This is a genomic window from Collinsella sp. AM15-2, from assembly GCF_003471985.1.
Classification (GTDB): domain Bacteria; phylum Actinomycetota; class Coriobacteriia; order Coriobacteriales; family Coriobacteriaceae; genus Collinsella.
Map to the genome: position 1 here is coordinate 1 of NZ_QRKO01000002.1, position 57,671 is coordinate 57,671.

45 protein-coding genes and 2 tRNA genes (1 of these 47 running past the window's edge) are annotated in these 57,671 nt (G+C 61.3%); 12 read left to right on the top strand and 35 right to left on the bottom strand.

Annotated features, from left to right (window positions below):
* Positions 1-391: 391 nt before the first annotated feature.
* Positions 392-2,569, bottom strand: coding sequence for a DEAD/DEAH box helicase (locus DW171_RS01085; protein ID WP_199586791.1), 2,178 nt, complete (start codon positions 2,567-2,569; stop codon positions 392-394).
* 549 nt (positions 2,570-3,118) lie between these two features.
* On the opposite strand from DW171_RS01085, the gene DW171_RS01090 reads away from it, so the two are divergent.
* From DW171_RS01090 to DW171_RS01105, 4 genes are all read left to right on the top strand, one after another.
* On the top strand, positions 3,119-5,461 hold the full coding sequence (locus DW171_RS01090) for a cation-translocating P-type ATPase (RefSeq protein ID WP_118270202.1): 2,343 nt from the start codon (positions 3,119-3,121) through the stop codon (positions 5,459-5,461).
* 147 nt (positions 5,462-5,608) lie between these two features.
* A complete protein-coding gene (locus DW171_RS01095; RefSeq protein ID WP_118270203.1) occupies positions 5,609-5,830 on the top strand; it encodes a heavy-metal-associated domain-containing protein in 222 nt (73 codons plus the stop codon).
* Positions 5,831-5,878: 48 nt separating this feature from the next.
* Positions 5,879-6,151: a metal-sensing transcriptional repressor gene (locus DW171_RS01100; RefSeq protein ID WP_117583949.1), complete on the top strand. Its 273-nt coding sequence runs from the start codon at positions 5,879-5,881 to the stop codon at positions 6,149-6,151.
* A gap of 112 nt (positions 6,152-6,263) precedes the next feature.
* On the top strand, positions 6,264-6,737 hold the full coding sequence (locus tag DW171_RS01105) for a hypothetical protein (protein WP_118206024.1): 474 nt from the start codon (positions 6,264-6,266) through the stop codon (positions 6,735-6,737).
* Between the two features lie 153 nt (positions 6,738-6,890).
* Here DW171_RS01105 and DW171_RS01110 read toward each other — a convergent pair whose 3' ends face one another.
* From DW171_RS01110 to gltB, 5 genes are all read right to left on the bottom strand, one after another.
* A complete protein-coding gene (locus tag DW171_RS01110) occupies positions 6,891-8,261 on the bottom strand; it encodes an amidohydrolase family protein (protein WP_118270204.1) in 1,371 nt (456 codons plus the stop codon).
* Positions 8,262-8,590: 329 nt separating this feature from the next.
* Complete coding sequence (locus DW171_RS01115) at positions 8,591-9,661, bottom strand: hypothetical protein (protein ID WP_118270205.1); 1,071 nt, start codon at positions 9,659-9,661, stop codon at positions 8,591-8,593.
* Positions 9,662-9,783: 122 nt separating this feature from the next.
* The gene (locus DW171_RS01120; protein ID WP_118270206.1) at positions 9,784-10,491 is read right to left on the bottom strand and encodes a hypothetical protein; all 708 of its coding nucleotides are present in this window, start codon (positions 10,489-10,491) and stop codon (positions 9,784-9,786) included.
* Between the two features lie 353 nt (positions 10,492-10,844).
* Positions 10,845-12,326: a glutamate synthase subunit beta gene (locus tag DW171_RS01125; RefSeq protein ID WP_118270207.1), complete on the bottom strand. Its 1,482-nt coding sequence runs from the start codon at positions 12,324-12,326 to the stop codon at positions 10,845-10,847.
* Between the two features lie 5 nt (positions 12,327-12,331).
* Positions 12,332-17,029: a glutamate synthase large subunit gene (gene gltB / locus DW171_RS01130; RefSeq protein ID WP_118270208.1), complete on the bottom strand. Its 4,698-nt coding sequence runs from the start codon at positions 17,027-17,029 to the stop codon at positions 12,332-12,334.
* 523 nt (positions 17,030-17,552) lie between these two features.
* On the opposite strand from gltB, the gene DW171_RS01135 reads away from it, so the two are divergent.
* Complete coding sequence (locus tag DW171_RS01135) at positions 17,553-18,809, top strand: Nramp family divalent metal transporter (RefSeq protein WP_118270209.1); 1,257 nt, start codon at positions 17,553-17,555, stop codon at positions 18,807-18,809.
* Positions 18,810-19,118: 309 nt separating this feature from the next.
* Here the strand turns inward: DW171_RS01135 and DW171_RS01140 are convergent, their stop codons facing one another.
* The 6 genes from DW171_RS01140 to DW171_RS01165 all read right to left on the bottom strand — a co-directional run bounded on the left by DW171_RS01140 (position 19,119) and on the right by DW171_RS01165 (position 21,651).
* A complete protein-coding gene (locus tag DW171_RS01140) occupies positions 19,119-19,262 on the bottom strand; it encodes a rubredoxin-like domain-containing protein (RefSeq protein ID WP_117638060.1) in 144 nt (47 codons plus the stop codon).
* Between the two features lie 89 nt (positions 19,263-19,351).
* Positions 19,352-19,855, bottom strand: coding sequence for a flavin reductase family protein (locus DW171_RS01145; RefSeq protein WP_118270210.1), 504 nt, complete (start codon positions 19,853-19,855; stop codon positions 19,352-19,354).
* A 153-nt stretch (positions 19,856-20,008) separates the two neighbouring features.
* Complete coding sequence (gene smpB, locus DW171_RS01150; RefSeq protein WP_006235325.1) at positions 20,009-20,479, bottom strand: SsrA-binding protein SmpB; 471 nt, start codon at positions 20,477-20,479, stop codon at positions 20,009-20,011.
* Positions 20,469-21,386 carry a hypothetical protein gene (locus tag DW171_RS01155; RefSeq protein WP_117634813.1) on the bottom strand — a complete coding sequence of 306 codons (918 nt, stop codon included), beginning with the start codon at positions 21,384-21,386 and terminating at the stop codon, positions 20,469-20,471. Before DW171_RS01155 ends, smpB begins: the two co-directional genes overlap by 11 nt.
* Positions 21,387-21,483: 97 nt before the next feature.
* Positions 21,484-21,560, bottom strand: a tRNA-Glu gene (locus tag DW171_RS01160).
* A gap of 17 nt (positions 21,561-21,577) precedes the next feature.
* A tRNA-Gln gene (locus DW171_RS01165) sits at positions 21,578-21,651 on the bottom strand.
* A gap of 265 nt (positions 21,652-21,916) precedes the next feature.
* Here DW171_RS01165 and DW171_RS01170 point away from each other — a divergent pair.
* On the top strand, positions 21,917-22,327 hold the full coding sequence (locus DW171_RS01170) for a hypothetical protein (RefSeq protein ID WP_089572222.1): 411 nt from the start codon (positions 21,917-21,919) through the stop codon (positions 22,325-22,327).
* 72 nt (positions 22,328-22,399) lie between these two features.
* Here DW171_RS01170 and DW171_RS01175 read toward each other — a convergent pair whose 3' ends face one another.
* From DW171_RS01175 to DW171_RS01265, 19 genes are all read right to left on the bottom strand, one after another.
* A complete protein-coding gene (locus DW171_RS01175) occupies positions 22,400-22,759 on the bottom strand; it encodes an arsenate reductase family protein (protein ID WP_118270211.1) in 360 nt (119 codons plus the stop codon).
* Between the two features lie 92 nt (positions 22,760-22,851).
* On the bottom strand, positions 22,852-23,904 hold the full coding sequence (locus tag DW171_RS01180; protein WP_118270212.1) for a MupG family TIM beta-alpha barrel fold protein: 1,053 nt from the start codon (positions 23,902-23,904) through the stop codon (positions 22,852-22,854).
* 117 nt (positions 23,905-24,021) lie between these two features.
* On the bottom strand, positions 24,022-25,452 hold the full coding sequence (locus tag DW171_RS01185; RefSeq protein WP_118270213.1) for a PTS transporter subunit EIIC: 1,431 nt from the start codon (positions 25,450-25,452) through the stop codon (positions 24,022-24,024).
* 57 nt (positions 25,453-25,509) lie between these two features.
* Positions 25,510-26,433, bottom strand: a complete 924-nt coding sequence (murQ, locus tag DW171_RS01190) for an N-acetylmuramic acid 6-phosphate etherase (protein ID WP_118270283.1) — start codon at positions 26,431-26,433, stop codon at positions 25,510-25,512.
* Positions 26,434-26,443: 10 nt separating this feature from the next.
* Positions 26,444-27,295 carry a MurR/RpiR family transcriptional regulator gene (locus tag DW171_RS01195; RefSeq protein ID WP_117655743.1) on the bottom strand — a complete coding sequence of 284 codons (852 nt, stop codon included), beginning with the start codon at positions 27,293-27,295 and terminating at the stop codon, positions 26,444-26,446.
* 204 nt (positions 27,296-27,499) lie between these two features.
* Entirely contained in the window at positions 27,500-27,988 is a 489-nt protein-coding gene (locus DW171_RS01200; RefSeq protein WP_158570991.1) for a VanZ family protein, read from the bottom strand.
* Between the two features lie 197 nt (positions 27,989-28,185).
* On the bottom strand, positions 28,186-28,791 hold the full coding sequence (locus DW171_RS01205) for a recombinase family protein (protein ID WP_117629497.1): 606 nt from the start codon (positions 28,789-28,791) through the stop codon (positions 28,186-28,188).
* A 177-nt stretch (positions 28,792-28,968) separates the two neighbouring features.
* Positions 28,969-31,104 (bottom strand): ribonuclease R family protein, encoded by a 2,136-nt coding sequence (locus DW171_RS01210; protein ID WP_118270215.1) that lies wholly within the window; start codon positions 31,102-31,104, stop codon positions 28,969-28,971.
* 135 nt (positions 31,105-31,239) lie between these two features.
* Positions 31,240-32,160 carry a permease-like cell division protein FtsX gene (ftsX, locus tag DW171_RS01215; protein WP_089572231.1) on the bottom strand — a complete coding sequence of 307 codons (921 nt, stop codon included), beginning with the start codon at positions 32,158-32,160 and terminating at the stop codon, positions 31,240-31,242.
* A complete protein-coding gene (ftsE, locus tag DW171_RS01220) occupies positions 32,147-33,367 on the bottom strand; it encodes a cell division ATP-binding protein FtsE (protein ID WP_118270216.1) in 1,221 nt (406 codons plus the stop codon). The genes ftsX and ftsE overlap by 14 nt, the downstream gene beginning before the upstream one ends.
* Before the next feature lie 450 nt (positions 33,368-33,817).
* Positions 33,818-34,759, bottom strand: a complete 942-nt coding sequence (locus DW171_RS01225) for a transketolase family protein (protein WP_089572234.1) — start codon at positions 34,757-34,759, stop codon at positions 33,818-33,820.
* A 1-nt stretch (position 34,760) separates the two neighbouring features.
* A complete protein-coding gene (locus DW171_RS01230) occupies positions 34,761-35,591 on the bottom strand; it encodes a transketolase (protein WP_118270217.1) in 831 nt (276 codons plus the stop codon).
* 208 nt (positions 35,592-35,799) lie between these two features.
* Positions 35,800-36,690, bottom strand: coding sequence for a YitT family protein (locus DW171_RS01235; RefSeq protein WP_118270218.1), 891 nt, complete (start codon positions 36,688-36,690; stop codon positions 35,800-35,802).
* A 165-nt stretch (positions 36,691-36,855) separates the two neighbouring features.
* Positions 36,856-38,004, bottom strand: a complete 1,149-nt coding sequence (gene prfB / locus DW171_RS01240) for a peptide chain release factor 2 (RefSeq protein ID WP_118270219.1) — start codon at positions 38,002-38,004, stop codon at positions 36,856-36,858.
* A complete protein-coding gene (gene secA / locus DW171_RS01245; RefSeq protein WP_117802992.1) occupies positions 38,004-40,811 on the bottom strand; it encodes a preprotein translocase subunit SecA in 2,808 nt (935 codons plus the stop codon). Before secA ends, prfB begins: the two co-directional genes overlap by 1 nt.
* 308 nt (positions 40,812-41,119) lie before the next feature.
* Positions 41,120-41,545 carry a 50S ribosomal protein L31 gene (gene rpmE / locus DW171_RS01250; RefSeq protein WP_006235303.1) on the bottom strand — a complete coding sequence of 142 codons (426 nt, stop codon included), beginning with the start codon at positions 41,543-41,545 and terminating at the stop codon, positions 41,120-41,122.
* Positions 41,546-41,731: 186 nt separating this feature from the next.
* Complete coding sequence (locus tag DW171_RS01255) at positions 41,732-43,414, bottom strand: ATP-binding cassette domain-containing protein (protein ID WP_158570992.1); 1,683 nt, start codon at positions 43,412-43,414, stop codon at positions 41,732-41,734.
* Between the two features lie 279 nt (positions 43,415-43,693).
* A complete protein-coding gene (locus DW171_RS01260) occupies positions 43,694-44,434 on the bottom strand; it encodes an ATP-binding cassette domain-containing protein (RefSeq protein WP_117769450.1) in 741 nt (246 codons plus the stop codon).
* A gap of 5 nt (positions 44,435-44,439) precedes the next feature.
* The gene (locus DW171_RS01265; RefSeq protein ID WP_118270221.1) at positions 44,440-46,662 is read right to left on the bottom strand and encodes a hypothetical protein; all 2,223 of its coding nucleotides are present in this window, start codon (positions 46,660-46,662) and stop codon (positions 44,440-44,442) included.
* Positions 46,663-47,214: 552 nt separating this feature from the next.
* On the opposite strand from DW171_RS01265, the gene DW171_RS01275 reads away from it, so the two are divergent.
* From DW171_RS01275 to DW171_RS01300, 6 genes are all read left to right on the top strand, one after another.
* Entirely contained in the window at positions 47,215-47,727 is a 513-nt protein-coding gene (locus DW171_RS01275) for a DUF2975 domain-containing protein (protein WP_006235293.1), read from the top strand.
* A 9-nt stretch (positions 47,728-47,736) separates the two neighbouring features.
* Positions 47,737-47,988 carry a helix-turn-helix transcriptional regulator gene (locus DW171_RS01280; RefSeq protein WP_006235292.1) on the top strand — a complete coding sequence of 84 codons (252 nt, stop codon included), beginning with the start codon at positions 47,737-47,739 and terminating at the stop codon, positions 47,986-47,988.
* Positions 47,989-48,006: 18 nt separating this feature from the next.
* Entirely contained in the window at positions 48,007-48,714 is a 708-nt protein-coding gene (locus DW171_RS01285) for a site-specific integrase (RefSeq protein WP_255413379.1), read from the top strand.
* Positions 48,715-49,111: 397 nt separating this feature from the next.
* Entirely contained in the window at positions 49,112-49,399 is a 288-nt protein-coding gene (locus tag DW171_RS01290) for an ACT domain-containing protein (RefSeq protein ID WP_006235289.1), read from the top strand.
* 77 nt (positions 49,400-49,476) lie between these two features.
* Positions 49,477-50,895, top strand: coding sequence for a citrate synthase (locus tag DW171_RS01295; RefSeq protein ID WP_117802988.1), 1,419 nt, complete (start codon positions 49,477-49,479; stop codon positions 50,893-50,895).
* Between the two features lie 87 nt (positions 50,896-50,982).
* Positions 50,983-51,825, top strand: coding sequence for a Cof-type HAD-IIB family hydrolase (locus tag DW171_RS01300; RefSeq protein WP_117773361.1), 843 nt, complete (start codon positions 50,983-50,985; stop codon positions 51,823-51,825).
* Between the two features lie 192 nt (positions 51,826-52,017).
* On the opposite strand, the gene DW171_RS01305 is transcribed toward DW171_RS01300, so the two are convergent.
* The 4 genes from DW171_RS01305 to DW171_RS01325 form a co-directional block, all read right to left on the bottom strand.
* Positions 52,018-52,812 carry a Cof-type HAD-IIB family hydrolase gene (locus tag DW171_RS01305; protein ID WP_117773363.1) on the bottom strand — a complete coding sequence of 265 codons (795 nt, stop codon included), beginning with the start codon at positions 52,810-52,812 and terminating at the stop codon, positions 52,018-52,020.
* Positions 52,813-53,021: 209 nt separating this feature from the next.
* Positions 53,022-54,842 carry an adenine deaminase gene (locus tag DW171_RS01310; RefSeq protein ID WP_118270223.1) on the bottom strand — a complete coding sequence of 607 codons (1,821 nt, stop codon included), beginning with the start codon at positions 54,840-54,842 and terminating at the stop codon, positions 53,022-53,024.
* 355 nt (positions 54,843-55,197) lie between these two features.
* Positions 55,198-56,409: a tyrosine--tRNA ligase gene (gene tyrS, locus DW171_RS01320; protein WP_199586793.1), complete on the bottom strand. Its 1,212-nt coding sequence runs from the start codon at positions 56,407-56,409 to the stop codon at positions 55,198-55,200.
* A gap of 96 nt (positions 56,410-56,505) precedes the next feature.
* A protein-coding gene (locus tag DW171_RS01325) for a U32 family peptidase (protein WP_158567775.1) crosses the window boundary here: on the bottom strand, positions 56,506-57,671 show its 3' portion. It continues 793 nt past the right edge of the window; only the last 1,166 of its 1,959 coding nucleotides appear in the window; the start codon falls outside the window, past its right edge — the gene reads right to left on this strand; it ends in the stop codon at positions 56,506-56,508.

Sequence of the window (57,671 nt, forward strand, 5' to 3'; positions counted from 1 at the left end):
CGACGGACCTCGGGACGCTCTTACACCACGTCTGCGCGCGCCACCAGGGGACCCGTGCATGCCGTGAAAAAACACGCTCACATCCAAAAGAATGCGAGCGTGAAAGCCAAATGGCAGCAGGGGTGCCAGACGGCGAGCGGAATCCCTGGCGTATCCGCCCGGGCACCGCAGCCGCCGCGTGTCAGTGGGGAGTTTCACGTTCTCCGTCGATGCCAGAACCCCGCATACGCGAATCTCCAACTAAGCCGATAGCCCACATCTCTTGCCGCGACCGTCTCCGTGCATTTTCGTTAGGGAGCCGGCCCACCTCAAACTGCGCCCACTAAAAAGGACCCCGAGCATAGTCTGCTCGGGGCCCAAATTCATCTCGCCTTACCGCGCGACACGTGTGTTACTTGCGCTTGCCGCCGCCGTCGCCGGGACGACGGGAGCTGCCGCCGCGCTTGCCGCCACGATTGTTGCCATAGCTGCCACGGTTATCGCGACCGCCGGCACGACCGCCGCGGGAGCCGGCCTGGTTGCCGCCGCGCCCGCCGCGATAGCCGCCACGGCGCTCCTCGCGGGTGTCGTCGTAGTTGCGCCAGTCATCGCGACGATCGCGGCTGGCACGCGGATCGCGACGATCACGCGACTCATTCGAACGACCGGCGCCGCTGCGACCACCGTTGCCACGAGCGCCCTCGCGACGCTCGCCACCGCGGCCACCCTCGCGGCCTCCGCGCTCGTCAAAGCGCTTGCCGCCGCGGGACTCGCCGCCGCGGGTACCACGCTCGTCACGCGAACCACGGCCTTCGCCGCCACGGCGCTCATCGCGCCCGCCGCGTTCGCCATCGCGACCGGAGCGACGACGGTCACCCGAGCCACGCTTGCCGCCACGCGAGCCACGGCGCTCGGCACGATTGCCGCGCGGGGCCTGCTCGACGGCACCAGCACCGCCGCGCTCCTCGGCAGCTACCTCGCGGGCAACGCTCTCCACGGCCGCGTCCACGCGAGCCTGAACGCCCTCGCGCACGCGGGTCTTGCCGCCGCGCTTGGGACGGCTCGGGCGCTCGCCGTCGCCGCGACGCTCGTCGCGACCGCGGTTGGAACGACCGGCCACATCGCCGTAGTCATCGCCGTTGCGCTTGCCGTCGCGACGTGCCTGCTCAAGCTTCTTCTTGCTCTTGGACTTGCCGCGCTTGGTCTTCTTCTTCACCTTAAAGGCCGCAGGATCGCGCTCGGGGTCGACGGCGGGCGGGTTGGGGCCCACGTGCAGGTCGCCGGCCTCGTAGATGTCGGCGGTCTTGTCCATGAGCTTCTCGATCTCGTAGAACTCGTCCACGTCCTGCTCGGTCACAAACGTGATGGCCCAGCCCAGCTCGCCGGCGCGGCCCGTACGGCCAATACGGTGGATGTAGTCGGTCGGCTCGGCCGGCACGTCAAAGTTCACGACGTAGCGCACGTCGCTAATGTCGATGCCGCGGGCGAGCACGTCGGTTGCCACCAGCACGTCAACGGTACCGTTGCGGAAGGCCGAAAGGGCACGCTCGCGCTGGGCCTGGCTGCGGTTACCGTGAATCGCGGCGGCCTTGATGCCCTTGCGCTCCAGACGACGGCAGCAGCTGTCGGCACGGTGCTTGGTGCGCATAAAGACGATCGTGCGCTCCGGACCCTCCTTCTTGAGAAACTCGGGCAGCAGGTTATTCTTGGCCTCGATGGACACCGGGAACACAAACTGGTCGACGGTGTCGGCGGTCGACGTGGCCGGCGCGATCTCCACACGGGCCGGGTCGCTCACCAGGTCGGTGATCTCGCCCATGGCCTCCTCGTCGAGGGTCGCCGAGAACAGCAGCGTCTGGCGCTCGGCCGGCGTCTCGCGCACGATGCGACGGACGGCGGGCAAAAAGCCCATGTCGAGCATGCGGTCGGCCTCGTCCAGAACCAGCACCTTGACCTCGTTCAGGTGGCAGGCTCCCTGCTCGATCAGATCGACCAGACGGCCCGGCGTGGCGACCAGGATGTCGCAGCCGTACTTGAGGGCCGCGGTCTGGGGCTTGTAGCTCACGCCGCCCACGACAGTCACGGCAACGTGGCCCGTGACGTCGGCGATTTTGCTCGCGACCTCGTCAATCTGCTGTGCGAGCTCGCGCGTGGGGGTGATGACGAGCATCACGGGACCGCGGCCGTTGCCCTCGGGCTTTTTAGCACCGCGACGACGGTTGCGGCCGCCGCGCTCGCGTACGGGTTTGGGAGGAGCGATGTGCTCCAGGTTGTTCATGGTCGGCAGCAAAAAGGCAGCCGTCTTGCCGGTGCCGGTCTGAGCGGCGGCAAGCAGGTCGCGGCCCTCGAGCACCACGGGGATCGAGCCGGCCTGGACAGGCGTGGGCGCCGTGTAGCCAAGGTTCTCGATGGCACGAAGCATCTCGCCCGAAAGACCCAGCTCGTCAAAGGCGGGCAGGTTCTCGGTCGCGGACTCCACGGCCTGGGCAGCATTGGCCTCGTCGGCAGCATCGAAGGCAGCCTGGGTCATGGCCTCGCGGGTCTCGTCCAGAATCTCGGCGTCCGTGACGTCGGATACAGAATTACGCATATGTTGTTGTTCCTTATCTGCACGCGTTATGGGCACGGCATGCAGCCGCGCGGGGCGTGCTTGGTAGTGCGCTAATACATACAAAACAGGTGCGCACAGAGAGGACGTTGCTCAGCACGCTGGCGATCGCTTTGGCAGCCTATCACGCGCCGTCCAGACGCAGCGGCCCTAAGCGATGGAGCAGATTCGCCGCCGGTTAGTATACCCGCGCTTCGCATGCCCCCACGTAAACCACAGATGACGGGGCGGTCGGGGCCGATTGTCTCAATCTGTAACAGTTACGAGACAAAACCGGGTCTACACGTTACAGATTGAGACGAACTCAAACATCGCAAAACATAATCTCGATCTGTAACAGTTAGAGGTCATTTTCCCCGCTAGATGTTACAGATCGAGATGTTTGACATGAGCTGCCAACGATTGAGCAGCCACCCGCATCTGTAGCGAAATGTCATACATTCTCATCTCCACTGGACACCCCCAGGGGGTATGGGTGTATAGTATCGGCAGGTTAACAATTCAAACACTACGCCACAGAAAGGAGAAGCCATGGCTCAAGATAAGTTCGATGTGGGCGGCATGACATGCGCCGCCTGTCAGGCGCACGTGGACCGTGCCGTGAGCAAGCTCGACGGCGTCCAAAGCGTCGCGGTCAACCTACTCGCCGGTTCCATGATGGTCGACTACGACCCCGCGCAGGTCTCCCCCGACGATATCTGCACCGCTGTCGACCGCGCAGGCTACTCGGCCTCGCCCGTCGATGCGGGCACCGGTGCCGCCGGCTCAAACGGCAGCACGCAAGCCAGATCCGGCGCCACCCATATGGAATCGCCCACCAAAAAGCTAGAGGCCACTGCCTCCGCCATGCGCACCCGTCTCATCATCTCAATCATCTTTCTCATTCCGCTGTTCTACATAGGCATGGGACACATGCTCGGCTGGCCGCTGCCCAGCATCTTCACCGACCACATCCACAGCATGACGCTCGCCCTCACCGAGCTTGTCCTGCTCATCCCCATCGTCTATGTCAACGACGCGTACTTTATCAACGGGTTTAAATCGCTCGTTCACGGCTCGCCCACCATGGACGCCCTCATCGCCGTGGGCGCCACCGCTTCCGTCGCCTGGTCGCTCTACGCCATGTTCATCATGGCCGACCAGTTAGCCGCGGGTCAGGTACACGAGGCCATGATGACGAGTATGGACAATCTGTATTTTGAGAGCGCGGGCACGATCCTGTCGCTCGTCACCGTGGGCAAATACCTCGAGACGCGCAGCAAGTCCAAAACCGGCGGCGCCATCGAGGCGCTCATCGACCTGGCGCCCAAGACCGCGACCGTCGTGGCGGAGGACGGCAGCGAGACCACCGTCGACGTCGACAGCATCCTTCCCGGCCAGGTCCTGCGCGTGCGCCCCGGCGAGTCCATCCCCGTCGATGGCGTGGTGCTCGAGGGCAGCTCGGCCGTGGACGAGAGTGCGCTAACCGGCGAGTCCATCCCCGTGGAAAAGGCCGCCGGTGACACCGTCAACGCCGCCACGGTCAACCGCACCGGATCGTTTACCTTCCGTGCCACACGCGTGGGCGCCGACACGTCGCTTGCCAAGATCATCCAGCTCGTCGAGGACGCCAACGCCACCAAGGCGCCCATCGCCCGCATGGCCGATAAGGTCGCTGGCGTATTTGTGCCCGTGGTGTTTGTGATCTCGGCCGTGACCTTTGCGGTGTGGATGGCACTGACTGGCAGCGTGAACGAAGCGCTCACCTCCGCCGTGGCCGTGCTGGTGATCAGCTGTCCGTGTGCACTGGGCCTGGCCACGCCCGTCGCCATTATGGTGGGCACCGGCAAGGGCGCCGAAATGGGCATTCTGTTCAAGAGCGCCGAGGCGCTGGAGAACCTGCGCAGCGTGGGCACCGTGGTGCTCGATAAGACGGGCACGGTCACCCGCGGCAAGCCTGCCGTGACCGATATCGTGGTAGCCACGCGCGCTGACGGCTCGTCCGCCATGAGCGAAAAGGCGCTGCTCAAGCTGGCCGCCGCGCTGGAGCGCTCAAGCGAGCACCCGCTGGCCGAGGCGATTATGGCCGAGTGCGAGACACGCGGAATCGTCGCGCGCATGGTCGAGGACTTTGCTGCCGTGCCCGGTCGTGGCGTTACGGCGCACGAAGGGCGAAACGCCATTGCCGCTGGTAACGTGCGCCTGATGAACGAGTTGGGCGTTACCGTGCCCGCGGGTCTTGCCGAGCAATTTGCCGCCGAAGGCAAGACGCCGCTGTTCTTTGCCAAGAACGGCGAGCTTGCCGGCACCATTGCCGTGGCTGACAAGGTCAAGGAGACAAGCGCCGCAGCCATTTCCGCGCTGCGCTCACTCGGCGTCGACGTGCGCATGCTCACCGGCGACAACCGCGTCACTGCCGAAGCAATCGCCCGCCGCGTGGGGCTGAGCAGCGAACAGGTCATCGCCGACGTCCTTCCCGCCGACAAGGAACGCCACGTGCGCGAACTGCAGGATGCGGGCGGCAAGGTCGCCATGGTGGGCGACGGCATCAACGACTCCCCCGCCCTGGCGCGCGCCGACGTGGGCCTTGCTATCGGCACCGGCGCCGACATCGCCAAGGAGGGCGCCGACGTGGTACTCATGCGCAGCGACCTCATGGACGTCGCCCGAGCCATCGAGCTTTCACGCGCCACGATCCGCAACATCAAGCAGGACCTGTTCTGGGCGCTGTTCTACAACGGCATCGGCATTCCGCTGGCGGCGGGCGTGTTCTTCCCCCTCACCGGTTGGCAGCTCTCGCCGATGTTCGGCGCCGCGGCCATGAGCCTGTCGAGCGTGTGCGTCGTAACCAACGCGCTACGCCTGAAATCCTTTAAGCCTAAAGTGGCAAAATAGGCTCACCATTAAGTCCATTTAGAACGGGTTTTCCAGGTGCCCGAGATTGACCTGAAAGAGGAGCGACGCGTACTTTGGTACGCGAGCGACGGCTTGAAGGTCAAGGTCGGGTGCCTGGGAAAGCCGACACAACAGAGAGGAATACCCATGCGTTACACAATCAAGACTTCCGGCCTCATGTGCGGCCACTGCGACGCCACCGTCGAGACGGCGCTGCTCAACGTAGCCGGCGTGACCGACGCCGACGCCGATCACGAGACTCAGACCGTCCAGGTGGAGTGCACCGACACCGTGACCGCCGAGCAGCTCGCTGCCGCCGTCGAGGGCGCCGGCGAGAAGTTCCATGCCCTGTCCGTAACCGCCGCGTAGCAGCTACCAGAGACATTCGACCCCATCGACCAGAAACGAGGACCCGCCATGATGGCAGACCATAAATCGGTGACCCGCATGCTCAAGACGGCACGCGGTCAAATCGACGGCATCCTGCGGATGGTCGAGGAGGACCGCTACTGCGTCGATATTTCCACGCAGCTCATGGCAACGCAGGCGCTCCTCGCGCGCATTAACGCCGACGTGCTCAAGGCCCACATTGAGGGCTGCGTCGCCTCGGCCATCGAATCGGGCGACGAGGAGCTCAAAGCCGCCAAGCTCGCCGAGATCGAACGCGTCGTCGACAAACTCGCCAAGTAATTGGTGCAATGGGGACAGGTACGTTTGCACCACATTGGTGCAGATGAACTTGTCCCCCTTGCTCTAAATCGGGTATAAAGGCGTGCAGCATATCGAATGAAAGGCAATGTGCATGAATGACTTTATGAAGGGTCGCAACGGCGCCGATGAGCTCACCATCGTGATGGGCTTTGCCGGAATCGTCATCGCGATGATCGGATCGATGGCCCGTATCCAGTGGCTCAGCTGGATCGCCATCGCCGTGATCGTGTTGGGCGTGCTGCGCGGCCTGTCCAAAAACATCGACGCGCGCCGCAAGGAGAACGATGCCTTTGTCGCGGCGACCGCAAACGTCCCCGGCCTAGGCAAGTTCGTCGCCAGCTTGGGCGGCGGGACTGCGGCCGCCAACGCCTCGCGCGCGGCCGGCACCAGCAAGGAAGACTTTGAGCGCGCCAAGCGAACGGCCAAGAAGATGTGGAAGGGCCGCAAGACCACGGCGTACCTCAAGTGTCCCAACTGCGGTCAGATGCTGTCCGTCCCCAAGGGCAAGGGCAAGATCCGCGTCACTTGCCCCAAGTGCCACGCCAAGATGGAGACACGCTCCTAGGCATCGCGCCGTGGGGCAAATGAATCAGTAGTGTTTGTCTCAAATCTGAAGCATTTATTCGATAAAAAAGCCGAGGCCTCTTGCTGAGACCTCGGCTTTTTTGTATAAGGCGGCGGCGTTCGACGAGCCGACTGTCCCCCGTCACACCGGCGCTTACGCCACGCCGTCGCGGGCCAGCTCCTCGGCCAGCGCTTCGGCAGGCATGGCCATAATCGTGTCGAGCTCGGCGTCCACCTCGGGAATACGCTTCACCTTGAGTTTGCGCACCAGGTTGCCGCGGCACATCACGTGCATTGGCTCGCGCAGAGCGCGCAGGTCATCGAGCGGGTTCTCGCGCGTCACCAGGATATCGGCGGCCTTGCCGCACTCGACCGTGCCGGTCTCGCCGCCTAGGCCCAACAGCTCGGCATTGACCTGCGTCGCCGTATGCAGCGCAAAGGCGTTGCTCACGCCCACGTACTTGGCAAAGTAAGCGACTTCGCGCCACATGTCGTACTGGGTCACGAACGGGCAGCTCGAGTCCGTGCCCAGGCCCACCTTGACGCCGGCTTCCAGCGCCGCACGAGCGCTCTCGATAATGCCCGAGCACACGATGTCGCCGTTCTTCTTTTGCGTGTCGGTCGAATGGGTCTTTTCCGGATCGAGCAGTACAAACGGCAGCGCCGGACTAATCGTGCAGGTCACGCTCGGCGCGCGTCCCTCGAGCTGTGTTCCCGCGGCGCCGCGGTACAGCTCCAGGATCTCGGGGGTCATCGGAGCGCCGTGCTCGATTGTGTCGACACCGGCCTGAAGCGCGGCCTTCACACCTTCGGTGCTCTCGACATGGGCCATAACCGGCAGGCCCACCTCGTGCGCAGCCTTGCACGCCGCCGCGGCGACATCGACCGGCATGCGCAGCACGCCCGGCTCGCCTACTTCGGTCGCATCGAACACGCCACCCGTTACGAACAGCTTGATGACATCGGCACCGCGCGCATACAAGTCACGCACTTGTTCGGCCGCCTCGGCGGGACTATTAGCCACCTGGGCGAACAAGCCCGCACCATGGCCGCCCGGCACCGTGACGCCCGTTCCCGGCGCCACCAGACGCGGACCCTGATACTTGCCGGCGTCGATAGCGTTGCGCACGGCGATGTCGGCAAACAGCGGGTCGCCCGCGCCGCGCACCGTGGTCACGCCGCTTGCCAACTGTTGCTGGGCACTGCCTTTGAGGATGTGGCGAACGATGGCGCAGCCCACGGGATTGTCGAGCTTCTTCATCAGCGCGCCCGCATCGCCCGCCGAGACCGGTTTGCCCGAACCGCACAGATGCACGTGCATATTGATGAGACCCGGCATGAGATACGCACCGCCCAGGTCGATGACCTCGGCACCTGCAGGCGCCTGCGCCACAGCAGTCGGCCCCATCCAGGTGATGATGCCACGCTCGACGGCCACGGCCATATCGGACTGCGGCTCCATATGCTCCGAACCATCCAGAACGGTCGCATTGATAAACAACGTGGGACGATCAGCAGACGCCATATCGAGCTCCTCCCCCTCAGAAAACTTCAACATTTGTCCATTATTACCCAGTTCGGCAGGATTGCTGCGGACATATCGGTTAACGGAGAAAGGAGGAGATGCGGAGAATGGAATGCGTTGCAGCCCCATCCCAGCGACATCCGGGAAATGTCTTGATCTGTAACAGATAGACCGTCTTTAACCTTCCAAATGTTACAGATCGAGATCTTTCGGCACCGCGTCCAACCTTCTGTCTCGATCTGTAACAGTTACGAGGCCAAACGGCCCCTTGTTGTTACAGATCGAGACAAACTCGGCAGGAACAACCACATCCGCGTCAGTTGCACCACTCAGCGCCCATACCACTGCCGCCTCCATTGCTCAGCCAAATCGGCCCGCTGCGGAATGTCCGCCAGTCTCATCTTTTCAGCCAGCTTCCCCGGATTCTTGAGTTCATCAAACGTAAACCTCAGCACCTTATGTCCGAGCATCGTCAGATGGGACTCCCGCTGACGTTCCGCCACGAATGGGTCGACCGACTCCCGATCCCCACCATCCTGCAGGGTATACTTTCCCTTTCCATCGAGCTCGCCAATCACGCACGTCCCGTCCTCGAGCCTCCAGAAATAGTCGACTCGAAATACCTGATTCGGATCGAGCGGGTCACGAAACTCCACCTGCAACCCTGGCACCGGAAAACCGTATGCAATAAAGAACGCCCGAAAGCGAGACTCACCGCCATTCTCGGACAGCCCGTCCGCATACGACGCGATCACCTGCGCTCTGCGATACCCTCGCCTGCCCTCGCAATCGGAGCGGAGACACTCGCACAGGTCATCGCGCGATACGCCCTTTGCTCGCAACGCAGAATCGGCAATCGCCAACCCGTAGGAGAACGGCGCGCGCAGCAGGCAATCTTCTACCGTGCGCCAAAACGGCGTCACCCGCACGCCATCGACTTGTTCAAGCGCGCCCGCCGCCTGCGGACGCAACAGCCGGCATCCTGCACTCAGAGGCACCGAGCAACCTGTCTTAACAAGAAATCGCGGCCCGAGCAGATGATTCGGCACCTCCAGACCCCACAAAAGCGCCGCGTCATAACCCCAAAACGCCCAATCGGGATGAAACTCTGCAAGCCCTTTGATGGTACGCAGCGCTCGCTCCGCCGGTGTCAACGCGTCCCAATCATGTTGAAAACAGAACAAATACGACTCAGGCTCCGCGATATCGTCGGTTCCCACATGGCGCCGCAGCCACATGAGCTCGGCATTGTCGTGCGTCACAAACAGCACGCCTTGTTCAGCCGCCTCCGTGAGCCTGGCAAGCATCCTATTCCGCGCCAAGGTGTTACGTGTTGCATGCTTGTGTTTGAAAACGGTATTAGACACTTCCATCACCACCACATCGGAGAAATGGGCCATCGCCGCTGTTGCCTCCGCTGACAAACGTCTCGATCTGTAACAGGTAGACCGGTTTTTGTCCCTAAACGTTACAGATCGAGACATAAAGGCAGAAGGCAAGGCAGGCGACAGCTGCCCATCCTCTACTCCCATTCCTGTTCGTAGATGTTGAGCGACTTCACATACCGCCCCTGGGCGCCCATGACGTCGCGGACCAGGCGCAAAAAGAAGCTGATGCACGAGGTATCGAAACCGTCCTCTAGGTCCTCGGGATGCACCGCGCCCGGCCCGTCGACGGCCGTGTCGCCCAGGCGCGCGATGTCATACAGGTAGAGCTGCCCCGCCGTCAGCCAGACATCGTCGACGCACGCGAGTCGCACCGCAATCGCGCCGTCGCTCCAGTGCTCCTTTTGCACGATATGTGGGTCGTAGACGTCAAAGCGACGGTCGGTGCGCGTGTCACGCAGCGCGACCATACCAGCTGCAGGGTCCTTGTCCAAAATGCCAAAACGCGAAAAGTAATGCGTGCCGCACACTTGCTCAAGCCGCTTGAGCGACGCAGGCGGAAGCGACGCCGGCGGCTCGTCCACATACAGTTCCAACAGCGTCTTGCCGTGGTAATAGGGGCGCTCAAACAGCAGCCAATCGGTAAACGCCATGTTGTAGGCCATGATTTCGTTTTGAGAAGGTTCCTCGCAATAGCTGAGCCACGGATCGACGATAATCTCGAACTGCTCGCGCGCCGGCTCCAGAAATTGAAACTTCCGCAGCATCCAAAAGTGAGCCATGTCGGCAATATCGTTGCCGACGGCTTCGGCCAGCTCTGCTCGGTCAAATACTTGGTCAGTCATGGCATCCTCCTCAAACTGATGGACCTCAATTTGAGCTTACGAGGAGGGCGAGCAGCCGAGGCAAGCGCGGGCAAAATAGGCCTTCGACTGCAAACCAGATGCTGACCAAACACTTGACGGGACACTTGACCGAATGAGCGAACCGCAACAAAACCGCAGGTAGACATAGACAGCCAACCCGCCCTTTTGAGCCAGATGCCCGCAGCCACCACAGAAACAACAGGTGACCACAGCCCAAGAAGTCGACAAATGAACACCCGTACGTCGACAAACGAGCAAGTCGCTCGCAAAGAGTGTCCCCAACGACTAGACAAAAAATGACTAGTCATTGGGGACGTTCTTAAATGACTACTTTACAGCTCCAGTGCCTCGGCGACTTCGGCTGCGCAGGCCTGGGCATCGGCCATGGCGTTCACGACGAGCGAGCTGCCGTTGCGGGCATCACCGGCCACATACACCGGCGCGGCATCGGCGGCGACACCCTCCGTGCGAGCCGCGAGGTGCGAGCCCTCGGCAGCCATCACCGGCAGCGGACGACCAGCGGTGGCAACAGGCACGCTCACCGCATCGAACACGCCGTGCTCGGGACCCGTAAAGCCGCAGGCGATGAGCACCAGCTGCGCCGGCACCTCGTGCTCGGAGCCCGCAATGCGCTCGGGCTTTCCCGCCGACCAATCCAAATCGACCACGCGCAGACCCGCAGCCGCACCCTTCTTGTCCAGCAGCACCTCGAGCGTATCCACGCCCCAGGCGCGCATCTCGCCACCCATCGCAGCGATAGCCTCCTGCTGGCCGTAGTCGGTCTTCTTAACGTTGGGCCACTGCGGCCAGGGGTTGCTCGCCGCGCGCTTATCGGGCGCAGCCGGCAAGAACTCAAACTGGCGCACGCTGCGCGCACCCTGGCGCACCGCAGTGCCCACGCAGTCGTTTCCGGTATCGCCACCGCCAATGACCACAACGTCCAGGCCGCGTGCGTTCACCGCGGGCTCGCCGCCATCGAGCACCGAGACGGTCGAAGCCGTCAGATAGTCCACGGCATACACCACGCCGGGAGCATCCACGCTCGCAGCCGAAAGCCCGCGCGGGGCACGGGCACCAGCAGCCACCACGACAGCGTCAAAGTCATCGAGCTCGGCCGCCACCGCAGGGTTCGTAACGTCGACACCCAGCTCAAACACAATGCCCAGTTCGCGCATGAGCGCCACGCGACGCTCGACCACGGACTTCTCGAGCTTCATGTTGGGAATGCCGTACATGAGCAGGCCGCCCGGGCGGTCGTCGCGCTCAAACACCGTCACGCGGGCGCCACGACGCGCAAGCTCCCATGCTGCCACCAGACCAGCAGGACCGGAGCCCACCACGGCAACCGTGGGCGCGCCCTCCCCTGCCGGCTCAAAGCGGCGCGGGCCACCGTTTGCCCATTCGCGGTCGCTGATCGCACGCTCGTTGTCATGGATCGTCGTGGGCTGGCCATCGACCGAACCCAGGTTGCACGCGGCCTCGCACAGCGCCGGGCACACGCGACTCGTGAACTCGGGCATGGGCGAGGTGAGCGCCAGACGCTCGGCAGCCTCGTCCCAGCGGCCGCGATACACCAGCTCATTCCACTCGGGAATCAGGTTGTGCAGCGGGCAGCCACTCGGGCGCGCCTTGCCAAAGCTCGCGCCCATTTGGCAAAACGCCACGCCGCACATCATGCAGCGGCTCGCCTGGGCACGGCGCGCGTCGTCGTCGAGCTCCACGTACAGCGGATCAAAATCATGGCTGCGCTCCTCCACGGGGCGAAGCTCGTGGGTCACACGATCGATATCAAGAAAAGCACCGGGCTTACCCATGGCACTTACGCCTCCTTCTTGGTCGAAGCAACAGAGCTGGCGGCGGTGGGCACAGCACCCGCAGCACCGCCCGCGACATCAAAGCGAGCGACATCCGCGGCACTCGCGCGACCGGTCACGATGTCAAACGCCAGCTCCTCGGCCTGCGCATGCGTCTTGCCGGCAGCCTCGCCCGCGGCGACAATCGCCAGCACGCGCTCGTACTCGGTCGGAATGACCTTCACAAAGCGCTTGCTCATCGTCTCAAAGCTGTAGAGCAGTTTAATGCCGCGCGGGCTCTGCGTCGCGTCCACGTGCTCCTGGATGAGCTCGCGAATCTGCGCCAACTCGCCGGCCGTCGGGGCCTTGAGCTCAACGCTCTCGTGGTTCACACGGGCATCGAGCGTGCCGTACTGGTCAAAGACATAGGCCACGCCGCCTGTCATGCCGGCAGCAAAATTCTGCCCGACCTCGCCCAGGATGAGCGCCAGACCGCCCGTCATGTACTCGCAGCCATGGTTGCCGCAGCCCTCGACCACCACGGTGGCACCGGAGTTGCGCACGGCAAAACGCTGGCCGGCAAGACCGTTAATGAAGCCGCGGCCGCTCGTAGCACCAAAGAACGCAACGTTGCCCACGATGATGTTCTCGTCGAACTTGTAGGTCGCATGCGGGTTGGGGCGCATCGACACCTCGCCGCCCGAAAGACCCTTGCCAAAGTAGTCGTTGGCGTCGCCGCACACGTTGAGCGTAATGCCGCGCGGCAGGAAGGCGCCAAAGCTCTGACCGGCCGATCCATCGCAATCGATGGTGATGGAGCCGGCGGGCAGGCCCTCGGGATGTGCCTTGGTCACCGCGTTACCCAGGATGGTGCCCACGCAACGGTTGACGTTGGCGATATCGGCGCGGAAGCGAATCGGACGCAAGTGGGCACGGGCATCGGCCGTATAGGGCACGAACAGCGTGGAGTCGAGCGTCTTGTCGAGCTCGCTGTCCGCGGCCATCTGCGGCAGGAAGTGACGACCGTCGGCGCCTGGGATATGGGCACCGAACTCACAGGTCGCGCTTGCCAGCACGGGCGACAGATCCAGCAGGTTGGCCTTGCGGTTGCCCGGCACCTCGATCTGGCGCAAACACTCGGGATGGCCAACCATCTCATCGACGGTGCGGAAGCCCAGGCTCGCCATGACCTCACGCAGCTGCTCGGCAACAAAGAGCATAAAGTGCTCAACGTGCTCGGGCTTGCCGCGGAAGCCGCGACGCAGGCGGCAGTTTTGCGTGGCGATGCCGGCGGGGCAAGTATCCTGCTGGCAGTCGCGCTGCATGAGGCAGCCCATCGAGATGAGCGGCATGGTCGCAAAGCCAAACTCCTCGGCGCCCAGCAAGCAGGCGACGGCAACGTCGGTGCCGTCCATGAGCTTGCCGTCGGCCTCGAGCACCACGCGTGAGCGCAGGCCGTTTTGCAGCAGCGTCTGCTGAGCCTCGGCAAGGCCGAGCTCCAGCGGCAGACCCGCATGCCAGATAGAGTCGCGCGCAGCGGCACCTGAGCCGCCGTTGTGGCCACTGATCAAGATCTTGTCGGCAGCACCCTTGGCCACACCGGTGGCGATGGTGCCGACGCCGGCCTCGCTGACCAGCTTGACCGACACGCGCGCGCCGGGGTTGGCGTTCTTAAGGTCGAAGATCAGCTCTGCCAGGTCCTCGATGGAGTAAATATCGTGGTGCGGCGGAGGCGAAATCAGGCCGATGCCGGGCGTGGACTGACGGACCTCGGCGATCCAGGGGTAGACCTTCTTGCCGGGCAGGTGTCCACCCTCGCCGGGCTTGGCGCCCTGGGCCATCTTGATCTGAATCTCGAAGGCGCTGCACAGGTATCGGCTCGTCACGCCAAAGCGTGCGCTTGCCACCTGCTTGATGGCGGAGTTCTTGGAGTCACCGTTGGCCAGCGGGGTCTCGCGACGCGGGTCCTCGCCGCCCTCGCCCGAGTTGGAGCGTCCATGCAGGCGATTCATGGCGATGGCCATGCACTCGTGCGCTTCTTTGCTGATGGAGCCGTACGACATGGCGCCGGTGTTAAAGCGGCGGACAATGTCGAGCGCCGGCTCCACCTCGTCGAGTGCCACCGGAGTGCGACCGCTGGCATCAAAGTCGAGCAAGTCGCGCAGGCGCACGGCACGGCCGGTGCGGTGCAGGCGGCTGCTGTACTCCTTAAAGGTGTCGTAGCTGTCCTCACGGCAGGCGGTCTGAAGCAGGTAAACAGTCTGCGGATCGATGAGGTGATCCTCGCCGCCGAGCGGGCGCCACTTGGTCAGACCCAACGTGGGCAGCTGATCGGGAGCCGGGCTCTTAAGGATAGCGAGCGCGGCGTCGTAGCGCTCGTTTTGCTCGCGCTCGACGTCCTCGACACCCATACCGCCCACACGGCTCACCGTGCCGGCGAAATACGCGTTGACGAACTCCGGCGTAAAGCCCACGGCCTCGAAGATCTGCGCCGAATGGTAGCTCTGCACCGTGGAGATGCCCATCTTGGACATGATGGAGACGATGCCGGCGGTCGCAGCCTTGTTGTAGTTGGCGATGCCCTGCTCGGCCGTCACTTCCAGGTCGCCGCGTGCCGCCAGATCGCGGATGCACGCATGTGCGTTGTACGGATAGATGCCGCTCGCGGAGTAGCCCACCAGTGCCGCAAAGTCGTGCGGGGACACGGCGTCGCCGCACTCCACCACGATGTCGGCAAAGGTACGCACACCGGCGCGGATCAGGTGATTGTGCACGCAGCCCACGGCGAGCAGCGACGGCACGGGCGCCTCGCCCGCAGCGGCACGATCGCTCAACACCACGATGTTCACGCCGTCGCGGACCGCAGCTTCAACGTCCTCTGCAAGCTGCTTGAGCGCAGCCTGCAGCGCGCCCTCGCCGGCATCGCGGCGGTACACGGCACGGAAGCGGCGGGTCTTAAAGCCCACGCGGTCGATGGCGCAAATGCGGTCGAACTCCTCCTCGCTCAGCAGTGGGCGCTCCAAGCGCACCAGTTGACAGGCCGTGCGGGAATCCTCGAGCAGGTTGCCGTGGTTGCCCAGGTAGAGCGTGGTCGAAGTCACCATGTGCTCGCGCAGGGCATCGATCGGAGGATTCGTGACCTGGGCGAACAGCTGATAGAAGTAATCAAAGAACGAACGCGTCTTCTTGGACAAGCAGGCCAGAGGGGCGTCGATGCCCATCGAGGCGAGCGGGGCCTTGCCCTGCCGGGCCATGGGGCGCACGACCTCGTCGACGTCATCCCAGTGATAGCCGAGCTTGGCCATGCGCACGGCGGCAGGCACCTCGACGTCCTCGGCGGGCGCGGGCGCGGCGGGCTTGTCGAGCGCGTCGACCGTCAGCGTCTCCTCGGCGATCCAGTCGCGGTAGGGCTTTTCCTTGGCATAGCGGGCTCGCAGCTCGTCGTTGTAGATGACGCGCCCGCGGGCAAAGTCGACCTCGAGCATCTGGCCCGGCCCCAGACAGCCGCTCGTCAGGATGTTCTCGGGGCTCACCTCGATGGTGCCCACTTCGCTTGCCAGCATAAAGCGACCGTCGCGCGTCACGTAGTAACGAGCGGGGCGCAGGCCGTTGCGGTCGAGGGCGGCGCCCAGCGTGCGGCCGTCGGTAAAGGCGATGGCAGCCGGGCCATCCCAGGGCTCCATGAGCATGGACTGGTAGGCATCGTAGGCGCGGCGCTCCTCACTCAGGCTGTCGTTGTGGTCCCACGGCTCGGGCAGCAACATGGATGCGGCGCGCGTAAGCGGGCGACCGTTCATGACCAGGAACTCGAGCACATTGTCCAGAATCGCGGAGTCGGAACCCTCGCGGTTGATGATGGGCATCACGCGCTCAAGATCGTGCTGCAGCACGGGGCTGTACAGGTTGGGCTCGCGGGCGCGAATCCAGTTGACGTTGCCCTTGAGGGTATTGATCTCGCCGTTGTGGATGATAAAGCGGTTGGGGTGCGCACGCTCCCAGCTGGGCGTGGTGTTGGTGGAGTAGCGCGAGTGGACGAGCGCCACGGCCGTCTTGACGGCGGCGTCGTTGAGGTCGATGAAGAAGCGGCGCATCTGCGTGGCGACCAGCATGCCCTTGTACACGATGGTGCGCGAGCTCATAGAGCACACGTAGAAGATCTTGTCGCGCAGGGCAAACTCGGTGTCGGCCTTCTTTTCGATGGTGCGACGGCACACGTACAGGCGACGCTCAAAGGTATCGCCGGCGGGTGTGTCGTCCGGACGGCCCAGGAAGGCCTGCAAGATGGTGGGCATGCAGGCGCGCGCCGTCTCGCCCAGGTCGTGCGGGTCGACCGGCACCTCGCGCCAAAAGAGCAGCGGCACGCCGGCCTCGGCGCAGCCCTCCTCGAACACGCGACGGGCATCCTCTACGCCCTTGTCGTCCTGCGGGAAGAACAGCATTGCCACGCCATAGTCGCCCTCTGCCGGCAGAATCTGGCCGCACTTTTGAGCCTCTTTACGGAAAAAGTGATGCGGAACCTGGAACAGGATGCCAGCGCCGTCGCCGGTGTTCTTCTCGAGTCCCGTGCCGCCGCGGTGCTCCAAGTTGACCAGAATGGACAGTGCATCGTCCAGAATCTGGTGATGGCGCTCACCGTTGATATCGGCAAGCGCGCCGATGCCACAAGCATCGTGGTCGAATTCGGGGCGATAAAGGCCCTGCTGCTGAGCGGAATCTGCCTGCATCGCGATCCTCCCCTAGATATTTAGACAGTCAGTTGACTAGGCATACTATGAGCATCGCCGACCCGTTGTGTTTCCCACCCGTTTCGAAACAATCGCGTAACGCACGCCCTACGAGTGGACACCGCCGACCTCAAGGGCGACAACATAGGCCCCAAGTTCGGCCTGTTAGCTCACCACTTCAAACATCTCAATCTGTAACAGGAAGGCCCAATTACGACGACTAACTGTTACAGATTGAGATGTTATCGAGAGACAGTTCCGAATGTCTCGATCTGTAACACGAAGGGCCGGTTTTGGCGGTCAGCTGTTACAGATCGAGATTTTCCATAGGACCATTTCTTCCTGTCTTGATCTGTAACACCTAGACCCAATTTCCATCCCTAGTTGTTACAGATCGAGACATTTCGGCAGCCCCCTTTCACCATCCCATTCAAATACAACAATTTTGTTAGTCTTGGTTAACTTTTAAGCTTAAAACGGGTATCCTTTGCGGCGTCAAGCAAACGGCACACAGGAGCGCACCATGCTCAACCATCTCAAACAACACTTTGGCTCCCGACGCACCGGCGGTCACGGAGGTCTAGACATCGCGCGGCATATCGGCCCCGGGCTGCTCGTGACCGTCGGCTTTATCGACCCGGGCAACTGGGCCTCCAATATGGCCGCGGGCTCGCAGTTTGGCTACGCGCTGCTGTGGATCGTCACGCTGTCCACGATTATGCTCATTGTGCTGCAGCACAACGCGGCGCACCTGGGTATCGCCACGGGCACCTGCCTTGCCGAGGCCACGACACGTTACCTCCCCCGCTTCGTTGGACGCACGGTACTCGCCAGTGCCTATCTCGCGACTGTCGCCACCGCCATGGCCGAAGTCCTGGGTGGCGCGATTGCCCTTCAAATGCTCTTTGGGCTGCCCGTGCGCGCGGGTTGCGTCATCGTGGCGGCAGTATCGATGGCGATGCTCATGACGAGCTCCTACAAGCGCGCCGAACGCTGGATCATCGCCTTCGTGGGTGTGGTAGGACTCTCGTTTTTAGCAGAGCTCGCGCTGGTCAAAGTCGACTGGCCGCAAGCAACCGCAAGCTGGATCACGCCCAGTATGCCCACTGGCTCTGCCGCGATCATCGTGAGTGTCCTGGGTGCGGTCGTTATGCCACACAATCTCTTCCTGCACTCCGAGGTCATCCAATCCATGCACTTCGAAGGCCAAGGCGAGCAGGTTATCGAAGAACGTCTGCGCTACGAGCTCTTCGACACGATCTTTTCGATGGGCGTGGGCTGGGCAATCAACTCGGCCATGGTCATCCTTGCCGCAACGACCTTCTTTGCGCACGGCATGGTCGTAGACGACCTCGCCGTCGCAGCGGCCACGCTCTCCCCCATCTTGGGCCCGGCGAGCTCGACCATCTTTGCGGTAGCGCTGCTGTTTGCGGGCCTCTCGAGTAGTGTGACGGCGGGCATGGCGGCGGGCACCATCACCGCGGGCATGTTCGACGAGGAATACGACATCCACGACCGACATTCCTCGATCGGGGTGGCGGCCTGTTTCGTCGGCGCAGTGACGGCGTGCCTGGTCGTCCCAAATCCTTTTGAAGGTCTCATCTGGAGTCAGGCGCTGCTGTCGCTTCAGCTGCCGATTACGGTCTTTGTGCTCATACGGCTCACCAGCTCACGCCGCGTCATGGGCAAATATGCCAATTCGCGCCCGCTCAACGCGCTGCTCGTAGGGATCGGTGCCATCGTGACGATTCTCGATGTCGTGTTGTTGACAGGGATGTAATGGGACGGGGCACCTACCCAGGCAAACGTCTCGATCTGTAACAGGAAGACCCGTTTCGAGCCGTTAGATGTTACAGATCGAGATCATTCCGAGGGACAGCTCCGTTTGTCTCAATCTGTAACAAGTGGACCCAATTTCCACCGTTAGATGTTACAGATTGAGACAAAAGGTCGGCCGGACTCACAACAGACAGGATCGGCCAACAGCAACCGTGATCCCTTGGGGGCGGAGGAAAAGGGTCCCGGCCGGGATATCCGACCGGGACCCTTGGACAGAGCTATGTGTTGCCGTGAGCCGCGTGCCGACGAGCTACTCCTCGACGAGCTCAAACTGATCGGGACCGACGCCGCAGACCGGGCACACGTAGTCCTCGGGCAGCTCGGGCGTGTCGACCTCAACCTCGTAGCCACAAACGATGCACACGAACTTATACGTCTTCTTCTCCTCAGCCATGATGTTCTCCTCTCGAACGCGACTGGTGATGTACTTCATCTATTAGTATAGATTCTCAATAATATAATGCAAGTATTTTTAAAACATTTCTAGCCTTGATACGAGGACGCCTTCGGAGGCGTCTTGCCCTTCAGGACCTTATGGTAGTAATCGTAGGTGAGCGGCGTCTCGTCGCTCAGGCGCTCGGCATCCTCGACCTCGCCGATAAACAGTAGATGCGTGCCCACATCCACAGTGTCGATCAAACGGCAGCTAAACAGGGCCGTCGCGTGCTCGGGCACATAGGGCATGCCCAGAGCCGTCTCGCGGGTCTCGTATTTGGCAAACTTGTCATAATCGCTGCTGGTGCGAAATCCAAAGTTGCCAATGTAGAGCATATCCGCCGTCTGGTCGATCACGGTCAGCGCAAAGGCCTTGGCAGTCTCGATCACGCCAGCGGTCACATTTTCCTTGTTTACGGAAACCGAGATGCGAGGTGGTGCTGCCGTCACCTGCACCGCCGTGTTGATGACGCAGCCGGCGCGCAGCCCGTCTGCCGCGGCGCTCACCACATACAGACCGCTCGGCATGGTAAAGAATGCAGTTTTGTCCATAACAAGTACTCCCCTAACCCGGGATTGAACCTTAAGGCTGTATGTACCCATAAAAAGCGGCGCCCATAACGGACGCCGTTTTTTGGAAATATATGGCAAAACAGCAAGGAAGACGGGGCGGGCGCGGTAGGGCACCTTCCCGTGAACTCGCTCCTAGCGGTTGCGTTCTTTAAGAGCGCGGTCGATCTCGCGCTGGACATCGCGCTTGGCCATATCCTCGCGCTTGTCGTAAAGCTTCTTGCCGCGGCCTAGGCCCAGCAGCAGCTTTACGCGGCCGTCGGTATTAAAGTAGAGCTCCAGCGGCACCAGCGCATAGCCGCGGTTGCGAAGTTTGCCGTCAAGAAAGTCGATCTCCTTGCGGTGCAGCAGCAGACGGCGCCGACGGTCGGGATCGCGATTCCACACGCCACCATGGCTATAAGGGTGGATATGCAGGCCGACGAGCCAGCACTCCCCGCCACGAATCAGTGCGAAGGTATCGGTAATCTGGCACGCGCGCTCGCGAATCGACTTGACCTCGGTACCGCTCAGCTCAATACCGCACTCAAACGTCTCATCGATAAAGTACTCGTGATGTGCCGAGCGATTCTTGGAAATGAGCTTGCGCTCGCGCTTACTGGGCATCGCCGGCCTCCTTGGCGCCATCGGCGTTTGAGCCCGCAGCCTCGCGCTTTGCCTTGCGCTCGGCGTTAAGCTCGGCATCACTCTCGCGCACCAGCTTGATAATCGCCGCGCACGCCTCTTCGCCCACCAGGTCGCGGGCACGGACCGTCAGGCGCGTAGCCTCCTGCTTGTCGCCGTCGCTCGCAGCGTCGGTCGCACACATGATCAGGCAGATGGCAATCTCGGCCGAAGGCGAGGTCGGCACGCCCTGCAGGGCGAGCTCACCCATCACATGGTCGTCACTCTCGTCCGCGGCATCCGGATAGGTGGTATGGATCTTGTTGAGCAGGCGCGTCGTATGCGCATCGTTGGGCGCCAGGCGCAGCGCCAGACGCGCGCAGCCCACGGCAGCCGAAATGTTCTCGGTCTCGGGCTCCAAGAAGTACTGACCCAAGTTGGTGTAGGCGCGTGCGGCGCACTTACCGTCGCTCGCGCGCTCCAGCACCGAGAACGAGAGCGATGCCCACTCCTGCTTGTCCTCGAGCGCGCGGAACAGCTCGGCCAAGTCCAAGCGATAGTTGCAGTTCATGGGATCCCAACGCACGGCCTGCATCAGGGCATTCCGAGCACTCACATAATCCTGCTGGCGGATGTAGGCAAACGCCATGTCGGAGTACAGGCGGTCAAAGGGAACCTCGACCTGCACCAGCTCGCGCGGATCCTTCTCCACGCGGCGATAGGCCAGGCGCTCAAACTTGCTGTCGAAGCTAAAGTACTGGCGCTTCTCCTCCGTCTTGCACTCAGCGTCGATATACTCCTCGGCGAGCTCCACCAGACGCTCAAGCAGCGGCGTCGCCGTAGCCAGGTCGCCCTGCGCCAGATAGTTCTCGGCATACGTGATGTCTTCCAAGCTGATAGGCAGGTCCATGACAACTCCTCGGTCCGGGCGGCAGACTCAACGCGCGCCTTAAATATCGGTCAATACACAAAACCCGGGTCTCTTACGAGGCCCGGGCGTTCAATTTTGGTAGCCCGTACCAGATTCGAACTGGTGATCTCCGCCTTGAGAGGGCGGCGTCCTAAACCGCTAGACGAACGGGCCATATGTAGCAAATGCAATGGCTGGGATGGAGGGAGTCGAACCCCCATTGACGGAACCAGAATCCGCTGTCCTGCCATTAGACGACATCCCAATGACTGCATCGCTGCGCTCGGCTGTGCCTTTGCGCAAGAAAGAAATATACGGGAAGTCCGGCCGTGACGCAAGCCCCAATTTTGACTTTTTTGAAATTCAGTCAAATACGGCCGACACGTGAAGGACCTGTGAAGCGCCAGCGACACGTACGGCGCCAAAGCCCGTAAAACATCCCGCATCTACCGCTGGTAGATTACAACAATGCAGCACTCACGGCTGATGGCACAATCGAACCGTCATCATTGCACGGATATCGAGGCGCCATGGACGAAGAGCTTGATTACCTATGGGAGACCCTGGGCCTCGAGATCACTGCTGACCTTTGGCCCGAACGGGACAAAATCCATCCCACTCTGCGCCCCGCCATCACGGTGATGCAGGCAAACTACCGCCGTGCATCCTTTTTGATCATGCGGATGTCATGGCACGCGGGACTCCCCGACCTTAAGCGAATCCAGGCAAGCCTCGTCGAGCTGTCCGGTATGCCGACTGTCATATCCGAGGCGCACCTGGAGCAGCGACAGCGCGAGCGACTGCAACAGCAGCGGATTCCCTTTATCTGCCCCGGCGTTCAGGCATATCTGCCCTTTATGGACGAGGAGTACTGGAGCGGCAAGCCCAACAAGCACGTAAAGGTCTACGATCCGCACGAATGGGCACAGCTCGATGATTGAGCCGAGCGAGCCCGCCGATGGAAAACACGTCCCACCCTGAGCACTCAAAACGGGTCGCACTTTCCGCAGCCGCTACAGCAACGCCTCGACCCAAGCCGATTCCCTAAAGCCAGGAATCGCAAAGTCGTCGCCCACCAGCAGCGGACGCTTGACCAGCATGCCGTCGGTCGCCAGCAGCTCGTAGCACTCCCGATCCGTCATACCCGCATCCAGGCGTGCCTTCAGGCCCAGCTCTCGATATTTCATGCCCGACGAGTTGAAGAAGCGTCGCACCGGCAGCCCCGAACGAGCAATCCAGGTCGCAAGTTCATCGGCCGCGGGATTGTCCAAAACGATATCGCGGTCGATATACTCTACCCCGTGTTCGTCCAGCCATGCCTTGGCCTTCTTACAGGTCGAGCACTTGGGATATTCAACAAACAGTACGGTCATGGGAATCCTCCGAATATAGATCGGCCAACGCGGACACACGCCACACGAGGCACCTTCGTATGATGGGCCAATTGTAGCCCACGGGTCACACGCTAAACGAACCGTACCCCGAATCCGCGTTTGATGAACGGCAGCAGCTCCATTGCCTCGGGCGTGATATGGCCCGCAACGTTCATGCGCTCGTCACCGGGAAGATCGACCCGCGCGATCTCAAGCTCGCCTTCGTAGCGCCCATATCCGCTATTGCTCACAGCGATCGACCCCGCCTTTCGCGGCAGGCCGGCTCCGGCATCCGTCGGCACGGAATCCGGCTTAAGCTTCGTACGTGACTCCTGAGACCTAAAGATGAGGACACTCGAGTCGGGCCGGTCGTGATGAATCTGCCCGCGCACATAGGCATAACCGGGCTCAAGCTCGCATTGCAGGTCCACGTATCCGGCGGAAACTTGAGCAAACTGCGCCCAGCCCGCATCGGAAAGATCGGGGTCGCCGACCAACACAATGTCGCAATCGGCGCCATGTGCAAGCTCAAGCATATTGAGAGCAACCTTTAACGCGCGACCGCGCTGCGCCTCGACCGTCGGCAGTCCCTCGAATACTGGCCCGCGAACGTTAGCATCACCCGGCACAAAAGCCATGATTTCGAATCCAAGCGCCGCAAGACGAAGATTCACCCGAGCAATGTCCTCCAGAGCTAAACCGGTATAAGGCTTGGGGTAAAAATTGTGGCAGGCGGCAAAACGAGTCACATCGGCACCGGCCTCACGCCACGATGCGATTTCATCAGAACTCACCGTCGATGCATTGACCACAATGCGAAATACACCGGACAGCTCCGCGACCCGCTGGGCGCTAAAGCCATAGTCCAAACGAAGGTATTCCAACCCCAGATCGCGCAGGTCCTCGATGCGCTCAAGCCCGAGCAAATCGCACGTGCGAGGCCCCACATCGGCAATGAGCGCAATGCCGCGGGCGGAAAGCAGCGACAGCACATGACGGACCTTATCGGCATACGCCGCTCCCCCATCCTCGGGAATATGCAGCGAGGTGAACGCATAGCGCGCACCCGCCGCGGCACCACGCTCAATTGTCCGCTCAATATCCTGCAGAGGGCTGGAAAGATAAATCGAAATACCCGTTTTCACGCTTCAACGCTCCTTTAAAAAAGGCCGGCGGAGCAGTTAGCCCCGCCGGCACAACCATAGCATCAAGAAATCTGCCGCGCGCCGCGAGCCCTGAGCAACACGGCTCGCGATATCAAACTATTCGCCAAAGAACTCGTTGATCTTCTGCTCGTCGACGCCAAAGAACCACGTCAGGACAAAGCCGGCGGCATAGGCAAGCAGCATAGCGGCAACGTAGCCGAGCTGCTGGCCAGGAACGACGATCAGCAGGCCAAACAGACCGGAAACGCCCTGAGAAACCGTGCCGATGTGAAGCAGCGCCGCGAGCGCGCCGCCAAATCCGGCACCCAGGCAGGCCGTCACAAACGGACGAACGAGCGGCAGCGTAACAGCATACATCAGAGGCTCGCCCACACCCAGGATTCCAACGGGAATAGACTCTGCGACGTACTTCTTGAGCTTGGCGTTCTTGGTCTTAAAGTACAGCGCCAGACCGGCACCGACCTGACCGCCGCCAGCCATCATAAGGATGGGAAGCAGGTAATTGATGCCCTTGGTAGCGCCGTCGGGATCGTTGAGCATAGCGTGGATCGGCGTGAGCGCCTGATGCAGGCCGACGGAAACCAGCGGCAAGAAGCCTGCCGACAGGATATAGCCACCCAGGACGCCCAGCTTCTCGAAGATAAAGGTCAAAACGCTAAAGATGGCAGTCGTCAGCCATGCGCCAACCGGCTGGATGACGAGCATCAGAGCAAAGGCGCCGATGATGAACACCAGCAGCGGGGACAAGAACGTGTCGAGTGCGTTGGGCATAACCTTGCGAATCTGACGCTCCATCCAGGCAAAAAATGCGCCGGCGATAAGAGCCGCGATCATGCCGCCCGCTGCGGGGTTGTACTGCGCATTGGTGAGCGGCAGCAGAATGGCAGTGGCAGGATCGGCCGCGCCAGGCGCAAGCAGGGGCATGGCACTGTTGGCGATACACATCATGCCGGCGATGCCGCCCAGCGCAGCGGAGCCACCAAACTCACGTGCCGCGTTATAGCCCACCAAGATGGGCAGATAGGCAAACAGGGCCCAGCCCATGGAACGAATGCCCTGGTACCACCACTCGCCTGCAAGCGCGCCTGCCGTCGAGACGTTAATGACGTTGCAGATACCGTTGATGAGGCCAGCCGCAATGATGCCGGGGAGCAGGGCAACGAAGACATTGGAAATCTTCTTGAGGAAGGCCTGAACCGGCTTGGACTCGTACTTTGCCTTCTGCGCGGCCTTGTTTGTGGCCGCAGCGTCAACCACGCTCTCGTCGGCAACGCCTTTCGCAAGGCCGGTGAGCTTGGAGAACTCCTCGAGCACCTTATTCACCTTGCCCGGACCCAGCACGATCTGCATCGTGTCGTCCTCGACCAGGCCCATCACGCCGTCGAGTGCCTTAATGCCCTCCGCGTCGACGCTGCCCGTGTCTTTGACGGTCACGCGCAGGCGCGTCATGCACGCCGCGTTTGCCAGCACGTTGTCTTTACCGCCCAAAAGGTCCAGCAGCTTTTGAGCCAGCTCTTTGTTCGTCATAACTCCTCCTTGTATTGGGTATCTCGTCTGGATGTCATATCAGCTCACGCCGCGCACCTATTGGGCATCGGCATCGCTCTTCTCATGGCCACTCACCGCAGCACGGACATGGCCTCGCGCTCGCTCAAGAGCTACCGCAGCCTGCTCGACATCGCAGTCCAGCAGTACCGAGACAATAGCGGTTTTTACGTGGCCGCCGGCATCTGCAAGCGCCTGAATAGCGCGCTCGCGCGTGCAGCCGGTCGCCTCCATCACGATGTTCTGGCCGCGCACCACCAACTTCTCGTTCGTCTGCTGCACATCGACCATCAGGTTTTGGTATACCTTGCCGATCTTGACCATGGCACCGGTCGAAATCATGTTGAGAATGAGCTTTTGAACCGTTCCCGCTTTGAGCCTCGTTGAGCCGGTCAGTACCTCGGGACCGGGCACGGGTTCAATGGCAAGATCTGCGCTCTCCCCGATCTTCGACCCTTGGTTGCAGGCAATTGCAATGGTCTTGCACCCAGTTGCCTTGGCGTACATAAGGCCGCCCACCACATAGGGAGTACGACCGCTTGCCGCCAGGCCAACGACAAGATCCCTGTCCGAGAGTCCACGCCCCCGCAGGTCGCTCGCGCCAAGCTCCTCGCTGTCTTCGGCACCTTCGACAGCCTTGATAAACGCCGTCTCGCCTCCGGCAATGAGCCCGACAATCAGATCGGGTGACACGCCAAACGTGGGCGGACACTCCGAAGCGTCGAGTACGCCCAGACGACCGCTGGTGCCTGCGCCCATGTAAAAGACGCGCCCGCCGCGCTCGAGTGCCTCAGCAGCCCAGTCGATTGCTGTGGCAACCTGGGGCAGCACTTTTGTGACCGACTGGACGGCACGAAGATCCTCATCGTTCATCGTCGTAACGATTTGCAGCGATGTCATCGTATCGAGGTCCATAGACCTTTGATTACGCTGTTCGGTCGTGAATTTTGTTAAATCGAGCATTTCATTCACCTCATCTTTCCTGTTTCTCGATGTAGTTTTGCTTAATGACATGCGTCGCCCGTTCGTAGTCGCTGGCAACGTAAGCAGCGTACAGGGCATCGACAACCATAAGCTGGGCCATACGCGAAGCCATGGCACCGCTGCGGACCAAGGGTTCACTCGCAGCGACGCCGAGCACGGCATCGGCCACGGTGGCAAGCTTGGATGATCCATCTACTTTGGTAACGGCCACAACGGGACAGTTGTGACGTTGGGCCTCGGCGGTGCAGTCCAGCACCTCTTGCGTCAAGCCCGAGTAGCTAAAGGCGATTGCCATATCGCCCTCATGCATGTTCTTGGCACACAAGAGCTGATCATGCCAGTCGTCGTACAGATGGCACTCTTTGTCGACACGCATGAGCTTTTGCGCCAGATCGTGCGCGACCAAACGAGAGGCACCGATACCGAACAGATTGACTGCGCGCGCCCGCTTAAGATAGGCCGCGCATCGCTCCAAGACGGTGTAATCGAGCGTTCGCGCCGTCGCTTCGATCGTGCGCACGTTGCTTTTCATCACCTTCCCCACGATACGTTCGACGCTGTCATCCATGGAGATGTCCTCGAGGGCTACGTCTTTCTTGTCACCTAAGAGCGCCAGCTCGGCAATCAGTTCGCGCTGGAACTCCTTGTAGCCCGCAAAACCCAAACGCTTGCAAAAGCGCAAAATGCTCGAGGGCGAGGAGAACGTGGCATCGGCAAGACCGCGGACGGACAGCCCGACCACCTCGTGCGGATGAGCGCTCACGTATGCGATGACATTGCGTTCCGCCGGGCTCGCGCTGAGCTCACGCTCGCGAAGCCGCAAAAGCAATCCGTTTGCCATCTCAAACACCTCCGTTGAGAAGAATTAAAGACCAACGAACGATTCGTACCGGATACAAACAGCTTTTACGGTACATTGTGCCGCATCGTGGCGCACAAAGGACGAGCGTTCTACCGCTCGCCCCTCAAATCCGACCGCTCGGAAATACGCGCGACACAAAATAATTCAACAAGGTCGCATGATCAGAAACGGGTTTGTTACCGGCTAGCGCCTCGCATGGGCGCCGATCGGACGTGCCGCATGGCGCACCAACACCGCTGCCAGCAATACCAACAGCATCGCGGTAACATAGCCCGCAGCATCGAATCCTAAATCGATAACGTCGAAATGCCTGCCGGGAACAAAGATCTTATGTACCTGATCGCCAACGGAGCAGACGGCGCAAAAGAGCAACACGGGCACGCAACGGGAGCATACGCTCCACGGACGCCTGGAAAAGCAAACCACGACCACCGAGGCGAACAATCCGACGAAGAAAAACTCTACGGTATGGGCAACGCGACGGACGTTCGTGCCCACCCACATGCGAATGGAAGCAAGTCGGCCAGACCGGACATTCGAAGCAGCCGAATCGGTGCCCCCGGTCATCCCATTCTCGGTCTGAGCTTCACCCGCGATATCGGCAGCCTGTACGCCCGTAGCTTGACCCTCCACCACACGCGCGGTGGACTCGCTCAGCAACGACGTCTCCACCGCATTTTGCTCCGTCAGCACCCAGATGCCCGCCAGCGTTGCAGTAAACAGAACGATCGCGGTCCATCCGATTATTTATTTTACGCGCGCCAAGGGCCTACCTCCTTTTTTGAATATCAGCGAGTGTAGCCCCAAATGACATCGTCACCGTATCAAAATTTGAATCGCAACAGGAAGCGCCAAAGCGACGCAAACCCCTACCCCGCCTCGCGCATCCAGCGATCGAACGTCCCCACGCACACGCCCAGGCACTTTGCTGCCTGGCTGCGGGTAATATCGCCTGCCTCATAGCTATCGCGTACCAGCTCAAACTGAGGAGGGCACGGCTTGCGAGGTCGACCGAAACGGACCCCTCGCGCCCGCGCCGCTGCAATCCCCTCCGCCTGGCGCCGATGGATATTCTCGCGCTCCACCTGCGCCACGTAGCTCAGCAGTTGTAGCACAATATCGGCAATCAGGGTATTGGTCACATCCGGCGCGCCGCTGGCCCTGGCGCGCGTGTCAAGCAATGGCATGTCCAACACCACAATGGCAACCCCGAGCTCCTTGGTAATGCGTCGCCATTCCTCAAGAATCTCGGAGTAATTACGGCCAAGCCGGTCGATAGAAAGCACCACCAGCACGTCCCCGTCTCCCAGGATGTGCAGCAGCTCGCGATACCGCGGGCGATCGAAGTCCTTGCCGCTCGCATGGTCGGCATAAATATTCGCCGAGCCCACGCCATAGGCGCCCAGCGCATCCAGCTGCCGATTTAGATTCTGATCGCGCGAACTCACCCGCGCATAACCATACACCGTCGCCATCTCATCCCCGCTTTCTTGTAAACCTGCCAAAAAGGGACAGGTTTATTTTGGTAGGTTTTACCTCTCGAATAGCAGGTAAGCGGGCGGCCGAGCGGACGGCAAGGTAGCTATGATCCAAATGCGGAGGGCGGCCCCGAAAGACCGCCCTCCGCTCTCCCGCCATGAGTCGAGATTTGGCTAATGGATAAGCTTAAAGTCCAAGTGCCCACGCGTGGTATTGACGCGCGAAACCTCGATAATCACGCGCTGGCCCAGTTCATAGCGAGTCCCCGTGTCGGCGCCCGTCAGCGTAAGCGCATCCTCGTCGAACTCGAACCACTCGTTGCCCAGACTCTTGATCGAAACCAAGCCTTCGACCTGCGTCAGGTCCAAGCGCACAAAGAGGCCCATGCTGCTGCCCCATGAGACCGTTCCGGCATAGCGCTCGCCCAGGCGATCCTCATAGTACTGGGCAATCTTGATCTTTTGCGTCGCATGGCTAGCGGCATCTGCCGCGCGCTCGGCATCGCTGCATGCGCGGCAGATCTGCGGCAGAATGCGCGGCAGCGACTCGCGCCCCTTGCCGATCAGCCGCGGTGTACGGACCAGGGCGTCCTTGCCGCCGAGCTGCTCATAGGCCAACTGCAGTTTGAGCACGCGGTGCACCACCAGATCGGGGTAGCGACGGATGGGACTCGTAAAGTGACAGTAGCACGGCGCGGCGAGCGCAAAGTGGCCCTCGTTGCGCGGCTTGTACAGTGCGCGCTGCATGCTGCGCAGAAGCAGCGTGTTGACGAGCGGTGCGTTGGCCGTACCGGCGGCAGCATCAACTGCAGCCTGTAGCTCATCGGGACTCCCCAGGGCGATACCGGCAGCACGGCGATCGTCGATGATGCCCAGCTGCGCCAGCGCAACGGCGGCACCGTGCAGGCTATCGGGGCTCGGATCCTCATGCACGCGATAGCAGGCCTCGATATCACGGTCTGCCAGCCACTCTGCAACGCACTCGTTGGCGAGTAGCATGGCTTCCTCGATAAGCGACGTGGCACACGAACGCTCGCGCGCCACAATCTGCACGGGTACTCCGTCCTCATCCAATAGAGCGCGAATCTCGGCCGTGTCAAAATCGACTGAGCCGCGGGCACGACGAATACGACGGCGAAGTTCGGCGAGTTCGTTGGCGGCGACAAGGAAATCGCCGAGGTCGACGTTATAGCCGCGAGCAGTTTCCTCGCACGCAAGACCGCGCTCAAGCGCCTCCTCGCGCGAGGCCTCAGCAGCCGCAACATCCTCAGCGGCGCCTTCCAGCACCGAATACTCAACCGCGTCGGCACGCACCAGCAGCGCCTCGGCGCCGTCATAGTCCATACGCACACGCGAGCGAATCACGCTGGGGTACGGATCGTAATGCCGCACGCGACCCTGCGCATCGAGCTCAATGTCAACGGTAAACGCAAGACGGTCCTCGTCAGGGCGAAGCGAGCATAGGTCACAGGACAGGCGTTCGGGCAGCATGGGAAGCACGCGATCGGCCAGATACACCGATGTCGTACGATGGCGAGCCTCAAGATCGATATGCCCGTCCCAAGCCACATAGTGAGAAACGTCAGCGATATGCACACCCAGCTTGTAGCCACCCTCGGGCGTGCGCTCAAGCGAAATGGCATCGTCAAAGTCGCGCGCGTCGACCGGGTCGATCGTGATGACAAAGCGGTCGCGCAGATCGCGGCGGAGCGGGTCCTTAAGCGCCGCGGACACATCGAGCGAAAGCCCCTCGGCCTCGTCCAGCGCGGCCTCGGGATAGCTATCGGTATAGCCGTAACGCGCCATCACGTATTGAACGCCCAAATCGGGCGCGTCATCTCCGCCAATGCGGCGTTCGATCGTCACGGTGCCCGATTCCAGGCGCGTCGGGTAGGTCAAAATGCGCGCGACAACGGCATCACCCGGGTGGACGCCCAGACGATCCGCCGAGGTATCCTCGGGCAGAATGAAGAAGTCGGCCTTCAGGCGCGAATCGAGCGGCTCGATCACACCGAGCGGACCAGCGGTCTGGTACGTACCCACCACGCTTATGGCTGCGCGCTCAACCACGCCTTCGATCACGGCGCGCCGCTCACCGTGCGGGCTGTTCTTAATGCTCACGGCAACGGTATCGCCATCCATGATCTCGCGCTTACCGCGGCCCATAACCTTGTAGTCGCCGCTCTCGGTTATGACATAGGCGCCATGCTCATGGAGCTGCACGCGCCCGGTCAGGCTCGGACGGCGTTCGCTGCGCACCGGCCCACGCTTATTGCGAGCACCGCGCTTATGCTTGTTATTGCGCCCCATGGCGCCTCCTTGCTATCGATGACGAACTCCAAAGAGTCTACCCAAATGATTCGCTTTCCTGCCGTCCCCTAGAGATCAAAAAACGGGCCGCCCCATAAGAGACGACCCGTTGGAAGGGATGAATTCCAGGCATGCCTACACGCGCAGGTAGCGGCGCATGGCTATGGCAGAACCAAAGAGACCGATAATCACACCGACCAGAATCAGCGCAGCATAGGTCACCAGGTAGTACTGCATCGGCAGGGCAAACGACATCCAGCCGATGCTCTCCTGCAAACGCGGAATCATCAGATTGCGCAGCAGCTCCAGAACGCCGATGGAAAGCAGCGAGCCCAAAATGGCCTGCAGTACGCCCTCGGTGATAAACGGGCCGCGAATGAAGCCGTTGCTGGCGCCGACCAGACGCATAATCGCAATCTCACGACGACGCGCCGTGATGGACAGGCGAATCGTGTTGTTGATGAAGATGAATGCGATAAAGGTCAAAAGGCCAACGAGCACCACGGCGGCGATGCGGATGTAGTTGGTCACCTGGAACAGGCGGCTCACTTCCTCTTGGCCGTACAGCACGCTCGCGTTGACGTCGCCGTCATCCGCGATCTTCTGGAAGTCGGCGTTCTTCTTGAGCTTCTGGGCCGTGCTCTCGACCTTGGACGGATCGTCCATCTCAATTGCAAACGAAGCCGGCAGCGGGTTCTGGCCATCGAGCGCGCTCATGGTGGCGTCGGCGTTGCCCGACATCTTGCTCGTATACTCGGCCAGCGCGTCGTCCTTGTCCTTGTACGTCACGGACTTGACGTTATTCCACGTCTTAAGCTCGGCCTCAAAAGCCTGAACATCGGCCTGATCGGCGTCATCGCTAATGAACGCGTTGATGACGACCTGATCCTCGACGGTGCCGATCACGGAGTTCAGCATCGCGGAGCCCATGATGAACAGGCCGATGATAAACAGCGAAAGGAAGATCGTGATGACGGCGCCGAGCGAGGTAGTCCAGTTACGGAAGAAGTGACTGATTGCCTCTTTGAAGGAGTAGCCCACGTTAGTTGGTGCCATAGTTGCCGTAACCTCCCCTCTCCTGGTCGCGGATAACGTGGCCGCCCTCGAGGGCGATCACGCGACGGTGCATGCTATCGACCATCTCGCGGTCGTGCGTGGCGACGATCACGGTGGTGCCGGTGCGGTTAATACGCTCGAGCAGCTTCATGATGCCCAGCGAGATCGCCGGGTCGAGGTTACCCGTGGGCTCGTCGCAGATCAGCAGCGGCGGACGGTTGACCATAGCGCGGGCGACGGCGACGCGCTGCTGCTCGCCACCGGAAAGCTGGTCGGGCAGCGAGTCCATCTGATCGGCCAGACCGACCAGACGCAGCACCTCCGGCACCTGGCTGCGAATGACGCCCTTGGGCTTGCCGATGCACTGCAGGGCAAACGCCACGTTTTCGTAGGCGGTCTTTTGCGGCAGAAGCTTAAAGTCCTGGAACACGGCGCCAATCTGGCGGCGCAGGAACGGAACCTTGCGGTTCTTGATCTTCATGAGGTCCTGACCGGCAACCAAGATGCGGCCGCTCGTCGGCTTGACGTCGCGGTTGAGCGTCGACAGCAGCGTGGTCTTACCCGAGCCGGAATGACCGACCAGGAAGACGAACTCGCCCGGATAGATCTCGATGTTGATGTCGTCGAGTGCAGGCTTGTTGGGCTGTGCCGGATAGATCTTGGTGACATGCTCCATAAGGATGACGGGCTCGACACCGGCCTGCTTGGCCATCTTCTTGCGGCTGGCTTGCGGATCGATGGGCGCAAACACCGACGTAAAATCGGGGTTGTTGAGCGCGTTATCGAGGCTTGCGACCTCGGCGGCCTGATCGCTCTCGACCACCGGGGCAGCAGGCTGCGTGGGATCGGGAATAGCGGCAAAGAGACCGGACTGCGCAGGCTGAGGAACCGGCGTCGCAGGGGCCATGGGGTCGGGAATGCCGGCCATGGTAGGCTGCGGCGTGGCGGCGCCAGCCTGAGGCTGCTCCACGCGAGCGGTCACGGCCTGAACGGGCTCAAAACCCGCCGTGCCGGAAAGCGCGACATCGCTGGTGGGATTGTAGGCAAAGGGATCGGATGCCGGCTGTGCCTGATCTGCCGGCTGAGCGGGGGCCTGAGCAACAGGCTGGCCCCCTGAATCCGGAGTGGCGAAACGACTGCCCTGGACGCCCGTCTGCGTCTTGGGGGCATCATCGCCCGCACCGGAGGTACGGAAGTGGTTACCCACTGGTGCTCCTTATCGTCGTGCGTTTAAACTACATGAGCGCTTTGTATTTTAGCAGCATTAGCTTTGCTGCACATAAGAAGCATGGCGGGGTTTGGGTCTCACCGGCCGGGCGCAGGGTTACCTCCCAAATCGTCCTCGCGCATGGCCGGCATTTGTCCTGCTCCTGCGGAGCTGCGGACAAACGCCGGCCTGCGCTGCGGAAAGATTTGGGAGGTAACCCTGCGCCCGGCCTGCGGCTACTATGGGGCCGACGCACCAACTTGAGATGCTGCGCATACAAAATTGGAAGGGTCTGAATTGCACTTTGTTGGGATGGGCTCGTTTCCCCATGGGAACTTTGCTTGGCAGGACTCTAATTTAAATTCAGCATAAACAGGGGCGCCCTCTTTGAGGACGCCCCTGTTCTGGCTTGTTTGCGGTTGTCGACGCGATACTTTGCCTCGTCTTGCCTTATGCCAAGAACTCCTTGGTGGTCGCCACGATGTTGGCGGCGTCCAGGCCGTACTTGTGCAGGAGCTCGGCACCCGGGCCGGACTCGCCGAAGGTGTCGTTGACGCCAATCTTCTTGAGCGGCGTCGGGCACTGCTCGCACAGGACGTCGGCAACGGCGCTGCCCAGACCACCGATCACAGAGTGCTCCTCGACGGTCACGACGTGGCCGGTCTTGGTGGCGCTCTTGACGATCAGGTCGGCATCGATGGGCTTGATGGTGTGCATGTTGATGACCTCGGCATCGATGCCCTCGGCAGCGAGCTGCTCGGCGGCCTCGAGGGCCTCGCCAACCATTAGGCCGCAGGCGATGATGGTGACGTCGGTGCCCTCGCGCATGACGATGCCCTTGCCTACCTCGAACTTGTAGGTCTCGGGGTCGTTGATGACCGGCGAGGCCAGACGGGCAAAGCGCATGTATACGGGGCCGTCGCACTCGTAGGCGGCGCGCGTCACGGCACGAGCCTCCACGTCGTCGGCGGGAACGATAACGGTCATGCCGGGGATGACGCGCATGAGAGCGATATCCTCGCAGCACTGGTGCGTGGCGCCGTCCTCGCCCACCGAGATACCGGCGTGCGTGGCACCGATCTTAACGTTAAGGTGCGGATAGCCGATGGAGTTGCGGACCTGCTCAAAGGCGCGGCCAGCGGCAAACATGGCAAAGGTGCTCGCGAAGGCGACGCGGCCGGTGGTCGCGATACCGGCGGCAACACCCATCAGGTTGCTCTCGGCAATGCCCACATCGAAGAAGCGGTCGGGGCAGGCTGCCTTAAACTTGCCGGTCTGCGTGGCGGCGGCCAGGTCGGCGTCGAGGACCACAAAGTCATCGTGCTCGTTGGCGAGCTCGACGAGGGCCTCGCCGTAGCTTACGCGCGTGGCGATTTTCTTGACGTCTGCCATCCTAGAGCTCCTCTCCGGCGGCCGTGAGCTCTGCCATGGCCTGCTCAAACTGTTCATCGTTGGGGGCCTTGCCGTGCCAACCCACCTGGTTCTCCATAAAGGAAACGCCCTTGCCCTTGGTGGTCTCGGCGATGATGGCGGTCGGCTGACCCTTGGTGGCGCGGGCCTCGGCAAAGGCGGCGCGGATCTGATCGAAATCGTTGCCGTCGGCGAGCTCCACCACGTGGAACTTGAAGGCGCGGAACTTGTCGGCGAGCGGCATGGGGTCGTTGACCTCCTCGACGGGGCCGTCGATCTGCAGGCCATTGTGGTCGACGATCACGCAGAGGTTATCGAGCTGCTGGTTGCCGGCAAACATGGCGGCCTCCCAAACCTGGCCCTCCTCGCTCTCGCCGTCGCCCAGCAGGGCGTAGGTGCGATAGTCGTCGCCCCAGTGCTTGGCGGCAACGGCCATGCCCACGGCGGCGGAGATGCCCTGGCCGAGCGAACCGGTGGACATATCGACGCCCGGGGTGTCGTTCAAGTTGGGGTGACCTTGCAGGTGGCTGCCGATGTGGCGCAGCGTCTCGAGATCCTCCTTGGGGAAGAATCCGCGCTCGGCGAGCACGGCGTACAGACCAGGCGCGCAATGACCCTTGGAAAGCACGAAGCGATCGCGGTCGGCCTTGCGGGGGTCGGCCGGGTCGACGTTCATTTCCTCAAAGTACAGATAGGTCATGATGTCGGCAGCGCCGAGCGAACCGCCCGGATGGCCGGACTTGGCAGCGTGCACGCCGGTGACGATGCCCTTCCTTACCTCGTTGGCAACCTTTTTGAGCTCTTCGTCGCTCATTGTGCCTTCCTTTCATCCTCTTAAGACAAGATGCGCACGGCACGGAAAGGTAGTCCCAACACAGCCGCGATGCACGTACGTCATTCATTATGCTGGAAACTGGAAGCTTTACCAGAGTATTTATCATTATTTGAACAATTGAGCAGGCAGAACCGCTGATGAAACGGTTTATCAATGTGAACGTCTTTTGGATGGAACGCAGTCGGCCCTACGCGTTAATGTCCTTGAATCCCTCACCGAAGGTTTCCGTAACGTCGGCGACCGTCACAATGGCGTGAGGATCGCGCTCGCGCACGATCGTTTTGAGGGTGTTGAGCTCGCGGCGGCTCACAATGACCATGATCACCGGCTTCTCGGCGCCCGAGTACATGCCGGTCGCCTTAAACTTGGTGCAGCCGCGACCCAGGCCATACATGATGTCGGCCGCAATATCGGGAAACTTGTCCGAGATGATGAGTACCATACGGCGCCTGTTGCCGCCGTCGACCACGGCATCGATCACGTAGCCGCTAATGACCATCGAAAGGCCCGCATACAGCGCGTTTTCGACCGAGAAGACCGGGGCCGACAGCGCGCACACGGCAACGTCGATCGCCATGACGGTGGAGCCCACCGGTAGTGACGTATTGCGCGAGATAATCTGACCGATGGTGTCAGAGCCGCCAGTGTTGGCACCGGCGCGTAGCACCATGCCGTAGCCAATGCCCGTGATAATGCCGCCCCACATAGCGGGCAGCATCAGGTCGGCATGTGCCAGCGGCGCCACAAACGGAGCGAACAGGTCGGTGAAAAAGCCCAGCAGCACAAAGCCCGTCGCCGTCTGTATCACGTAGAACATGCCACCCTCGCGCATAACGACCAGCAGCAGCAAGGCATTCATCACGATGGTTTGAATACCGACAGGCAGCGAGATGCCATGCGAGGCGCCGACCGCCTGGATAATCGTGGCGAGACCCGTAACGCCGCCGGCAGCAAGACCGTTGGGAATCAAAAACAGGTCCGTCGCGATAGCTGCCAGGGCGCAGCCAAACATGATCTTGGGCAAGTCATGAAAGAAGTTCAGCGAAAGAATGCGCTTGATGTCCAGACGATATGCCATGCTGCCTCCCTCAAAAAAGCGCACCCAAACGGATGCGCTTCGAACTTCTTGCTGTATTCGATTCTACCGATTCGCCGGACAAAAACCACCCCTGCGCAGGGTTTATTCCGGATACAAACCCGTCCAACCGTTGGGCTTAGCATCGGCTTGAAGCCGCCCGATGTTTTAGATCTCCGAGCCTTCTGCATCGGCGTTGCCGGTGGCCCAGCGATGATAGCCAATAACAAACGGGTCCAGGTCGCCATCGTCAAGAACTGCCTCGACGTTGCTGGTCTCCACGCCCGTACGCAGGTCCTTAACCATCTGGTACGGGTAGAGCACGTAGCTGCGGATCTGGTTGCCAAAACCAATCGTGGTCTTGGGTCCGCGAATCTCGTCCAGGGCCTCGGCACGCTTCTCGAGCTCAATCTCGTACAGGCGAGCCTTGAGGATCTGCATGCACGCGGCCTTGTTCTGGATCTGGCTGCGCTCGTTTTGGCAGGTAACCACAATGCCGCTGGGGAAATGCGTCACGCGCACGGCGGAGTCGGTGGTGTTTACGCCCTGGCCACCCGGGCCACTTGCGTGGTACACGTCGACGCGGATGTCGTCGGGGTTGATCTCGATATCGATATCGTCGGGCAGCACCGGAATGACCTCGACGCCGGCAAACGTGGTCTGGCGGCGCTTCTTGTCGTCGGTGGGGCTAATGCGCACCAGGCGGTGGACACCGGCCTCGGCGCGAAGCATGCCAAAAGCATCCTTGCCTTCGACGGTAAAGGTCGCGCGATCAATGCCAATGACCTCGGCCGCGGGGCAATCGTTGATGGTGACCTTCCAACCGCGGCGCTGGCAGTACTTCATGTACATCTTAAAGAGCATGAAGGTCCAATCCTGGGCCTCCAAACCACCCTGCCCGGGCTTGATGGTCACAATCGCGTCGCCATGGTCGAACTCCCCGGTAAACCAGCTCGCAAGCTCAAGCTCGTCGATGGCGCGGGCTAGGCGTTCTGCCGTAGCGGCAGCCTCCTCGCGCAATGCGACGGCGTCGGGGTCATCCCCCATCTCCTCGGCAAGCTCCAGCGCAGCGCGGGCATCGGAAAGTTCGCCGCGCGCGGTGTCCACGGCAGCGATATCTTCCTTGGTGCGCGCGATCTCCTCCATCGTGGCGCGAGCGGCATCGGCGTCGTCCCAAAAGCCCGGGGCGACGCTTTTGGCCTCGAGCTCCGTTACGCGGGTGCGCTTCTCGTCCAAATGGAGGTACGACTCAACCTCACCGAGCCGGTCCGCAAACGCGTCCAGCTCGGCGGGCGTTACCTCTAAAGCCTCAGCCATTAACGATTCCTGCCGTGGCAGTACTTGAACTTCTTACCGCTACCGCAAGGGCACGGGTCGTTGCGGCCCACGTTGACGTACGGATCGTCGCTCTCGGACTTGCGGTAGGTCGTCACCTTGCCACCGTTGTTGACGGCAGCCGGTCCGCCTTGGACAGCCGTGCGGGCCTGCACCTGCGCCTGCTTGCGCAGCACCGAGTCGCCGTTGTCACCATCGACCTCGGCAGGACCGGAGAAGTGCGCACCCTCGAGCGCGGGCTCCTCCTTGTGCTCCACGACACGCGGGGCAGCCTTGATCTCGATGCGCAGAACCGTGCGCAGGTAATCCTCGTACATGGTGTCGACGAGTATCTGGAACGCGCCGTAGGCCTCGGTCTTGTACTCGACCAGCGGGTCGCGCTGGCCAAAGCCGCGCAGGCCGATGCCGGTCTTGAGGTAGTCCATCTCCTGCAGGTAGTTCATCCAGCGGGTATCGATGACGCGCAGCATGACCTGGGTGTTGAGCTCGCGCATCAGGTCCTCGCCCAAGCGCTCGGCCTTCATGTTGTAGCACTTCTCTACGTAAGCCAGGACATCGGCAGCCAGAGCCTCATAATCCTCGTCGGGGAACTTCGGCGTATCGATGTGGCCAGTGAGCTCCACAACCCACTTGCGCAGGCCCTCCAGGTCGCGCTCGCCATCGTGACTGTCCTTGGTGCAGAACTCCTGAACGCAGCGGTACACGGTGTCGTGCATGACCTCGGTGATGTGGTCGGTCAGGTCCTTGCCGTCCAGAATCTTATTGCGCTCAGCGTAGATGACCTGGCGCTGCTTGTTCATGACGTCGTCGTACTCAAGAACGCTCTTACGCATGGAGAAGTTGATGCTCTCGACCTTGTGCTGGGCGCTCTCGACAGCCTTGGAGATGATCTTGTGCTGGATGGGCATATCGTCGCCCATGTCAGCCGTGACCATCATCTTGGAGACGCGGTCCATCTTGTCGCCGCCAAACAGACGCATCAGATCGTCCTCGAGCGACAGGTAGAACTGGGTTTCGCCCGGATCGCCCTGACGGCCGGAACGGCCGCGCAGCTGATTGTCGATACGGCGGGATTCATGACGCTCGGTGCCGATGACGGTCAGGCCGCCGGCGGCAAGAACGCGCTCACGCTCGGCCTTGCAAGTCTCCTTGGCCTCGGCGTTAAACTGCTCGAGCTGCTCGGGCGTTACGTCCTCCATGGTCAGGCCCTCGTACTCCAGGCGCTCGCGCACCAGCTCGTCGGGGTTACCGCCCAGCAAGATGTCGGTACCGCGGCCGGCCATGTTGGTAGCGATGGTCACGGCGCCATAGCGACCAGCCTGGGCAACGATATGGGCCTCGCGCTCGTGGTGCTTGGCGTTGAGGACCTCGTGCGCGATACCGCGCTTCGTGAGGGCGGCGGACAGCTTCTCGGAGCTCTCGATGGAGACGGTACCCACCAGGACCGGCTGGCCCTTAGCGTGACGACGCTCAACGTCGTCGGCAACGGCGTTGTACTTAGCCTGAATGGTGCGGTAGACCAGGTCCTCGTGGTCCACGCGCTGCACGGGCTTGTTGGAGGGGATTACCTCGACGGGCAGCTTGTAGATCTCGCGGAACTCGGCGTCCTCGGTGAGTGCCGTACCGGTCATACCGGAGAGCTTGTCATACAGGCGGAAGTAGTTCTGCAGGGTGATGGTCGCCAGCGTCTGGTTCTCCTCGCGCACGAGCACGCCCTCTTTGGCCTCGATGGCCTGGTGCAGGCCCTCGGAGTAACGGCGGCCTTCCATAATGCGGCCGGTGAACTCGTCGACGATCTTGACCTCGCCGTTGGTGACCACATACTGCTTGTCGCGGTGGAACATGTACTGGGCCTTCAGCGCCTGCTGCAGGTGGTTGACCAGCTGGCCGGAGAGATCGGCATAGATGTCATCGATACCCAGGCGGCGCTCGATCTTCTTAAGACCGCGCTCGGTGGCAGCGATGGTGTGCTTGGCCTCGTCCATGACGTAGTCGCCCGTGGGTTCAACGTCCTCGGTGGCGGTAAGCATGTCGTGCGACACGTCCTCGCCGCGCTCAAGGCCACGCACGGCACGCGCGAAGTCCTTGTAGGTACTGGCGGACTTGGTGCCAGCGCCCGAGATGATCAGCGGGGTGCGAGCCTCATCGATCAGGATGGAGTCAACCTCGTCGACGATGGCGTAGTTGTGGCCGCGCTGCACGCGCTGCTCGGGACGGGTAACCATGTTGTCGCGCAGGTAATCAAAGCCGAACTCGGAGTTGGTGCCGTAGGTGACGTCGGCCTGGTAGGCCGGGCGCTTGAGCTCGAGCGGCATGTTGTTCTGGAGCAGACCGACAGTCATGCCCAGGTACTTATAGATGCGGCCCATCCACTCGGAGTCGCGCTTGGCAAGGTAATCATTGACAGTAACGACGTGCACGCCCTTGCCGGCAATAGCGTTGAGATAGCCAGCCAACGTGGAGACGAGGGTCTTACCTTCGCCGGTCTTCATCTCGGCGATGTGGCCCTCGTGCAGTGCCATGGCGCCAATGAGCTGCACGTCAAAGTGGCGCATACCCATGGTGCGCTTGGAAGCCTCACGCACGGTGGCAAAGGCCTCGGGGAGCATGTCGTCAAGCGACTCGCCGTTGGCGTAACGCTCGCGGAACTTATCGGTCTGGCCGCGGAGTTCCTCCTCGGTCATCTTCTCAAACTGGGGCTCAAGACCGTTGATCTGGTCGACGATCTTGTAGTAGCGCTTAAGGTCCTTATCGGATCCAAAGGACAGCAGCTTTGACATGAATCCCATGTGGTTTTCCTTTTTGGCCATCGCCCACGCCGTGCAGCTGCGGGCGAGTTAAACACAGATGATTGTACTTTAGCCAAACAAGGCGCGGCCTATACGGTCGACCTCGACCGCCACGTAATAACTATGACCAACCTGCCACAATGGGACAGGTTTATTTTGGCAAGTTTTATCTGAGCAAACGCCGTCTCTCTGCCATTTGGTGCCACGGGGACAGGTCAGCTTGCACCAATAAAAAGAAAAGGGCCGCGCACCCAAATTGATGCACGGCCCTCATGCCATGAATGCGAGCGATTCTCTCGGCGAGCTATTTACTCAGCAGCCTCGGTGGTCTCGGCCTCGGCAGCGGCCTCCTCGACGGGAGCCTCTGCAGGAGCCTCGGCGGCCTGCTTGGCAGCCTCCTCGGCAAACTTAGCGGCACGCTTAGCCTTCTCGGCAGCCTTAGCCTCAGCGGCGGCCTTGCGAGCAGCCTCGGCCTCAGCAGCCTTGGCGGCCTTGGCAGCCTTGGCCTCCTCAGCCTTCTTGAGCTGGGCGGCAGCGGCGCCACCGAACTTGTCGGCGAAACGCTGGACGCGTCCACCGGTGTCGACGAACTTCTGCTGGCCGGTGTAGAACGGGTGGCACTCGTTGCAAAGCTCGACCTTCATCTCGGACACGGTAGCGTGCGTCTTGAAGGTGTTGCCGCAGGAGCACGTCACCGTGCACTCGACATACTGGGGATGGATACCCTGCTTCATGGTAGGACTCCTTATTGGTCAGGCGCTGGTTACCGATCAGCGCATAAGGCGTCTTGGTTTCCGACCAAGACAACAAACTCGGCTATGGTACCACGGCGCCGCGTGTCCCACAAAAGGTTCACGGTCTTTTCGGCACAACACGAGCTGGACCTTAAATATCAACTTCATCCGAACACTCCCCCACATTCATCTCTCGTATGTATCGAGGTATTCCTGCTTGAGCGTCTGCGAGGACGACTTGATCTTTTCCACGAGCGTGCCGGCCTCGATGAAGTAGAACGAGTCGGTGAGGTCTGCCAGGTCGTCGAGCAGATGGCTTGAAATGAGCACGCTTCGTCCCCGCGCCACCTCGCTGCGCATCGCGTCGCAGGAGGTTTTCCGTTTTCCCGGATCGAGGCCGTTCAGCGGTTCATCGAGGATGAGGTACGGGCAATCGGTCGCTATCGCCATGGCAAGCTTTACCTGCTGCTTCATTCCTGTCGAGAGTTTACGGGTCGGCTTGTCGAGATATGGGGAGATTCCGAGTGAGTCGCAGAGCGAGTCGATGTCGGCGGCCGATTTCCACGCCTCCCTAACGAAAGCAAGGTGCTCGATGGCCGATAGCGTGGGATAGAGATCCGCGCTGCCCGAAGAGCTCAGGTAGACGAGTTCTGCAAATTCGGCTGATCGACGTTGGCAGATTCCGTCTGCCGCCAGGCTTCCCGAGCGGATGCGGGTGGGAAATTGGCCCGACAGCGCTTCAAGAAGGGTGGTTTTCCCCGAGCCGTTGGGAGCAACGAGGCCCGCCGCCGTTCCCGGGCTCAGGAAAAGCGACCCGATTGAAAGTATCGTCGTGCTCCCGTATCCCACGCTCGCGTCCAGAAGCTCGAGCCCATGGTGCTTTTTCGCGGGTCCGGGCTGTTTGGGGGAACGTGTCGCAACGGCGCCGACCGCAAAAAGGACCGCGACGTATGCCAGGGCCACGGCAAGCATCGATGCGCTGCCTGAACCGGAGCCAATGAATTCTGTCGGGAAGCATCCTACGTAGCCCGTTGCCTCGATAGGCGAGAACACGGCCAGCGGCAGGAGCCCGAGCACGGCATTATGCTCCAGCGCCGAATCGGACAGCAACGGGAATGCCGGGGCCGCGACAAGCAGCGCTGAGGTAAGGGGGCCCGCGAGGACGCGCCTCGTTGCGGTCGATAGGACGGCGGAGCAAACGGATATCAAGGTTCCGCCCGCAAGCAGCGCGAGAAGCAGGGTCGTGAAGACGTTTCCCGCGGTCGTGGTGGCAAGCGCGCCGTCATGGAAGAAGGCGATCGGGTACCCAATTTGCCCGAAGCCGTTTAGGACCAAGGCGTAAATGCCCCCGGGTGCGAGGCCGGCGAGGAGCATCGCGGTCCCCGCGACGATTATCGAAAACACGATCTGGATAAGGCGCCGGAATTTGGGCGCGGGCGCCTTCGCCGCCAGGGTCGCAGGCCTTGTGGCCCCGAGCAGGAGTATCGACGAGAGAAGGAAGGGGATGAAGGGAAGGAAAGACGGCGCCGTGGCAATGGCGTAAGGCAGGAAGGAAAGGAATGGCAGGTCGTTTGCGGAGGCCGGGATATCCGTGATGCCGGAGCTGCTCAGGGCACGGCAATATGCGAGCGCCGCGTCATTGGTCTCTCGGTCTCCCACGATGGACCCGGATTGGAAGCCTTCGCCCATGAGCGCGTAGTAGCTCTCGGCAGAATCGAGAAAGGCGGCGTCGGTTTGAGCGGCAAGGGCGGCGTTCGCGTATCTTGCAAGCTCCGCGTCAGCTTGCTGCTCTGGCGATAGGTCTGTGCCGCTGGCCTGGGGCGCGCGCGTATTGAATGCGTCGACAAAGCCCTGCATGCCCTGCTTCATAAAGAAGGGCCCGTAGATGGGTGAATTGAACGCAATGGGGACGGAAAAGGCTGCAGCGAGAACGAGCGTACAAATCCATGCGGCCCTGTCTCTTAGGATCAGTTTGAGAAGAAGTCGACAGTACATTCAGAAGCACCTACGTTCCTCAAAGAATCGTTAGATTAAAAGTAACAGACCGGATGAAGATACGTGCGACGGGGGCGAGGCGAATGGCTGAGCGGTATCGATATGCGGGTTTAACGGTATTATATTGACCACATAGATTTTTAACTTGCATTTCTACCCGCCCTTTTCGTAGAGTCGCCGATACGTGCTTAGCGCACCCTCGGCGCGTCCGGCAGGCTTTGCGAAATGGGATCCAGGAGACTTCGGCGCAGCATCATCTTGCGGAATGCTTCTAATGAGCCTCCCATCCTTCAAAAACAGAATCTCATCGCACAGCCTATCGACCGAATCCAAGATGTGGGATGACATGATGATGCACGTACCAGAATCGGCCAGCTTCCTGAGAATCTCGGAATGCAAGTCCACCCTGCTGGGGTCGAGCGCGTTCATGGGCTCATCTAATAGAAGGTACCGCGCGCCCGTCGCATACGCAATCGCCAGGGTAAGCTGCTGCTTCATGCCCTGGCTCAGAGTGCGGATCCTCATCTTCGCGAACTCGCCTATCTGCGTTTGTTCCACTATCTCTTCGATATCGCGAGCATGCGGCCACATATCGCAAACCATCTTGAGGTGATCTTCCGCACGCAATCCGGGATACAGCAGCGTCCCCTCACCAGGTGCATAGAAGATCATAGAACGGACCTCTCTCGCACCCGTACCCTGCACCTCATCCAGAACGATGCTCCCGTCCACGCGAGGACCCGGCAAACCTGCCATCGCACGCAGCAACGTCGTCTTTCCATGCCCGTTCGGAGCGACGAGACCGTAGACCGTACCCGGGGCAAACTCAGCGTTCACCGAATCTACGAGCACCTTCTTTCCATAAGAGATCGTCAGCGTTTGAAGGTCAATCATCGAGATCATCCCCTTTCGATCTTTGGAACACTCAGGCGCACCATCAACGGAGATACGGCGCCCAAGACCACCAGCAGAGCGCCCGATGCGCCGACGACCTCTCCAAAAGGCATCGCGTTCGTCCCTCGCCCAAGGAACCCAATCGTCCCCACCTGGGAAGCGGGATCAAACGAGGCGAATGGAGCCAGCAGCGCGACGCCCATGCCCACGCTTTCGACATGAGCGCTCAACGAACCCAACACCAAGAGAACCGCGCAAACCATTCCGGTGACAACGGGGTTGCGGCTAATCGCTGCTGTCAACGCAGCGACGACGGAAATCACGCCGTATGCCATGACCAGCAACGGAATACTGCACAACACCGCCTCCCCCACCATGGACGTTGTCGAAGCTCCCGCCCGAATGAGAGCGACGGGATACTCCGATCCACCCGCACCGTTCTTAATCACGGACACAACGACAGCGGGAACCATCGACACCAAAAGCAGCACCAAGCCAAGCAGGAGAGCCAGCGCAACAGCCGTCAGAAAACGCACATGCGCTGTTGCGGGGATCTGGAGAACCAGAAGGGAACGACACTGCAGGTGGGTGCACGCGAGCGATGTGACAACCACGGGCAACAGCAAAAATAAGGAGGGAAGCGCTGCCTGGAGATACGAAAGGAGGATTAATGGGGGCATCTTCGTACTTAACTCGTAAACCTTGGGGTCCGGCAAGCTCGCGATCGACTCAAGCAGAAGGGCGCGCGCCTCCGCACGAGAAGGAGTCTCCGGCTCGATTCCGATCGATTGCAGGAGAGTCGCATCTGCCGCGCCCAGCTCACCTCGAGCGCGCTCGTACGTCGCAAGGCTTCGAAACCCCTCCGCAGGCATAGGCGCGTACACGAAACCCGAAAGAGCATCCCGCATGTCTTCCAGGGCCGCTTTGCCCTCGACGTCCATATTCGCAGCGTTCTGCTCTAGATACCGATCTATTGAACGGAGCTCCCCATCCCTATACCGAACAGCGGAAACGTTATCAGCGTCAGGAAACATCTCGACCAGAGCCGGGGCCAGCATCGTCGCCGACATTGCAATCGCGCATACGGCGAGGGTAGGAGAACGCAGGAGCAGTTTCCCCATCGTTCTTACGTATGCAACGGCGGAGGCACAAGCGCTCGAACGAGTTGCCGTTCTCGATGCAGCGAAGGAACCTCTCTCAAGACAAATCGGGGATATCGGGCGCGCGCAGCCGCTCTTTCCAGCAACGCAAAGCAGGCTAATTGCCAGCACCTCGATCCCGATTGCGCATACGAGGGCAATCGCGCCACGCTCGAAGCAAAGTCCAGGCAGATTCACTATCTGCGTTGTCGGGTACGGGCTATAGGCGCCGACGGTCAACTCAGTGTTCGCATACGTAAGGGGATTCAACAGGGCGAACTCACGTAAAGCGATGGATCTTCCGTAATACCCGGGAACCATCGTCACCCCCATCAGGGCACATACGAACACGATTCCAAGCGTAGGGTTATTGGCAATCTTCACGGCAAGGTGAACGACAAGCGAGATGAACGCTGCCACCAAGAATTGCAAGATGGCCGTCTGCGCGAACACCAGCCAAGCCGGTTTGATAACCGGAGTCGCATATTGAATGTAGCCTATCGGATAGAACGGCGAGCCCGGGCCATTCTTCACAAGCGCGGCGATTATCCCTGGAAGATTGATGGCGAGGACGGCAAGCATTGCAAAAACACTCGCCCATACGCTCGATGCAACAAGTCTACCCAGCTCGCCCATCGGTGCCTGGATGATGAGCTTTTCACGTTTGTTAAGACGCGCGGCAAGGAACGAGACGGCAACGGCCGTTGCGACCCATAGCAAGTACTCCTTCGATCCGTCATAATAGGTGTACTCTCCATCCGATATCTGCAGAAACGGAAGTAGGGGAGAGAGCGGTGCCAAGATAAGACGTCCCGCGGCAAGAGGGTACAGAAGCGCGGGCATGCTTGATGAAGAGGTATAGACATCGTCCTCCCCCGCATTCACAAGCGCATCCGCATAGGATGCTGACAATTCCTGCTCAACACGGGTTATTCCCGACTCGAGGTATTCGACCCGTCCGTCGATGCCAGCCGCGCTCCTGAAGACGGGCAGAGCACAAAGAACCATCAACGCAACAACGACAACACAGAGCGACCTGGAGGAGAGAAGCGACCTAAAGATCGCCTTCGAGATTTTGAGCATATTCATCGCCAACCTTAACCTCATCCAGTCGGAACAGAGGGGCCGAACAAAATGCTCGGCCCTTCCTCGCATCTAGTAGGTGCTATAGACAAATTGCCATTTATCAGTTGTGCCAAGAACACCACAGGAGCACATTGCAGCGAGGCGGGATTCCCTATGATGCGCGGATCGGCGATAGCCATTTCGGTAGGAGATCGTCTTGTAAGAGATGTTGAACATCGAGATGCTGTGCCCGCTTACGCCGCGAGGACAGCTGTAGCTCCAGTAGGTATCGACGACGTCGTCCGTATACCCGAGGGGCTCAACGAGGGCACACTGGCTGCTCTCCTGGGAAGGAGGCATCGGGGTATCCGCAAAAGCGGGGGCTCCCGGCAGCAACAGACAAAGAGCGAGGCCGAGGAAAACCAAGAGCTTACACGACTTAACAGTACTGAACATAATCCTCTCCAATCTAGAGGGGTTTCGGTTGCAGCATGCTGTGATTACTTGCCGGCAAAGTCAATTTAACATAAACTGTTAAAAAGTAACCTGAGTCTTTTAAATTCCTCGGAGGTTATTATGAGTTCCGACAATCGTACTCCCCGGCTTCATTCCTTCCGCATCGCATGTGCGATAGCCTCTGCGACCCTTTGCGCCACCGCCATCGCACAAGTGGCGTTCTCCTTAAAGCCAGCAATCGAAGTGCTCGACAACCCTGTAATTGCAGACTCCCCCGCGTATCCAGCCCTTGCGATCTCGACATTGGTCCCTGCCGTCATCGGTATCGCTACGACCATCCTCAGCGCCGTTCTCGTGTGGACGATCAAGAGCGGAGACCCCTTCAAGAAAGGGTCTGCGACATGCTTGAAGGTGCTCGGCATTCTCTTCGTTGTTCAAGCTGCCACCAGCCTCTACGCCGGCTCACTCAAAACCTCCGTTTCGATGTTTGGCGGCGAGGGGGCCGTCGGCGCCCAAGAGATCGCTTCATCATTCGATTGGACCTCTCTGGTTCTCGGCATCGTCCTGTTCATGCTTTCCCAGCTCTTCTTGTACGCCCGAGAGCTGTACCTCGACTCCGACGAGATTGCGTAAGGAAACGCCATGCCCGTAATTGTTCGCCTCGACAAGATCATGGCCGAGCGAAAGATTTCCTCGAACGAACTTGCCGAAAGGATTGGAACCACGCCCGTGAACCTGTCCCGTATTAAAAAAGGGCATATTCGCGGCATTCGCTTCAACACACTCGAGCAGCTATGCCTCGCCCTTCGTTGCCAACCCGGAGACCTTCTCGAAGTCATGAGCGAAGAGGATGCCCGAAAGGAGTTCGGACTCGATTGGTCCGCCGAGGATTAGAGGGCGGTCGTACTCGCCCTGCACACGGGGATGCGAATCGGCGAGGTCTGCGGCCTTCGGTGGTGCGATGTGGATTTCGAGACGGGCCTGATCTCGATCAGACACTCGGTGGCGTACGCGAAGGGAATGGGTTCGTTCATCAAGGACACCAAGACCCATGACGCTAGGGGTATCCTCATCGACCCGGTCGGCCTACTCCCCTTCCTGAAGGAGACCCACGAGATCGACTGCGGAAAGCTGCGCTTGCGCGGCCTTACCGGGGCGGTCGAGATCGGGGACTGCTACATCCTGTCGGAGCCGGGCGCGACCTTCGCGACGACAAGCTATATCCGCAGGGCGTTCAAGACGTTCTCGGAGACCAACGGCCTCATGGGCACCAACGACGAGCTGATCACGTTCCACGGCCTTCGCCACACGTTCGCAACGCAGTGGATCCGCCAAGGCGGCGATATCAAGGCGCTCCAATCGATCCTCGGCCACAAGGACGCCATGGCGACGCTCAACGTCTACGCCGACATCGAGCCCAGCTCCAAAATCCATAACATGCTGCGCGCCACGCCGTGCCTTTGGCGCGGGCACCTCGGGCCGAGGGTCGATCCGGGTCCCATGTTCCAACAGAGGATCCAGGAGTCCATCGAGACGCTCCAGGCGTTCGGCTACGGCATCACCGAGCCGGACGACCGAAATATCGCCATACGCGACGTGGAGACGAACAGTTGGCTCTAGCTCACCGAGTACGCGGCAGTGCTGGGCCCATCCCAACTGAGGTCACGGTGGTCCGATAGGGGCGCCGCCCGCGGCATGCGCCGCGGAGCGGTATCCCCTACCGAAGGGCGGGGATGCCCTCCGCTTCCAGTTCGAAATCAGCCGTCGGAGGCGTTCGGCTGACTGCGGGAACGGCCTGTCCGCTCAATGTGTTCGGCTGAGATCGGAAATCAACCCAACACGAGCCGGACACGCGCCAGACGGCTCTTCCCCGTGCGGCCTTCCCCCTTACGCTCATGTTGCAGGCATGTAACGCCGCAGCGAGCGCACCTCTTTTGGCGCCAGACAGGTACAATGATGAACACTGTACCGTAGCGGAGCGCCCCGCGCGCGCCGCAACCACGCGAAAGGGTTTCCCATGGCCGAGATCTCGTCCTCCCGTATCGTCATCACCGTCCTTGGCAAGAACCGCCCCGGCATCGTCGCCGGCGTCACCCGTGTCCTGGGCGAGGCCAACGTCGACATCCGCGACATCACGCAGTCCATTATCGAGGACATCTTCACCATGACCATGCTGGCCGATACCGCCGAGTCCAAGCTCGACTTCGCTGAGCTGCAGAAGGCCCTGGCCGAGGCCGGCGAGCTTTCGGGCGTCAACGTGTCCATCCAGCGCGAGGACGTCTTTAACTTTATGTACCGCCTGTAGCGAGCAGGCCGCTGGGGATAGCCTGACACGCGCATGCCCATGCAGGCCACCCCGATGCGGCCCGGAGAGGAGCGCGCATGGCCTACGACGCCAAGAAAATCTATTACCGCTTCGATGACCACTTGAGCCGACTGGTTCTGGATTACGAAGCAAGCCGCCAGATTTCGTCTGAGAGCGAAAGCCTCTACCACGGCCTGCCGACCGACCCTTATGACGAGGGCCTGTTTGTCGAGCACAATGTCAAGCGCGGCCTACGCAATGCCGACGGCTCGGGCGTGGTCGCGGGTCTCACTCGTATCTCGGATGTGCACGGCTACAACAAGGTCGACGGAAAGGTCGTGCCCGATCAGGGCAAGCTCACGCTTCGCGGCTACAGCATCGAGGATCTGGTCAACAATGCCCAGGCCGAGAATCGCTATGGCTACGAGGAAGTCGCCTATCTGCTTATCACGGGTTCGCTGCCCAACAAGGAAGAGCTCGACGGCTTTTGCGAGCGCCTGGGCGCCTTTAGACATCTGAGCGACGAGTACGTTAAAGAGTTCCCTATGACCACGGTATCGTCGAGCATCATGAACGTGCTCCAGCGCGCCGTACTGCTGCTCTACGCCTTCGATGCCGAACCAGACGTGATCACGCCCGAGCACGAAATCGACGTCGCCATTTCCATGCTCGCACGTCTCCCGCGCATCGCCGCCTTCGCACACATGGCCTCGGTCGCCAAGCTTCGCGGCTCCGAGGTTCACGTGCCGCACCCTACGCCCGGTCTCTCCACCGCCGAGACCATCCTACAGGTCCTGCGCGGCGGCATGGCGTTCACCCGCGATGAGGCGATGCTGCTCGACGTTATGCTCATGCTGCATGCCGAGCACGGCGGCGGCAACAACTCCACCTTCGCTTGCCGCGTGCTGTCGTCTTCGGCCACCGACCCGTATTCCGCCTACGCCGCGGCTATCGGCTCGCTCAAGGGCCCGCGCCACGGTGGTGCCAATGCCAAGGTCGTGTCTATGCACGAGGACATCCGCGCGCATGTCTCCAACTGGGAGGACGAGGACGAAGTCGCGGCCTACCTGGGCAAGATCCTCGACAAGCAGGCCTTCGACGGCACGGGCCTCATCTACGGCATGGGCCACGCCGTCTATACGCTCAGCGACCCGCGCGCCGAGGTCTGCCGTCGTTACGCGCGCTCGCTGGCAGCCAAGAAGGACTTGGGCGAAGAGTTCGCACTCATCGAGCGCATCGAGCGCCTGGCACCCCAGGTCATGCGCGACCACGGCATGACCAAGCCCATCTGCGCCAACATCGACCTGTACACAGGCTTTATCTACAAGATGCTCGGCGTGCCCGAGACGCTTTTTACGCCGTTATTCGCCGTCGCCCGCATGGCCGGCTGGTCGGCACACCGCATGGAAGAGCTCTTCTGCGCGCACCGTATTATTCGCCCGGCCTATCGTCCGGTGATCGAGCCGCTGGAGTACAAGCCGATCGCCGACCGCTAGGACGCGGACCGTTATAGAACTCGAGCGTGGCCAGGGCATCACCGCCCTCGGCCACGCTTTTTATGCCAGTAGAAAGGGCTGCATCGAATGATTGTTTTTTCCGATATGGATGGAACACTGTTGACGAGCGACAAGCAGATGGGCGACGCCACCTGGGCGATGCTCGACGAGCTCGCACGTCGCAGCATTGAGTTTGTACCGTGCACGGGGCGTCCGCTGTCGGGCGTCTTTGAGCCCATCCTCGCCCATCCTGCCGTGCACTACGCGGTCTGCGCCAATGGCGCCAGCGTCTGGCAGCTCGACGACGATGTGCCCAACGATGCCTCGCGCGCCACGCGCATTTTGAGCCGTCCGCTCGATCGCGGCATTGCCCATCGCGTCCATCGCATCGCCGCCGGCCACGATGTGACCTTCGATATCTTCGCGGATGGGCAGTGCTTCCTCCCCCGCTCGCTTTACGGGCGCCTGGATGAGTTCTGCGGCGGTGACCCCCACATCGCGGCTTCGCTCAAGCGCACACGAACACCGATCGACATGGATATCGACAGTAAGATCGACGGGGTCGAGACGCTCGAACGCATCGCCATGTACTGGCACGACCCGGCCGATCGCGACGCCATCGCGGCTGAGCTCGACACGCTCGGAGGCATTGAGGTCACGCGTTCTTACGCCATGAATATCGAGGTCATGGGTGAGGGCGCCACCAAGGGAACGGCCCTCACGTGGCTATGCGAGCACCTGGGCGAGCGTCTCGTCGACGCCTGGGCGTTCGGCGACAACATCAACGACATCCCCATGCTGCAGGCAGCGGGCCACGGCATGGCCATGATCAACGCCGAGCCCGAGGACCGCGACGCCGCCGACGCCATCACCGAGTTCGACAACGACCACGACGGCGTCGCCCGCACCATCATGGCTGCCCTCGCCTAGCAGCAGCAACCCGGCAGGGCAGCTAATTTGGGACGGGGCTATTTTAGCTGCCCGCTTGTGTGGGGTAGCTAAAATAGCCCCGTCCCAAATTAGCTGCCCCAGTCACAGTAGTCGTTGGGGACACTCTTCGCGAAAAAGCTGCAAGGACTGTCCCCAGCTGCCGGCAGAAAAGGAACGTCCCCAACTGCCGGATTAGGCGAGGCTCTCCAGAACGTGGCGGAGCTCCTGCTGGACGGCGTGGTCGCGGTTACAACCCACCACGCGATCGGCCACCGCCTTAAGCGCGGGGCGCGCGTTTTCCATCGCGCAGCCCGTGCCGACAAAGCGAATGATCTCGTAGTCGTTCATCGAGTCGCCAAACGCTATGACCTCGTCGCGATCAATGCCGTAATGCTCCGCGAGCTGCGCGATACCCGAGGCCTTCGATACACCAGGCTGCATGGCATCGATCCACGCGTTGCCCGAAGGCGCAAAAGTAAAGAGCTGACCAAGTTCGCGCTGTAGCACGTACGCACTGTCCATAACCGCACTGTCGTCGCAAAAGATACTCGCTTTGATGATATTTACGCTGGGATCGGGCAGCTCCCAAATACGCTCGGCATTGGGAAGGTCCTTATCGACCTCACGCACGAACTTGCACTCGTCATCGAGCAGGAAGGACTTGGTTCGGTCAAAGAGCGCAAGATGCAGATTGGGAAACGTCCTGACGGCTTGGGCGAGCCTTCGAATCGCCAGGTGGGAATACACCTCACGGTCTACCATCTTACCGTCGGCGTAGACTTGGGCGCCGTTAGCGGCGACAAAGTCCATCTTGTCGCGAACGGGCGCAAAGAACTCGCACAGGCGATCGTAGCGACGACCTGACGATGCGGCGAAATGCACGCCATGCTCGTGTAGCGCCAGAATCAGTTCGTAGGTCTCGGGAGGCACCTGGCCGTTTTCGTCAAGCAGTGTGCCGTCCATATCGGATGCAATCAGTTTAAACATAGAAAAGCTCCCTTCGGGCTTAGTAGTGAAAACAGATGTATATCTGAAAACACCGTACCCAAAGGGAGCTCGAATAAGACCCCGTAGTTATAAACGTTACATGGACCTAGCAAATAGCTCACGCGCGCCAGAGGCCCCACGGTCGCGACGTCAGGCAGCCCGCCAAAGAGTGTCCCCAACGGCTAGTCGTTTAAGAACGTCCCTGATGACTAGTCGGCGTAGGTGAAGGTTGTGACGTCGAACATGCCCTCGGGACGGATGCGGAGCGTCGGGATCACCGGCAGGGGCAGGAAGATGATGCCCATGATGGGGTCGAGCGGCGGCTCGATGCCCATGGCGCGCGCCTTGACCATAAAGTCGTCGTGCTGCGCCGCAACGTCTTCGGCAGCGCCCTCGCTCATCAGGCCGCCGAGCGCCAGCGGAATGCGCGCCACGACCTCGCCGTTGCGCACCAGCACGTGGCCGCCCTGGCCCACGGCCTCAACGGCAGCCATCATATCCGCCGCATTGTCGCCCACCACGCACACGTTGTGCGAGTCGTGGCCGATCGTGGAGGCAATGGCGCCACCGGTGATGGTAAAGCCGCGCACCCAGCCGCGACCGATATGCTTGCCGACCAGGCCCAGGCCAGCGGGGCCGTCGCCGTCGGCGCCCTCGGCCTGCAGCGACACGCCGCGGCCATGGCGCTCAATCAGCATAATGCGGCGCAGGCCCTCGGCGCTCTCGGGGCGAGCCATACCCGTGATGGCCTTACCCGGCACCACGTCAATCACGGCCTCGCCCGGCTTAAAGGCATAGTCGAACACGTCGAGCGATAGCTTCGGCAGCTTAACGGAAGCACGCAGCTCATCGGCAAGCGCTGCGACCTCGGCCATCTCGGGTGCGATCTCGCCCACAAAGGTGCCGTCCTGCGCCACCAGAGCACCGGCGGCATATACGCGATGCGGAGCCTTGGCAAACGTCAGGTCATTGAGCAACAGCAGGTCGGCGCGTTTGCCCGGGGCGATCGCGCCACGGAGCTCATGCGGGTCGCGACAGCCGTGGTCCAGGCCAAATGCCTCAGCCGTGGAAAGGGACGCCATGGAGATGGCGGCCACCGGGTCGATGCCGGCCTCGATGGCCACGCGGCAGGCATTGTCGATCATGCCGGTCGAAAGAGCATCGGAGGGAGCGCGGTCGTCGGTCGCAAAGCAGCAGCGGCGGGCGCGGGCAGGGTTCTCCAGCAGCATCGGAGACAAATTGGCCAGGTCGTGGCTGCACGTACCCTCACGCAGCATCACATACATGCCGCGGGACAGCTTGTCGAGCGCCTCCTCGGGAATCGTCGACTCGTGGTCGGCGATAATGCCCGCTGCGGCATAGGCGTTGAGGTCCTTACCGGCAACGAGTGGCGCGTGGCCGTCAACCTGCTTGGATGGCGTCTGATTGGCAGCATCGATGCGAGCACAGGTCTCGGGGTCGGCCATAAAGACACCCGGCAGGTTCATCATCTCGCCCAGGCCAAAAACATCGCCCGGATGCTCGGCAAAAAACGTCTGCATGTCAGCGGCGGTAATCACAGCGCCCGCTTGCTCGTCGGGCAGCGCGGGCACGCACGAAGGCATCATGTACTTAATGGAGATGGGTGCGCGGCGACCATCCTCGATCATAAAGCGCAGGCCGTCCAGGCCCGCCACGTTGGCGATCTCGTGGCTGTCGGCAATGGCGGTGGTGGTACCGCGCGTCGCCGCCATGCGCGCATACTCGGCGGGGCGGATGTTCGAAGACTCGATATGCAGATGCCCGTCAATAAAACCAGGAGCGAGATAGCGACCCTGGCAGTCGATGACCTCAGTTGCCTCGTAGGTGCCAGCGGCATCGTCGCGACCATCGTAGAGCACGCCGACGATCAGACCGTCCTTGACGGCAACGCTACCGGGCGCCACGCGCTGACCGTACACGTCGACAATCTGCGCATTGGCAAACAGCGTGTCGACGGGCACGCGCCCCTCGGCAGCATCGATCACAGACCTCATGACCTCAACGGACATACATTCTCCTTTAACCGTAGAAAACAGCTACGGAGCGGACAGGCCTTCACCGCAGCAAACCAATAGCCATTGTATGCCCAAACGATGGGTCGGGAATACACCCCCCTCCGCTTAACGGCACACGCCACCCCGCGCAATGAGAAGGAGTGTCCCCCTACGACTACTCATTTATGTCTGTCCCCAATGAGTACCCCGATGTTCTGGCAACGACAGCGAAAACCCGCCAGAGCGAGCAAGGTGCCTTGAAACGAGGCGGCATTGACCTTCTGGTCATGCCGCCGAAGTTGAAAGACAGATTGCCGCTCTGGCGGGTTTGCAGCGTCAACCGGTTACGCGGTTTGGTAAAACCGCGTAACTAAATAAGCTTGAAGCCCTTGCGCTTGCCCACGGAGAGGGTGTCGCCCAGTTTGAGGACGCTCGGATCGATGTTGTAGCTCTTGGGAGCCACAGCCTTGCCGTTGATCTTGACGCCGCCGCCGTCGATGTCGCGGCGGGCCTGACCGGCGCTGGCCGAAAGGCCCAGGTCCTTGAGCAGGCCGGCGAGGTAAATCTGGCCCTCGTCGTTGACGGTCAGCTCAACGTGCTTCTCGGGGAAGTCGGCAAGCTGGCCCTCCTTGAACACACGGTCGAACTCGGCCTGGGCCTCGTCGCCGGCGCCGGCGCCGTGGTAGGTATCGCACAGGTCGCGGCCCAGAGCGCGCTTGAGCTCGTAGGGGTCGGCAGAACCGTCGGCCAGGGCGGCGTCGATCTTGTCGACCTCGGCCGGAGCGAGCGAGCTGGCCAGACGATAGTACTTGCCGATCATCTCGTCGGGGATGGACATGGTCTTGCCGAACATATCCTTGGGAGCGTCGGTCAGGCCGATGTAGTTGCCATAGGACTTGGACATCTTGCGCACGCCGTCGGTGCCCTCGAGCAGCGGCATGGTGAGCGCAATCTGCGGCTCCATGCCCATCTTCTCCATGAGCTCGCGGCCGGCGAGCAGGTTGAAGAGCTGGTCGGTGCCGCCCATCTCGACGTCGGCCTTGATCTGAACGGAGTCGAAGGCCTGCATCACGGGGTACAGAAACTCGTGCAGGGCAATCGGCGTCTGGGACTGGTAGCGCTTGGTAAAGTCGTCGCGCTCAAGGATGCGGGCGACGGTGAACTTGGAGCACACCTGCAGCAGGCCGGCCAGGTCCATCGACAAGATCCAGTCGCCGTTATGCACGATGGTGGTCTTCTCGGGGTCCAGAATCTTCATGGCCTGGCTCACGTAGGTCTCGGCGTTGGCCTCGATCTGCTCCTGCGAAAGCTGCGGACGCGTGGAGTTCTTGCCCGAGGGGTCGCCGATCAGCGCGGTGCCGTTGCCGATGATGAGGGTGACGTTGTGGCCCAGGTCCTGGAACTGACGCATCTTGCGCAGGGGCACGGCATGGCCCAGGTGCAGGTCGGGGCTGGTGGGATCGACGCCGAGCTTGATGTTGAGGGGCTCGCCCTTCTCAAGCTTCTTGCGAAGGTCGGCCTCGGGGACGATCTGCGCTGCACCCGAGGTGATGATACGCATTTGCTCGTCAACAGACAGCATTGGGTATCCTCCTTTTGCCATAGCACCCTCACCGAAAACGGCGGTGCTGGAAGTCCATAAACTCTCTTATGATAACAAACTGACGCGACGCGGCACTTACGACAGGAAAATCCTCGTCCTGCCGCATGCGTCAATGGCAACTGGCAGACGTGTACCGTCACGCTCGACCAGATAGCGTACCTGCCGACGACGCAAGCAGTCGCGGCAACGGACCTGTCCCGTCGCATCGGTGGCGCAGACGCCCTCGGCGGTCAGCAGGCAGTGCTCGCACACCATGAGCTCGGGGCAATCGGCATCGACAGGGCTCAGAACACCAGGTTCGGCCGTCAGTTCGGCAATACGCTCCGCATCATTGCCGAGCAACTCGGCCGGCAAGTACACCCGCCCCGCACCGAGTCCGCGCAGCCAGGTAAGCGTGGCCCGATTCGCGCAGAACACCGGCGCCGCCACGTCAAACGTCACGCCCAGCTCGCGAGCAATCACCACCTGTCCCAGGTTGCGGCAGACGACGCGCCCGGCACGCTGCATCAGCGAGCGGGTCCGGTCAGCGTCACCCGTGCGGCACACCTCGTCAAGCACCACAACGGTGTCGGACAAATCGAGTTCTCTGCGCGGGTCGGTATCCATCAGCTGCCAAGCAAAAACCATGCGAGCGGGAACCGCGCACTCCACCAACTCCGGCGACGCACCGCTATCCACCGCAACGTCCTCAAAGGGCAGCACCTCAACGGCACGCGCAACGGGCGCAATCGCATCCGCCTCGGCCCGCATGCGCTCCAACACCGCCGCCGTCTGATCCAACACGCCGGCGCTACGAATCAGGTATACCTCGCAGCCCGCGTCCACCTTACGCTTGCAATGCACGACGACGCGCTTCCCCGCTGCGGCATCCACCGGGCAGGGCACCTGCGGCCAGCGCTTGGGCACATCGGGACGCGCGTCGACACCCGGATAGAACCGAATCTCGAGCGTGTCACCCGCCGCCACGGCGGCATCGAGCTCAACGGTCACCTCTTCGTGGCCCACAGCGACCAAGCGCCCCACGCGCACGCCCTGGTTAATTGCACGCTCAAAGCTCATCAGCTCGGCACCCGAACGCCCTCGCAGGTACGCATCGGTAAACCCACGGTTAAACGACCTTCCCAGCTCGCGCTCAAGCTCTTCCACGGCACCGGGGTCCCACGCGCCGTCGCGCAGCATATCGAGCGCCCGGCGCCAAACCCGCACCACGTTGAATACGTAATCGGGGTTCTTCATGCGTC

What these genes read in the sequence shown, in the direction of transcription:
- DW171_RS01235 (WP_118270218.1), bottom strand. Translation starts at nt 36,690, where the DNA reads ATGGCATATCGTCTGGACATCAAGCGCATTCTTTCGCTGAACTTCTTT.
- DW171_RS01135 (WP_118270209.1), top strand. Translation starts at nt 17,553, where the DNA reads ATGCTCAACCATCTCAAACAACACTTTGGCTCCCGACGCACCGGCGGT.
- DW171_RS01210 (WP_118270215.1), bottom strand. Translation starts at nt 31,104, where the DNA reads ATGGGGCGCAATAACAAGCATAAGCGCGGTGCTCGCAATAAGCGTGGG.
- DW171_RS01295 (WP_117802988.1), top strand. Translation starts at nt 49,477, where the DNA reads ATGGCCTACGACGCCAAGAAAATCTATTACCGCTTCGATGACCACTTG.
- DW171_RS01225 (WP_089572234.1), bottom strand. Translation starts at nt 34,759, where the DNA reads ATGGCAGACGTCAAGAAAATCGCCACGCGCGTAAGCTACGGCGAGGCC.
- DW171_RS01255 (WP_158570992.1), bottom strand. Translation starts at nt 43,414, where the DNA reads ATGAAGCAGGGCATGCAGGGCTTTGTCGACGCATTCAATACGCGCGCG.
- ftsX (WP_089572231.1), bottom strand. Translation starts at nt 32,160, where the DNA reads ATGGCACCAACTAACGTGGGCTACTCCTTCAAAGAGGCAATCAGTCAC.
- DW171_RS01085 (WP_199586791.1), bottom strand. Translation starts at nt 2,569, where the DNA reads ATGCGTAATTCTGTATCCGACGTCACGGACGCCGAGATTCTGGACGAG.
- secA (WP_117802992.1), bottom strand. Translation starts at nt 40,811, where the DNA reads ATGGGATTCATGTCAAAGCTGCTGTCCTTTGGATCCGATAAGGACCTT.
- DW171_RS01275 (WP_006235293.1), top strand. Translation starts at nt 47,215, where the DNA reads ATGAGTTCCGACAATCGTACTCCCCGGCTTCATTCCTTCCGCATCGCA.
- prfB (WP_118270219.1), bottom strand. Translation starts at nt 38,004, where the DNA reads ATGGCTGAGGCTTTAGAGGTAACGCCCGCCGAGCTGGACGCGTTTGCG.
- DW171_RS01120 (WP_118270206.1), bottom strand. Translation starts at nt 10,491, where the DNA reads ATGACTGACCAAGTATTTGACCGAGCAGAGCTGGCCGAAGCCGTCGGC.
- DW171_RS01230 (WP_118270217.1), bottom strand. Translation starts at nt 35,591, where the DNA reads ATGAGCGACGAAGAGCTCAAAAAGGTTGCCAACGAGGTAAGGAAGGGC.
- DW171_RS01110 (WP_118270204.1), bottom strand. Translation starts at nt 8,261, where the DNA reads ATGGCGTCTGCTGATCGTCCCACGTTGTTTATCAATGCGACCGTTCTG.
- DW171_RS01095 (WP_118270203.1), top strand. Translation starts at nt 5,609, where the DNA reads ATGCGTTACACAATCAAGACTTCCGGCCTCATGTGCGGCCACTGCGAC.
- murQ (WP_118270283.1), bottom strand. Translation starts at nt 26,433, where the DNA reads ATGCTCGATTTAACAAAATTCACGACCGAACAGCGTAATCAAAGGTCT.
- DW171_RS01310 (WP_118270223.1), bottom strand. Translation starts at nt 54,842, where the DNA reads ATGTCCGTTGAGGTCATGAGGTCTGTGATCGATGCTGCCGAGGGGCGC.
- DW171_RS01300 (WP_117773361.1), top strand. Translation starts at nt 50,983, where the DNA reads ATGATTGTTTTTTCCGATATGGATGGAACACTGTTGACGAGCGACAAG.
- DW171_RS01140 (WP_117638060.1), bottom strand. Translation starts at nt 19,262, where the DNA reads ATGGCTGAGGAGAAGAAGACGTATAAGTTCGTGTGCATCGTTTGTGGC.
- DW171_RS01305 (WP_117773363.1), bottom strand. Translation starts at nt 52,812, where the DNA reads ATGTTTAAACTGATTGCATCCGATATGGACGGCACACTGCTTGACGAA.
- gltB (WP_118270208.1), bottom strand. Translation starts at nt 17,029, where the DNA reads ATGCAGGCAGATTCCGCTCAGCAGCAGGGCCTTTATCGCCCCGAATTC.
- DW171_RS01280 (WP_006235292.1), top strand. Translation starts at nt 47,737, where the DNA reads ATGCCCGTAATTGTTCGCCTCGACAAGATCATGGCCGAGCGAAAGATT.
- tyrS (WP_199586793.1), bottom strand. Translation starts at nt 56,409, where the DNA reads ATGCTGTCTGTTGACGAGCAAATGCGTATCATCACCTCGGGTGCAGCG.
- DW171_RS01260 (WP_117769450.1), bottom strand. Translation starts at nt 44,434, where the DNA reads ATGATTGACCTTCAAACGCTGACGATCTCTTATGGAAAGAAGGTGCTC.
- DW171_RS01105 (WP_118206024.1), top strand. Translation starts at nt 6,264, where the DNA reads ATGAATGACTTTATGAAGGGTCGCAACGGCGCCGATGAGCTCACCATC.
- DW171_RS01265 (WP_118270221.1), bottom strand. Translation starts at nt 46,662, where the DNA reads ATGAATATGCTCAAAATCTCGAAGGCGATCTTTAGGTCGCTTCTCTCC.
- DW171_RS01145 (WP_118270210.1), bottom strand. Translation starts at nt 19,855, where the DNA reads ATGGACAAAACTGCATTCTTTACCATGCCGAGCGGTCTGTATGTGGTG.
- DW171_RS01100 (WP_117583949.1), top strand. Translation starts at nt 5,879, where the DNA reads ATGATGGCAGACCATAAATCGGTGACCCGCATGCTCAAGACGGCACGC.
- DW171_RS01170 (WP_089572222.1), top strand. Translation starts at nt 21,917, where the DNA reads ATGGACGAAGAGCTTGATTACCTATGGGAGACCCTGGGCCTCGAGATC.
- DW171_RS01090 (WP_118270202.1), top strand. Translation starts at nt 3,119, where the DNA reads ATGGCTCAAGATAAGTTCGATGTGGGCGGCATGACATGCGCCGCCTGT.
- smpB (WP_006235325.1), bottom strand. Translation starts at nt 20,479, where the DNA reads ATGCCCAGTAAGCGCGAGCGCAAGCTCATTTCCAAGAATCGCTCGGCA.
- DW171_RS01125 (WP_118270207.1), bottom strand. Translation starts at nt 12,326, where the DNA reads ATGGGTAAGCCCGGTGCTTTTCTTGATATCGATCGTGTGACCCACGAG.
- DW171_RS01155 (WP_117634813.1), bottom strand. Translation starts at nt 21,386, where the DNA reads ATGGACCTGCCTATCAGCTTGGAAGACATCACGTATGCCGAGAACTAT.
- rpmE (WP_006235303.1), bottom strand. Translation starts at nt 41,545, where the DNA reads ATGAAGCAGGGTATCCATCCCCAGTATGTCGAGTGCACGGTGACGTGC.
- DW171_RS01185 (WP_118270213.1), bottom strand. Translation starts at nt 25,452, where the DNA reads ATGACGAACAAAGAGCTGGCTCAAAAGCTGCTGGACCTTTTGGGCGGT.
- DW171_RS01205 (WP_117629497.1), bottom strand. Translation starts at nt 28,791, where the DNA reads ATGGCGACGGTGTATGGTTATGCGCGGGTGAGTTCGCGCGATCAGAAT.
- DW171_RS01195 (WP_117655743.1), bottom strand. Translation starts at nt 27,295, where the DNA reads ATGGCAAACGGATTGCTTTTGCGGCTTCGCGAGCGTGAGCTCAGCGCG.
- DW171_RS01290 (WP_006235289.1), top strand. Translation starts at nt 49,112, where the DNA reads ATGGCCGAGATCTCGTCCTCCCGTATCGTCATCACCGTCCTTGGCAAG.
- DW171_RS01175 (WP_118270211.1), bottom strand. Translation starts at nt 22,759, where the DNA reads ATGACCGTACTGTTTGTTGAATATCCCAAGTGCTCGACCTGTAAGAAG.
- DW171_RS01115 (WP_118270205.1), bottom strand. Translation starts at nt 9,661, where the DNA reads ATGGCCCATTTCTCCGATGTGGTGGTGATGGAAGTGTCTAATACCGTT.